Raw genomic sequence first — 52,991 nt, forward strand, 5'->3', positions numbered from 1 at the left:
CAACTTACCGTCAAAACCTACACAACTCATTGTTTATCAAGGAGTTTTCCGTTTCGACTGCGCCGGAAGTGGGGCGAATTATAGACTTCTGAAATCGCCCGTCAACCCTTAATTCAACTTTTCTATCAACCCACACCAAATGTCCGAAAAGCGCCTATATAAAGAGGACACTCAGTATTGCTGAGCAATATATTGCTCAACGCCAAGCAGTTAAGCATCATAGCGGCTTCTGCTCCTCTACCAAGACTTCGGACGAACATCCCCAATGACCACCTCCCCCCGCAGCCTGGCTTCTGCGCTGTTTCCAGTCGGCCTGCTCCTGATCGCCATGGCTTCCATCCAGTCAGGCGCCTCGCTGGCCAAGAGCATGTTCCCTATCGTCGGCGCACAAGGCACCACCACCCTGCGCCTGATATTCGCCAGCGTAATCATGCTGCTTCTATTACGCCCATGGCGCGCCAAGCTGACGGCCAAGTCCCTGCGCACCGTCATCGTCTATGGGATGGCGCTCGGCGGAATGAACTTCCTCTTCTATATGTCCTTGCGCACGGTCCCGCTGGGCATCGCCGTAGCCCTGGAGTTCACCGGCCCGCTCGCAGTGGCCATCTATGCTTCCCGCCGAGCAGTCGACTTCCTGTGGATTGCCCTCGCAGTCGCAGGCTTGCTTCTATTGATCCCCACAGGCGAAGCCAGCAGCGGTATCGACCTGACAGGTGCTGCCTACGCCCTCGGCGCCGGTGTCTGCTGGGCGCTCTACATCCTGTTTGGCCAAAAGGCTGGCAATGATAATGGCGTCCAGACAGCCGCCCTCGGCGTCATGATCGCCGCACTGTTTGTCGCGCCGATTGGGATCGTGCACGCAGGCACGGCGCTGCTGACACCCGCCTTGATCCCCATCGCCATCGGCGTGGCCATTCTGTCCACCGCCCTCCCCTACACATTGGAAATGGTTGCCCTCACCCGTCTTCCCGCCCGTACCTTCGGCACCCTGATGAGCATCGAACCCGCATTCGGAGCGCTCTCTGGTCTGTTTTTCCTGCAAGAGCACCTGTCTTTCGCACAATGGATGGCCATCACCTGCATCATTCTGGCGTCCGTAGGTGCCACCCTGACCATGCGCAACGAATCCAAACCACTGGTGCCAGCAGATTAATCATCTTTAAAAGTAGCTCTAGTATTTGCCGTTCATTTAGGCCATGTTTATGTCGTAAACGAATGTCATTCATGGAGAATTTCGACAAGGACTGCACGAACGCTACACTCGAGAGCGAGTAGAGCCTGCTTCGAGCCTTTTTGGCGAAGCGGCTATTAAGGATAGGAATGAAGCGAATTTTGATACTGTTAATGGTCGTGGCCATGGCTGGCTGTGCCGCGACCACCAAGACAGAAGTGAAACGGGGCAAAAAAGGGCTGCATATCAACTGTTCCGGCCTGTCCTCATCCTGGGATCAGTGCTACACCAGTGCAACCAATTCATGCGGCGCCAAGGGTTATCGTGTTATCGCTAAGTCCGGTGACAACTCGGAAGAGCCAGGGGACTACCCTTTCGGCCTCAACCCGGCCGGCTACACAAGCCGCAGCATGATCGTCATCTGCAAATAACCGCCTGAGCAGTCCTCTTCTGACTGCTCACATTAATTTCTTCAGACACCCCCGGCATTCGCAACGCTACGTCTAGACTCCTGCTCGATAATCGAGCCTATGGAGTCCCCATGACACACAACAAGAAAATCGTATTGGTAGTGGGTGCCGGTGACGCCACCGGCGGCGCCATTGCCAAACGCTTCGCGCGCGAAGGTTATGTGGCCTGCGTCACCCGTCGCAGCGCTGACAAATTGCAGCCTCTGGTCGACAGCATCCAGTCAGCGGGTGGCGAAGCCCACGGCTTTGCCTGTGATGCGCGCAAGGAAGACGATGTCATCGCGCTCATCGAACAGATCGAGACTCAGCTGGGCCCCATCGAAGCCTTCGTCTTCAACATCGGCGCCAACGTACCGTGCAGCATCCTCGAAGAAACCGCCCGCAAGTATTTCAAGATTTGGGAAATGGCCTGCTTCTCAGGCTTCCTGAATGCGCGGGAAGTGGCCAAGCGCATGGTCACCCGTAACCGCGGCACCATCCTGTTCACCGGCGCCACCGCAGGTTTGCGTGGCGGCGCGGGCTTTGCCGCGTTTGCCGGCGCCAAACATGGTATCCGCGCCTTGGCGCAAAGCATGGCGCGGGAGCTTGGGCCCATGAACATCCACGTGGCCCACGTGGTGGTCGACGGCGCCATAGACACCGACTTCATTCGCGACAATTTCCCGCAGAAATACGCCCTTAAAGATCAGGACGGCATCCTCAACCCCGACCACATCGCCGACAACTATTGGTACCTGCACAGTCAGCCACGCGACGCCTGGACCTTTGAATTGGACCTGCGCCCCTGGAACGAGCCCTGGTAAACACCCCATAACAATAAGCAGCGAGCACCGACCATGAGTAAAACCCTGGAATTCTTCTTCGACCTCGGCAGCCCCGCCACCTACCTGGCCTACACCCAATTGCCTGCGCTGTGTGCTGAAACCGGCGCGCAACTGGTCTACCAACCCATGTTATTGGGCGGCGTGTTCAAAGCCACCGGCAATGCCTCCCCCATCACCGTTCCCGCCAAGGGCCGCTACATGTTCGATGACCTGGCGCGCTACGCCCAACGCTACAACGTGCCTCTCAAGTTCAACCCGCACTTCCCCATCAACACCTTGGGGCTGATGCGGGCCGTCACCGGCATTCAGATGCACCAACCACAACGCTTCCTCAGTTTTATTGATTGCCTGTTTAAAGCCCTGTGGGTAGAAGGCCGCCATTTAGGCGACCCCGCTGTGGTAGCGCAGGTCCTGACCGAACACGGCTTTGACCCGGAGGAAGTCCTGGCCCTGGCCAACGATGACGCCGTAAAGACCGCACTCAAGGACAAGACCGAACAGGCGGTGCAGCGCGGCGTGTTCGGCGCACCCAGCCTGTTTGTAGGCAACCGGCTGTTCTTCGGTCAGGACCGTCTGGATTTTGTGCGCGAAGCCCTGCGCTAGATCTCGATCGCCAAGCGTCCTTGAGCACCGCTTGCGAGCAAATCGTAAGCGGCATTGGCAGTCAGCAGATCGAAATGATGAGAATCCATGATCGGCTTCAGCTTGCCGGCGTCGATCAAGCGGGCCGCCTCGGCGAGTATCTGCCCATGGTGCTCGCGGCCCTTGCCCGTCAACAACGGCAACAACGTAAAGACGCCCGAATAGGTCGCCCCACGGAACGACAACGGTGCCAGGCTGTGCTGCCCCCAACCAAGGCAGCTCACCACATGGCCGTGATAGGTCTTGGCCGCTCGAAACGAGGCATCCAGCGTCACGCCCCCAACGGTGTCATACACAATGTCGAACCCCTCACCCTCAGTGTGCATCGCCACATACGCCTCGACCGTGTGTTGCTGATAGTCGATAAAGGTGGCGCCCAGGCCTTCAATGGTTGCTCGGTGTTTCGCAGACCCCGTCGCATAAACGTCTGCGCCATAAGCCAGGGCCAATTGCACCGCGATATGCCCCACACCCCCAGCGCCACCTTGAATCAAGACTTTGTGCCCCGGGCCTACATGAGCACGGTCAACCAAGCCTTCCCAGGCCGTGATCAGCACCAGCGGCAATACGGCGGTTTCACGCATGCTCAAGGACGCCGGTTTTCGCGCCAACAAACGCGCATCGACCACCGCATATTCAGCCAACGCGCCTTGCGCACCGCCAATCCCTGCCCCTAACGCGTAAACCTCATCGCCCACCTGCCATTCACCTGCCAACACACCCACCGCTTCGACAGTCCCCGCCAGGTCCATGCCGAGGATCGCAGGCAACGGTTGTTGAGCATGTGCCGCCTGGCCTGCGCGAACTTTCGCATCCAAAGGGTTGAGGCCGACGGCGTGTATACGCACCAGCACCTGCCCAGCGCCCGCCACCGGCTTGGCGATGGCCATCAGGCGAAAAGGTGCGTCGACGGAATCCACCACCAGCGCCTGCATTTCAGTCGTATCGGTCATTTCGGTAATCTCGGTTCATTGAAAGTGAGGCCAATGATCCACCTGCAGACTCATGCCGATAAGACGCCAAAACGCTATAGTGCCCATGCGTATAGGGCATGAATGAGGCACTTCCATGGACAAGCTCCACGCAATGGCGATTTTTGTGCGAGTGATCGAGCGGGGCAGCTTTTCCGCCGTCGCCCGGGAACTGCAGACCACCCAGCCCACCATCAGCAAAGTGTTGCGCGCCCTGGAACAAGAACTGGGCGGCAAACTGATCTCCCGCAGCACGCGCCACCTGTCCCTGACCGACGAAGGTCAGCGGTACTACACCCATTGTCGAGAAATCCTCGCCGCCGTGGATGCTGCGGAACACAGCTTCCAGACCGGCAAGGAAAGCATCGCCGGCCCCCTGCGCATCGGCTCATCAGTAAGTTTTGGCCACCTGCATATCGCCTCACGGCTGAGTGGATTCCTGCAGCAATACCCCGACGTGCAGGTGGACCTGCAACTCAGCGATCAACTGCAAGACCTGGTCAGCGAAGGCCTGGACGTCACCTTGCGCATTGGCGAGTTGCGCGACAGCGGCCTGATCGCCCGGCAAATCGGCACCACCCATCGCGTCACCCTGGCCAGCCCGGCCTACCTGGCCCGACACCCCGCCCCGCAAACTCCAAAGGACCTCGCCCAGCACAACTGCCTGCTCTTCAACCTGCTGAGCAGCCAGAACCAGTGGACCTACGAAAAAGACGGTACGCGACACTCTGTGCGCATCACCGGCAACGCCCAGAGCAACAACTCTGAAGCGGTGCGGGAAATGGTGTTGACGGGGCTCGGCATTGCGCTGTCGCCCCTGTGGCTGTTCTACGACGACTTGATAGCCGGCCGCGTGGTGGCACTGTTGCAGGATTACACCCCGCAGTCACTGCCGATCCATGCGGTGTCGGCACCCAATCGCCGCCAGTCGGCCCGGGTCAAGGCGTTCGTCGATTACCTCGCCGACGCCCTGGCCCAGGCCGCCGAGCTGCAACCGATCAGATAGCCGCCGTACGCAACTGCAACCACTCAAGCCCCGCGCCACTGAGCAATGGGCTCAGGCGCTCACGCACCTCTGCGTGATAGGCGTTGAACCACTCACGCTCCTCTGCCGTCAGCAACGAAGGCTCCAGGCAACGGGTATCAATCGGGCACAAGGTCAGAGTTTCAAACTTGAGGAACTCGCCAAACTCAGTCTTGCCCGCTTCACGGTTCAGCACCAGGTTTTCGATTCGCACCCCCCAACGACCCGGGCGATAAGTCCCCGGCTCAATCGAAGTGATCATCCCCGCTTGCATCGCGGTTTGTGGCGCGGTCGCCGCCTGATAGGCAATCACTTGCGGGCCTTCATGCACATTGAGGAAATAACCTACCCCGTGCCCGGTGCCGTGGCCGTAGTCCACGCCTTCGGCCCAGATCGGCGCGCGCGCAATCGAATCGAGCAAAGGCGACAGAATGCCTTTGGGGAAATGCGCACGGGACAAGGCAATCACACCTTTCAGCACGCGTGTGCAGTCACGCTTCTGCTCCTCACTCGGCGTACCGATAGGCACCATCCGCGTGATGTCAGTGGTACCCCCCAAGTACTGGCCACCCGAATCGATCAGCAACAAGCCGTCACCTTCGATCACCGCGTGCTCTTCTTCGGTCGCGTGGTAGTGCGGCATCGCGCCATTGGCGTTATACGCCGCGATAGTGTTGAAACTCAGCGACACGTAACCCGGGCGACGGGTACGTGCGGCGGTCAGGTGCTCATCAATGGTCAGTTCAGTGATGCGTCCACGGCCCAGCGCGCCGTCCAGCCAGGCGAAGAACTCGCACAGGGCTGCGCCGTCTTGCTCCATGGCCTGGCGAATGTGTTCCGCGTCCGCCAGGCTCTTGCGGGATTTAGCCAATGTAGTCGGGTTCAACCCTTCGATCAGCTTGACGCCGGTGTCGAGATTCTCCAGCAAGCCCGCAGTGACGCGAGCCGGGTCAACTTGCAGGCTTACACCCGACGGCACAGCGCGCAACGCTTCAGCCACTTCGCTGTAATCGCGCAGGGTGACGCCATCTTGCTCCAGCACGGCGCGCAACTCGGCATCGACCTTGCTCAGCGCCACAAACAAAGTGGCCTGCTGTTGGTTGATCAACGCAAAGGACACGAACACCGGATTGAACGACACATCACCGCCGCGCAGGTTGAACAGCCAGGCGATGTCATCCAGGGTGGCGATGAGGTGCCAATCGGCACCCTTTTCTTTCAGACTCGCCCGCAAGGCAGCGAGTTTTTCTCCGCGGCTGACGGTGGCCTGCGGCGGCAAGTGCTGATAGATCGGTTGGTTCGGCAACGCCGGGCGGTCCTTCCACACCTCATCGAGCAGGTCGATATCGGTACGCAAGCGTGCGCCACGCTCCGCCAGCTTTGTGCCCAAGGTGCGCGCCGACGCCACCGCCATCACCGCGCCATCCACTGCCACTACACCGCCTTCCGGGGTCTGCTCGGCCAGCCATTCCAGCGGGCCGGGTTGGCCCGGCTGCAACTTCACCAGCTCGATGCCACTGCCCTTGAGTTCCTTGGTCGCCTGCTCCCAATACCGGCTATCGGCCCAGACACCGGCGAAATCGGCGGTGACAATCAATGTCCCCACCGACCCGTGGAACCCCGACAACCATTGGCGCCCCTGCCAGTAACCCGGCAAGTATTCCGACAAGTGCGGGTCCGCCGACGGCACCAGGAGGGCGTGGACGCCCTCGCGGCTCATCAGTTCGCGGGTATGCGCCAGGCGCTGGGGAACCGTTCCATGGGTCAAAGGCTGCGTGCTCATTCTGTCTCCTGCTAACCACGAATAATTGTTATGTGTTGCGATTGAAAACTCAGACCGCCCAGAACGCCGGTGCACTGGCGAGGGCCACCTTGATCAGTTGTACCGCCTGGTCGATGTCCTGCTCGGTGGTAAACCGGCCCAGGCTTAGGCGAATGGTGCGCCCGGCGCTGCGGGCATCATGGCCCAGGGCCAGAAGCACGTGGGACGGGGCGTTGCTCGCCGAGTTGCAGGCCGACGTGGCCGAAAAGGCAATCCCTGCGCTCAACGCAGCGGAGTTGAACTCACCCTCGTCGAACGTAAGGCTCAGGGTGTGGGGAATGCGTTGGGTGGGGCTGCCATTCAGGCGCACACCGGCGACAGACGCCAACTGATCCAGCAAACGCTGACGCAGAGCGACAATTGCCGCCTTCTCTTCAACGAACGACTGCGCCGCCAAGGCAAACGCGGTGCCCATGCCGGCAATCTGATGAGTCGCCAGAGTGCCGGAGCGCAAGCCACCCTCGTGGCCACCGCCGTGAATCTGCGCCAGCACCTTCTGCTGCGCCCGTGGCCCGACGTACAGCGCGCCAATACCCTTGGGGCCGTACACCTTGTGTGCAGAAAACGACATCAGGTCCACGGGCCACTGGGCCAGGTCGATCGCCACCTTGCCCGCCCCTTGCGCCGCGTCCACATGCAACAGCGCGCCATGGTCACGCACGCGCGCGCCAATCGCAGGGATATCGTTCAGGGTGCCCAGCTCGTTGTTGACCAGCATCAGCGACACCAGGAAGGTGTCTTCACGCAGCGCTTCGCTCACGGCGTCGGCACTGATCAGGCCCTGGGTATCCGGCACCAGGTAGGTCACGGCCACGCCGGCCTCCTGCAATTGCCGCGCAGTGTCCAGGGTTGCCTTGTGCTCGATCTGGCTGGTGATGATATGCCCACCCGCTATACCGCGCGCCTGGGCGACGCCCTTGATGGCAAGGTTATTCGATTCGGTGGCACCGGAGGTCCAGACGATCTGCTCAGCCTGGGCCCCCACCAACTCGGCCACCTGGCGACGCGCCTGCTCGACCGTTTGCCGGGCCGCCTGGCCAAACGCATGGGAGCTGGACGCCGGGTTGCCGAAATTGGCATTGAAACCCAGGCACTCGACCATCACCTGGATGACCCGCTCATCCACCGGGGTGGTGGCGGCGTAGTCGAAATACAACGGACGTTTATTCATAACCTAAAGACTCGCAGAGCGTGTTCCCGAGAACAGCGTCCCAGGGGCATCGACCAAGACAGGGGCCATCAGGTTTACCTGACCGAATACCATTAAAGAAAGACCACTTTATTGCAAATGTGCGTAGGAACGCTCCTGAAATTCAGCTTAACAGCCTGAACGGCGGGGCCGTTAGAACGATTGGGCCTAAATAAAAAAACCGAAAAGTCGCTCCCACGAACTTTTCGGTTTCTCGTCGCGTTCCCTTGGCTTAAACGTTCGTAAAAATCCCCGTCACCGGATCCACATTCCCTCCGTACGGCACGGTCGTCCCAGCAGCCCTGGCGATAGTGGCCCAAATGCGCTGCATATCGACCATGGTATTGCCGATCACCGGGTTGCCTTCCTGATGCCGATCACCCTGTGCCGTAATATTGAAATAACGCCCTGCGCCGTCCCCACTCTTGAGCAAACCACTGGCGCCGCCCATCAAGACCAGCGGCATGTCCTTGGTATGTTCAGGCGCACCATCAGCCATCTCACTGGTGAACACCACCAGCGTGTGCTTGAGCAAACTGTCACCGGGTACATCGGGGTCCGCATGACGCGCCAACTCATCCATAAACAGCTTGGCCCGCTGGGTGTACCACTGCCGGGATTTTTTCCATACCTCCAGCCCTGCATAACGGTGCGCGCAATCATGGGGGTTGGTCACGTCGCTGACGTCCAGGATATTGAGCGACTCCGCCGAGCGCCCCACTTGAATCGTGGCCACACGGGTGATGCCACACGCCAATGCAGTCGCAACCACTTGATGATGACTGCTTTGTACCTGGTTACGAAACTGCGCAGACTTGAAAGGCACCTCATCCAACGCCAGCGGTGAACACTCACCAATCGGCGGCAGCGTTTCCTCCATGTCTTTCATGGTTTGCTCCACAGAATCAAGCTGCGTGTCGAGCTTCTGTTTCTGCGCACCGGCGAGTTTGCTTCGAAGCTCGTTGATGTCAGCCAGCACCGGGTCGAACACATGCTTGTTGCGCGTCAGTTGCTCGCGCAGGTCACGACTGACGGAGCCAAAGATCTTTTCGTACATCAATACCGGATCCTGCTCAGGCCTGCGCATCGCGCCACCACTTTCCGGCCCTTCCCACGAGACCTGCCAGGCGGTGCCATCAATCCCCGAGTGCGGCCCGGAAAAAAGACTGCGCTGGGACGGGTCCGTACCCGGCATGTGCCGTCCCAGCAACACATCAATGGAGGCCATTTTCTTCTCACGGTCGCGCAAGGCCCACGTCCAGCCGTTGTGGCCTTCATTGCCCGGCCCCAGAATTGTGCCACGCAGATAAAGGGACTGGTTTTTATAAGCCGCCAGTTCCTGGCTGACTTCATTGAGCTGGAAGTCAGAAGTATCCAAGGCACTGGCGCTGGGATGCCAGAGGCCCCGCCCATCACTGGAGTAAGCAGAGCCGGAGTCCACTGCCAGCCCATCCGGCACCACAAAAAACACGACCTTAAGTTTGGCTTGCTGGGTTTGCCCCGCCAAGACCATGCGTGCCAAGCCACACTGCGTGAGCGGTGCAAACACGCCCATGGCGGCCAGCCCGGCCAGGAAACGACGACGGCTCTTCAAGATATCCATGATCAATCCCTCTGCGTCTTGAATTGGAACGCGTTGGAAGTGCCCAGCGTTCGCAGCATCGCGGGCAACGAGCCGGTGCCCTTCAACCCGTCGGTAATCGCCTTGACCGTTGCGGACGTGGACTCGTCGGATTTGTTACCCGAGGCAAAACGGAAGTAGCTGTCTGCCATGCAAAACATCGATGCCGAGTTGTGTGCGATCAACTTGGAGATGTCCCGCACATCCTCGATAGGCACCGTCCCGTCGACGCCAATGAACGGGCCAGACGACTTGATCGGCAACTGCACAGGAAACTGCGCGTAGTTGTAGGCTTGCTCCTGCAGGCGATAGCGCCCAGTGGCGTCGTAATGCTCCATCGACGAACCGGTGTCGTTCATATACTGATGGCACTGCCAGCAACGCCCCCCCGAAGCCTGCTCACCGTTCACCAAATCCCAGCGCTCACGGGTCGTGATGGCGCGCGGCGGATAAGTGGGTTCCGTCGGCTCGGCTTCGACGGGCGCCCCAAACTCTCGGCAGAACAGGTTTTCGCGAATCGCAATGCCACGTTTGACCAGCGAGGTGACCTTGTAGTCGGAAGTCGCCGCCTGGAACAGTCCCAAGTGCAGCAAGCCACCGCGCTTCTCATCCACGGCCACCTTCTGCATCGCATCGCCCGTGACCCCACTGATACCGTAGTGCTCGGCCAGCGCCCGGTTAAGGAAAGTCACACCAGGGTTGAACAACTCATCCAGCGTGCCCCTGCCGTCAAGCATGACATGGCGGGTCAACAATGCTTGCTCCTGAGTCATCAGTTGGATCATCGGCGCATCCAACCCCGGTTTTTCCTGCACACCGCGCTGCGTCTTGATGTAGTAACTGATGAACCGATTGAAATGTTCCAGGCCACGTTCGGTGTGCATCATCCGGTCGATCTCGGCCGCTATTTGCTCCTGGGTCTGCAATTCATTGCGCTCAGCCTTGGCCAACAGTTGCGCATCCGGAGTAGTGCCCTGGTAGGTGTAGGACAACGCCGTCGCCACCTCGTAAGGGGTCAGTTTGTAGACGCCGCCTTGCCCTGCCACTGCCTGCCCCAGCTCAGAGCGGTACAGAAAGTGGGGGGACAGCAACAATGCCGTGACCAGCGCCGGCTCCCCGTGCTCATCGAGTACAGCCTGATAACGCGCCAGCTCTGCCTCGGTCAGATGGCGACGAAACAGCCTGTAGCCCAGCGCCCCCACCGACTGGCTATTGGTGGCGGATTCAAGCCGTTTGACCTGCTCGGGCGACACCCGCTCGGCGATGGAGACGGCCATGTCATACAGTTGCCTGATGTCTTCAGCCTGCAGGAATCCCATGCTGGCTTCACCCGGGTACTTGAAGTCTTTTTCAGATTTATCTGCAGGCAACTTTTCGGTGTTAACCGCCACCGCCAAAACATCCCACACGCTGTTGGCGTATTCATCACGGGTCAACAGCCGCACCTGCCGCAAGCCATACGCATCGTTCGGGCTCAGGTAGGGCGCCCACACCACGTCAAACAAGTGCTTGCTGATCTCGGTGGCACAGGTGGTATCACAATGCCCGGCGACCGGCATGCTCTGAATCTGCCTTACCAGCGCATCCTGGCCCGCAGCGCTCCACGCAACGGCCATGCGCAGGTTCTTGAAGAACTCCACCGCATGGCATTTGGTGCATGCCTCGGCCAGCACTGTTTCGCCCAGCTTCGGCTCGTGGCGATAGGCAATCGGCGTCAGTTGTTCGTCCTGGCTTTCTTCGTTGATACGCAGGGGCACGCGCTCAGGCTGTGGCTTCTCTTGCGGATAATAGGGATAGAGGATGTCGTACTCCCCATAGTCGAAAAGCCGGGTGACGCTCTCCCCCCAAGGCACCTCCACCACCTCCGGTGCTGCACCTGCGGGGTCTTTTTTCTGTACGGTGAAGTGCCACTTGGCAGCCGTCACCGAGACCGGCTTGGGAGGTGCCAACAGCGTAATCTTGATGTCCAGCTTGATCGGCCGTTCAAGGTATTGCAGGTTCACCGTCGGCGTGCTGTTCTCGGCTGACAAGATGACCTGCGTGGTGCGCACTTGGGGAATCCAGTTTTTCACATCGTTGAGTCGCACCTGATAGGTGCCGTAGGGCAAGCCTTTTAGAATCAAGGCAGCCTCGCTGTCCGCAGGATTGAACGATGCATGGAACTGCCGGGTATTGCCGCCCGGCGAGACCAGCGTGCCACTGAGCATTTCATCTTCCAGTTCAGCCGCAGGCGCCAGCATCGGACGCAAGGTCAGCTGCGTGTCCGGCAGGCCCGCAGGGTCGTAGCTGACGCGGTAGATCACCCCGGCGACATCGTCAGACACCAGCAGGCTTTTGTCCGCCAACTCGAGGAAATCCGCCGGCCGGCCGACGCAGGAATCGTCCAGGCAATACACATCAAAACGTTGAGGGTCCTGAATAAACCCGTTGATCAGCGGGATCTGATTGACCACCCGCGTGCCGTTCTGGATCGACACAACCCGCACGTCCATGCCCGGCCGCTCTGCCGTACCCGCACCGTGCACCGCCACCAGCATATTCTGGGTGCCCGCGCGCGCCGGGAAGCCATCCCAGAACTTAAGCCCCAGGGGCGCCGTGTTGGTGCCCAGCTCAAAGGCGGCTGGCACATAGTCTTTCGGGTCGATCTGCTGCAAGGATTTGTCGGAAACAATCGCACCCTGCACCAGGGGCGGCTGAATGACGCCCGGGTTGCGAAACTCTTCCTCGGTAAACCCCTGCGTCCCTTTGCCAAACAGATAAGGCACGCCAAAGTGCTGGTTGGCGCCGCTGATGCGATTGAGCTCATCGGGGTTGGGGTACCCCTGGCGATTGTTATCGGTAAACCAGATCTCACCGGTCTTGGGGTTCCAGTCAAACCCCACGGAATTGCGCACGCCCTTAGCCAGTATCTCGGCCTTGCCGGTCACCGTGTCATACCGCAACAAGGTGCCATAGCGCGGGTCGGCGGGAATCATGCACAGGTTGCAGGGTATGCCGACCGCGGTGTACAGGCCTTTGTCGGTAGGGTCCAGCGGATTGAAATGCAGAGGGTGCTTCATATGCCAGAAGCGTGTGCTCGAACCCGAACTGACAGGAGGCAACGGGAACACCGAGTCATCGGCTGGGAACTTGAACACCAACTCGGGTGAAGGGTCCTTGTAGTGCGCATCGGCGTCGCGTAAGCGATAAAGGCCGCCGGTAGTCGAGTAGTACAAGTCTGCGTCGCGATACACCACGCCATGGGGCTCTTCCAGGCCACTGGCAACCACATGGATACCCGTCGGTTTGCCCGCGCTGTCGAGCGGCAAGGCGTAGATCATATCGGCGATTTTTCCGTCATAGACGTAAGAAGGAATCGCACTGGAGCCGACGTACAGCACGTTCTTGCCCATCGCCATTTGCCGCGGCTGAATCAGGCCCTGGGCAAACAATTCGATTTTGATACCTGGCAGACCACTGAGTTTGTCCGCGCGTACCGGTGGTCGATACTTGAGGGTGACGGCTTGTTCCTCGCCCTCTTCGCGCAGAAACGAAACAATGCGTGGCGTGTTCAACGGCACGAACCCATCCGCCACGTTCATCACCAATTGGTAATCGCAGGCCTTCAAGTTGTCGAGATGGATCGTCTCGCCGGATTTGGCGCTGATGGGGATCTCTTCGGCCTTGCAGCGCAAGACGCCGGTGACGATTTGATCAGCACGCGCCACGCCAGGTACAGGGTTGCCGATCGGCCCACGGCCGCTCAATGTGGCGAAACTCAAGGTGAGCCGGTTGCCCTGGAAACCTCCGCATTCGCCCAGGTCTTTCCAGGCGTCCGGCCAGATGACCGCCCCATTGCCAGCGGGCAGGCCCGGGTTGTAGCCAGGTTGCTTGCACCATTGCCAACTGCCGACACCAAGCGGTGCCTCCTCATCCTTCCAGCACTCGAACTGCCGGCCGACATTCTGCACCTGGTCACCCTGCGCATAAGCCTTGCCCGCCTCATAAGGCGGCGCCGTACACGCCTGAGAAGGCAAGTCAGGCGATGGCGTCCGAGTGGGCGTGTAAAAGAAATAAAGCAGAATGGCCAATACCGCAAAGCCGATGAGCCCGATCGACAAGACGCGGGGAAAACGCGGAAATAGCTTCATGACTTGCGATCCATTGGCAAGCCAAGTGGTTCTTCCATCCAGGAAGGACTACACATTCACCGTCCTGCTGCGAAACACCCGGCAGGAACCCCATCCAAAACTCACGGGCTCCAGAGTTCCAATTCTGAATGTCTTGCAAGGCTATTCCATTGCGTGACCACGACATGGCGTAAAGCCATAGAGACAGGAACCAACAGACACTCAACCCAATCATCCACCCAACCGTTCAGGTGCGATGACTTGCTACAGCTAAGTTCTAGTTGGGGGGCAACTCGCCGTCAAACCCTGGCCGTTACCTGCCGTCGGATAGGCATCAGCTCGCACGACCGCCGTGGTGAGCCGATTGCTGTGCATTCATCTCGGCCTGCTGATCAAAACCAAACGCTTTCTGCGGCTGGCCGGTCAGCGCAGCGCGCTGCTGTTGGTACTCATCAAACGACAGGCCGCGCCGGCTCAACGCTTCCAACGCCAATTGCTTGCTTTCTTCGGCGGTGTAGGGGCGCAACTCAGGGGAAGGATGAGTCGCACACCCGGCGAGGACAGCGCTGACAACTAACAAGCAAATGGCGAGAAAACGGTTCATGGCGAAGGCCCTGCGAAAGAGGTTTTAAGTCAATGAACACAGGCTACTCCCGGCCCTTGGCAACGAAAAATCAACCGACGTGATAGTCGCTATCAACCGTTCAGGCACCTTCGATAGCGCGCTCTTTATATTTCTTTACGATCTATAAATATGGAAATACGTTCATTTACGGCATAACCGTAACCCTCTATAACTGCCTCACACCCGATCAACACTGTTCGCCACGCAACTGTTGCCCTGGCAACAGTCATTCAACAAAACACCAGGCAGACAACAGCTTCATTTCTCAGCAGTGAGCCTGCAGCCCACGCCAATCAAGGCTTTGCACCTTTGGTACAGCTCTTGCTCAACACGTTTGACCTCACCTGCTATGAACCACTGTTGAAAAAGGAACTGTTCATGACCCGTCCCCTGAATGTCGTTGCCCTCTCCGGCGGAACCTGGCGTCCGTCCCGTACCCTCGTCCTGACCCACGCCGTGCTGGCTGAACTGGCCACCCTGCTGCCGATCCAGGCCACCGTGATCGAACTGGGCGATATCGCCCGGCCGCTGGGCGGCGCGTTGTCACGCGATGAACTGCCCGCCGAAGTCGAAGCGCAACTGTTGGCCATCGAACAGGCCGACTTGTTGATCGTTGCCGCACCGGTCTATCGCGGCTCCTACCCGGGCCTGCTCAAGCACTTGTTCGACCTGATTGGCCTGAACGCGCTGATCAACACCCCCGTGCTGCTCGCCGCCACCGGTGGCAGCGAGCGTCACGCGCTGGTGCTCGATCACCAGTTGCGCCCGCTGTTCAGCTTCTTCCAGGCCTTGACCTTGCCGATTGGCGTGTACGCCACCGAGGCCGACTTCACCGACTACCAAATCACCAGCGAGTTGTTAAAGGCCCGTATCCAACTGGCGGCCGAACGCGCGGCGCCGTTGTTTGCAGCGCACGCCCCTTCTTTGCTGAAAATCGCCTAAGGATTTGTCATGGATGTTTTCTGGTTTCTGCCGACTCACGGCGACGGGCATTACCTGGGCACCACCCAAGGCGCACGGCCGGTCACCCTCAATTACCTCAAGCAAGTCGCCCAGGCGGCTGACAGCCTGGGTTACCACGGCGTGTTGATTCCTACCGGGCGCTCGTGCGAAGACTCCTGGGTCATCGCCTCGGCGCTGGTGCCGCTGACCGAACGCCTGCGTTACCTGGTGGCGATCCGCCCGGGCATCATCTCGCCCACGGTGTCCGCACGCATGGCAGCCACCCTGGACCGTCTGTCCAATGGCCGCCTGCTGATTAACGTGGTGACCGGTGGCGACCCTGACGAAAATCGCGGTGACGGCAGCTTCCTCGACCACAGCGAACGCTATGAGGTCACCGACGAATTCCTGCGCATCTGGCGCCGCGTATTGCAGGGTGAATCAGTCGATTTCGAAGGCAAACACCTGCGCGTACAGAATGCCAAGGCGCTTTACCCTCCGGTGCAGAAGCCGTATCCGCCGCTGTACTTCGGCGGTTCTTCCGACGCCGCCCACGACCTCGCCGCCGAGCAGGTGGACGTGTACCTCACCTGGGGCGAGCCGCCTGCTGCCGTCGCACAAAAACTCGCGGATGTGCGTGAGCGCGCCGCACGCCACGGGCGCACCGTGAAGTTCGGCATTCGCCTGCACGTGATCGTGCGCGAGACCGAAGAAGAGGCGTGGAAAGCCGCCGACAAACTGATCGAACACATCAGCGACGACACCATCGCCGCCGCGCAAAAATCGTTCTCGCGCTTTGACTCCGAAGGCCAGCGCCGCATGGCCGCGCTGCACGACGGGCGCCGCGACAACCTGCAAATCGCGCCCAACCTGTGGGCCGGCGTCGGCCTGGTGCGTGGCGGTGCCGGCACGGCGCTGGTGGGCAACCCGCAGCAAGTGGCCGAGCGCATCAAGGAATACGCGGACCTGGGGATCGAGAGCTTTATTTTCTCCGGCTACCCGCACCTGGAAGAAGCCTATCGCTTTGCCGAACTGGTGTTCCCATTGCTGCCCGAGCCGTACGCCAGCCTGGCCGGGCGCGGCGTGACAAACCTAACGGGCCCGTTTGGCGAAATGATTGCCAACGATGTGCTGCCCACAAAAGACAAGGCCTGAGAGCGCTGAGATCTGCTTGATGGGGACACTGCTTTTCTGTGGGAGCCGGGCTTGCCCGCGATGCAGGCGACTCGGTGTTTCAGTGATACCGAGGTGATGCCATCGCAGGCAAGCCAGCTCCCACATTAATCGTCATCACCCATCAGATAGTGCCCGAATTTCGATCGTCTTATTGAGGAACACCGCGTGACAGCCAAACCCCACAGCGTCCTGCCATCGCCTGCGCAGACCGCCAAATTGCTCGCCGCCGAATTCGCCCTCACCGCCGTCGAGCGCGATGAGCGCGGCGGCACGCCCAAAGCCGAGCGCGATGCCCTGCGTCAAAGCGGTCTGCTGGCCCTGAGCATCCCCACCCAATACGGCGGCCTCGGCGCGCGCTGGAGTGAAACCCTGGGCATCGTGCGTGAGTTCGCCAAGGTCGACAGTTCCATCGCCCATGTCTTCGGTTTTCATCACTTGATGCTCGCCACCGTGCGCCTGTTTGCACGCCCGGACCAATGGCAACCCTGGTTCGAACAGACCGCTCGCAAGAACTGGTTCTGGGGCAACGCTCTCAACCCGCTGGACACGCGCACGGTGGTCAAGGACTTCGGCGGCTGGCGCGAGTTTTCCGGCAAGAAGAGCTTCTGCTCCGGCGCCAGCGACTCGGAAATGCTGATCGCCTCCGCCGTCGATGAAAGTGCCGGCGGCAAACTGTTGATCGCCGCCATCCCCAGCGGGCGCAGCGGCATCACCTTGCATAATGACTGGAACAACATCGGCCAGCGCCAGACCGACAGCGGCAGCGCCAGCTTCGAGCGGGTGCGTGTCGAAGAGTCGGAACTGCTGCTCGATCCGGGCCCGCTGAGCACGCCCTTTGCCTGCCTGCGCCCGTTGATTGCACAGCTGACGTTCACCCATATGTTCCTCGGCATTGCCGAAGGCGCCTTTGAGGAAGCACGGAACTACACCCTCACCGAAACCCGCTCGTGGCACAAATCCTCGGCCGATGACGTGCGCCACGACCCCTATGTGTTGCATCACTACGGTGAGTTCTGGGTCGCCCTCGAAGGGATACGCCTGCTGGTCGAACGCGCCGCCGAGTTGCTCGATCAAGCCTGGGCCAAAGGCCCGAACCTCAGCGAAACCGAGCGCGGTCAACTGGCCATCGCCATCGCCACCGCCAAGGTCGCCGCCACTCGCCAGGGCCTGGACCTGTGCAGCCGGCTGTTTGAAGTCACCGGCGCACGCTCCACCCACGCCTCACTGCGCCTGGACCGCCACTGGCGCAACCTGCGCACCCAGACCTTGCACGACCCGGTGGACTACAAACTCCACGAGCTGGGGGACTGGGCCTTGAACCAATCCCTGCCAATTCCCACGTTCTACTCCTGAGAGAGGTGCCCATGCAGCTTCTGACCCTACCGCCCTCGCCCGCCCTCGCGACCTCGATCCGCGCCACGGCCCAGGTCTTCGAAGACCCCAAATCCCAGGCGCTGCTCGACCATATCCAGCAGGTGGCGCCCAGCGAAGCCAGCGTGCTGATCATCGGCGAAACCGGCACCGGTAAAGAGCTGGTGGCGCGGCATATCCACAACCTCAGCGCACGCCGTAACCGGCCGTTCGTGGCGGTGAACTGCGGCGCGTTCTCCGAATCCCTGGTGGAAGCCGAACTGTTCGGCCACGAAAAAGGTGCCTTTACCGGCGCCCTCAGCGCCAAGGCCGGCTGGTTCGAAGAGGCTGACGGCGGCACCTTGTTCCTCGATGAGATCGGCGACTTGCCCATGGCGATCCAGGTCAAGTTGCTGCGTGTCCTACAGGAACGTGAAGTCGTACGCCTGGGATCACGCAAGAGCATTCCCATTGATGTGCGCGTATTGGCCGCGACCAACGTGCAACTGGAAAAGGCCATCAACGCCGGGCACTTTCGCGAAGACCTCTACTACCGCCTCGATGTGGTCAGCCTGGAACTCAGCCCGCTGCGCGAGCGCCCCGGCGATATCCTGCCGCTGACCCGGCATTTCATCGAGGCCTACAGCCAGCGCCTGGGTTACGGCCCGATCACCATCAGCCGCGAGGCCGAGCACAAGCTCAAGAGCTACAGCTGGCCGGGCAACATCCGCGAGCTGGAAAACGTGATTCACCACACCCTGTTGATCTGCCGTAACGGCGTGATCGAACGGGATGACCTGCGCCTGTCGAACATGCGCATCGAGCGTCAGGACGACAGCCAGCACAGCGCCGACAACAGCGCCGAAGCCCTGCTGGAGCGCGCCTTTCAAAAACTCTTCGAGGAACAGGCCGGCGCCCTGCACGAAAAAGTCGAGGACGCGCTGCTACGGGCGGCCTACCGCTTCAGCCATTACAACCAGGTGCACACCGCCAACTTGCTGGGCCTGAGCCGTAACGTGACGCGCACCCGCCTGATCAAGATCGGCGAGCTGGCGGTGAACAAACGTCGCCCCGGCGAAAACGTGCAAGGCGAGCGCATGTTGCACTTATCCATTTAGGCGGCAGTGCAACGCGTTGTCATGGCTGCGCTCAAAACTGCGCAGCACCTGAAACGAACCGAAGGTCACGGCCGTGGCCTGGTGGGCGCGGATCAGGGTCCAGAAATCTTCCTCGCCCTGTTCAAAGCGCTGGAATGCCGCTTCGCCGTCCTCGCGGGACTGCCACTGCAGGTAATTGAGCACCCGCCGTCCGTCATCACTGACCTGCACGCTCGCACTCAAAAAACCGCCATGGCCCTCTGCCAGGCGCTCGCTCTGGATGGACAGGGCCGCCACCAGGGCGCCTTGTTGCTGAGGCTCGATCTGGAACTCGATCAGTTGAGTGAAACTGCGATTCTTCTCTGATACCTGCATGAACACTCCCCTCTCTCTGTAGGCAGAATCTTGCGATTCGATGCAGCGCAGGGTAAAACCTCTAGTTAAGTCAAGGTCAAGCGCTGTTTCGGAGATTGTCATGCTGAACAAAGAACTCACCGTCGGCCAGCTGGCCGCCCGCAGTGGCGTGGCGGTGACGGCGCTGCACTTCTACGAAACCAAGGGGTTGATCAAGAGCAACCGCAATGCGGGCAACCAGCGGCGTTATCCACGGGACGTGTTGCGACGGGTGGTGGTGATCAAGATCGCCCAGCGCCTGGGGATTCCGTTGGCGACGATTGGCGAGGCGTTGCAGACGCTGCCGGATGGCCGCACGCCCACCGCCCAGGATTGGGAACGGTTGTCGGCGCAGTGGCGGGAAGACCTGGATGAGCGCATCAACAAGCTGATGTTGCTACGGGACAAGCTCAATGGCTGTATTGGTTGCGGGTGCTTGTCGATGGAGGCGTGCCCGTTGCGTAACCAGGATGACCAGTTGGGTGAGCGTGGCCCGGGTGCTCAGCTATTGGAACCCACACCCGAAATCTGACCTGAAAACCCAATCCCTGTAGGAGCCCGGCTTGCCGGCGATGGCGATTTTGCGGACGCCATCGCAGGCAAGCCAGCTCCCACATTTGATCTGCGCTCGGGTCAGAAACCCGGCGCAATCTGGCCCTTGTAGCGGGTCAGGATGAACTGGCGCACTTCGTCGGAGTTCAAGGCTTTGGCCAATTTTTGGATGCGCGGGTCGTTGATGTTATCCGGCCGTGCCACCAGGTACTCCACGTACAACGACTTGCCCTTCTCCACGATCAACGCGCTGTTGGTGTCGATCCCCGCTTCCAGCGCGTAATTGGCAAACACAAACGCCAGGTCCACCTGGCTCACCGAACGGGCCAGCAAGGCGCCTTCCAGTTCACGGATCTTCAGATGTTTGGGGTTCTCTGCGATATCGCGCTGCGTGCTCAGGGTATTGCTCGGGTCCTTGAGCTTGATCAGGCCGGCTTCATCCAGCAGCACCAAGGCACGGCCGGTGTTGACCGGGTCGTTGGGGATCGACACGGTGGCGCCGTCCTTGAGCTCAGAGATGTTTTTGATGCGCGTCGAATACGCGCCAAAGGGCTCGATGTGCACGCCCACCACCGGCACCAGGTCGGTGTGGCGGGTCTTGTTGTAGTCATCGAGGAACGGGCGGTACTGGTAGTAGTTGGCATCGAGGTTCTTCAGGGCCAACTGCTGGTTGGGCTGGATGAAGTCAGTGAAGACCTTGATCTGCAGGTCCACACCTTCCTTGGCCAGCACCGGCTTCACAAACTCGAGGATTTCCGCATGGGGCACCGGGGTGGCGCCCACCACCAGTTTCTCGTTGGCAAACGCATTGAACGACAGGACAGCGGCCAAAATGGCCAGGGACTTTTTCATGAAGGCTCCGAAGGCAGTAGTTTTATAAGTTTCAACGGCGGCTGTAACGCGCCACCAAGCGATCACCGGTCATCTGCAGGGCCTGCACCAGCACCAGCAAAAGCACCACGGTGACCACCATCACGTCGGTCTGGAACCGTTGGTAGCCGTAGCGAATCGCCAGGTCACCCAGGCCTCCGCCGCCGATCACCCCGGCCATGGCGGTGTAGTCCACCAGCACAATCGAAGTCACGGTCACCGCCGCCAGCAGCCCGCCCCGGGCCTCCGGCAGCAGCGTGTGGCGGATCACCTGCCACGTACTGGCGCCCATGGACTGGGTAGCCTCCACCACACCGCGATCGACCTCACGCAGCGCGGTTTCCACCAACCGTGCAAAGAACGGTGTGCACCCCACCACCAGCGGCGGGATGGTGCCCGGCACGCCCAGGGAAGTGCCCACCAGCAAGGTGGTGAGCGGGATCAACACAATCAGCAAGATAATGAACGGCAGCGAACGCAACACGTTGACCACCACCGACAGCACGCGGTACACCCCCAGCGCTTCATGCAACTGGCGTTTACCGGTGAGGAACAACACCACGCCCAACGGCAGCCCCAGCAGCACGGTAAAACCCAGGGCGGCAGCGAGCATGCTCAGGGTTTCCAGGCACGCCTGGCCGATGTCGGCCCAGTAGATGTGTTTAAACAATTCGGCCATGGCTTATGACCAATCGTGACGCGGCGGCTTGGCGCCGTTGAGCAGCCAGTTGCCCACCACGTGGTACTTCCAGCGCACCGGGTCATGCAGGGTGTGCACCCGGGCATTGCGCCAATGGCGATCGAAGTTGTGCTTCTTCAAGGTCGAGCGAGTGCCGCCGAGTTCGAACAGCTTGTTGCTGGCCTCGATGGCGATTTCGGTGGTGAGCACCTTGGCCCGGGCCACCGCCAGGGAGGCATGGGCGACGTTGTCTTCGTCCGGTGCGGGGCGTGCCGCATCCAACGCGTAACCCGCGCGTTCCAGCAAGGCTTCAGCGGCTTCCAGGCGAATGTCGAGGGCGCCGACCTGGATGATGGTCAACGGGTCTTCGCTGGCTTTTTCCACACCGGCATCGATCCACGGTCGGGCGAACCGCTGCACGAACTGCACCGTGTCACGCAGCGCGGCGCGGGCAATACCGGCATCGATGGCGGCGGTGGTCAGCTGGGCGAAAGGGCCGGCCAATGTCGGCGAATCGTAGGATTTGTGCGTCGGGAACAGGTTGAACGCCGGCACCCGCAACTGCTCGGCCAGCACCGTGCCGCTGGAGGTGGTGCGCTGGCCCATGCTGTCCCAGTCATCCACCACCACCAGGCCCTCGGTGCCGCGCTTTACAAAGGCCAGTTGCGCGTTTTGCTGTTCATCCAGCGCCAGCACCGCCAGCCAATGGGCGTACAAAGAGCCGGTGCAATAGCCCTTGCGCCCGTTGATCACGTAGCCATCGCCTTCGCGGCGAATCGTCGCCTGGATGTCCTGCACATGTTTGCCACCGGTTTCCGACAGCGCATTGGCAAACCGATGGCCTTGCAGCGCCAGACCGAAGAAATGCGCCTGCTGTTCAGGCGTGCCTTGCAGGCGGATGTCTTCCAGCAGGCAGTAATGGTTCTGCGGGATCTGCCCCAGCGAGGGGTCAGCCGCCGAGATAATCGCAATCACCTGGGCCAGTACTGCGTAAGACACCTGCGCCCCACCAAAATCACGCGGCACACTGATGCCCCACAGGCCGCTGTTGGAATACAGGTCGACCACTTCGGCGGGCACGTGGCGCGTGCGGTCGCGCTCGGCGTCCTGCTCCAGCAATACCGCGGCAACGCGGTGGGCAACGGCAAGGGCGTGGGCTTCGTCGCGAATGATTTCGGCATCGGGGGTGTGGATCGGGTAATCGGCAGATACAGGCAGTACAGGCATACAACGCTCTCGGGCGAATGGTTTGCCTGAGCTATTGCAGCTTCTGTGCCGAGCCCGGAAACAGGCACTTTGGCCCTGAAAACGCGGGCAACACCCGCTGATGGCGCAGCAATCTGCCCGTTCGCTGTTGCCTGGCGAACACCTCGTCGGCTGGCCGCAGCCCGCGCGACACGTGGCCTATAGTTAAACGGCCGTGACTCCCCCACCTCAAACAAGGAGAACGCCATGAGCGTCAAACCCATCCCCGAAGGTTTTCACAGCCTCACGCCTTACCTGGGCGTCGACAAGGCTGCCGAAGCCATAGAGTTCTACAAGAAAGCCTTCAATGCCACCCAAGTCATGCGCCTGGACATGCCCGACGGCAAGGTCGGCCACGCTGAACTGCGTATTGGCGACTCGCCGATCATGCTCGGCTCGCCCTGCGACGAAAGCCCCTTCGGCAGCCCGCGGGACGGCCATACCAGTGTGGGCCTGCATTTGTATGTGGCGGATGTCGACGCCCAGTACAGACAAGCCATCGCCGCCGGTGGCACGCCGATCTCCGAGCCCAAGGACCAGTTCTACGGCGACCGCTCCGGCACGCTGAAGGATCCCTTCGGCCACGTGTGGTTCCTGGCCACCCACAAGGAGGACCTGACCGAAGCGCAGATCCGCCAGCGAGCCATGGAGATGTTCCAGCAAAGCTGACAAGCCATACCCCCTGTAGGAGCTGGCTTGCCAGCGATGCAGTCAACTCGGTGCATCAGACACACCCCGCTGATGCCATCGCAGGCAAGCCAGCTCCCACAGGGGTGGGTGTTTGTCAGATGGATTACCGCAGCTACACACTTCATGAACAACCCCTCCACGCTTTCCCCCTTGCCCCAAAGGCTGCGTGATTTCAGGATGCAGGCAATCATCACAAGGAGTCATTCCATGTTTGCCGGATTCCAAAAAGACAGCTGCCACGTCAACGGCGTGGACATCAGCTACCGCAAAGGCGGTACAGGTCCCGGTCTGCTCCTGCTGCACGGGCACCCGCAAACCCACGTCATCTGGCACAAAGTCGCCGAACAACTGGCCGAGCACTTCACCGTGGTGGCCGCCGACCTGCGCGGGTACGGCGACAGCAGCAAGCCGCCGGCCAACGAGCGTCACACTAACTATTCAAAACGCGAAATGGCCCGCGACGGTGTCGAGCTGATGAGCGCCCTGGGGTTTGACACGTTCTCGGTGCTGGCCCATGACCGCGGCGCCCGCGTCGCCCATCGCCTGGCCCTGGACCATCCGGCCAGCGTGCAACGCATGGTGTTGCTGGACATCGCCCCCACCCTGTCGATGTACGCCCAGACCGACGAAGCCTTCGCCCGCGCCTACTGGCACTGGTTCTTCCTGATCCGCCCGGCGCCGTTGCCGGAAGCCTTGATCGAGAGCAACCCCGAGCTGTACCTGCGCAGCGTGATGGGCAGCCGCAGCGCCGGGCTCAAGCCGTTCACCGACGAAGCCTTCGCCGAATACCTGCGCTGCCTGAAACTGCCGGGCAGCGCCACCGGCATCTGCGAGGACTACCGGGCTGCCGCCGGTATTGACCTTGAACACGACCAGGCGGACATCGACGCCGGCCATCACCTGAACCTGCCCGTGCTGGTGATGTGGGGCGCCGAGGGCACGGTCGGGCGCTGTTTCGAGCCACTCAAGGAGTGGCAGAAAGTCGCCACCGACGTGCGTGGCAAGGCCTTGCCGGCCGGCCACTACATTGCCGAAGAAGCCCCCGAGCTGTTGCTGGGCGAAGTCCTGGCCTTCCTCCGATGATGCTGTAACCCCGTGACCTGATGAACCCGCCTCGCAGGCTGCTGTTGGCCTGCGACGGGTTCGCTTTGCCCAAAAAACGATTGAGATAATAACAATGACACTCAAAAAACTGCTGGGAACCCTGTACGTGCAGGTGCTCATCGCTATCGCGCTGGGTGTGTTGATCGGCCATGTGTGGCCGCAAATCGGCGTCGACCTCAAACCCTTGGGCGACGGTTTCATCAAGCTGATCAAGATGATCATCGGCCCGATCATCTTCTGCACGGTGGTGTCCGGCATCACCAGCATGCATGACGTGAAGCAGGTGGGCCGGGTCGGCGGCAAGGCGCTGCTGTACTTCGAGGTGGTGTCGACCATCGCCCTGTTGATCGGCATCCTCGCCGCGCACCTGCTGCACCCGGGCGTGGGCTTCAATATCGATGTGAAGACCCTCGACAGCTCGGCCATCGCCGGCTTTGTCGGCCAGGCCGAACACGGCGAAGGCGTCACCGGGTTCCTGCTGCATGTGATCCCCACGACGTTTTTCGATGCATTCTCCAAGGGTGAAATCCTGCCGGTGCTGTTCGTCTCCGTGCTGTTTGGCGTGGGCCTGGTGATGGTCGGCGAAAAGGGCCGGCCGCTGGTGGGTGTGATCAATCAGGCCAGCGAGGTGTTCTTCCGCATCGTCGGCATCATCAGCCGCGTTGCGCCCATCGGTGCCTTTGGCGCGATTGCCTTCACCATCGGCAAGTACGGCGTGGGTTCGTTGCTGCCGCTGTTGAAGCTGGTGGGCACGTTCTACATCACAGCGTTCTTTTTTATTGCGGTGGTGCTGGGCAGCATCGCCCGCTACGCCGGCTTCAGCATTTTCAAGTTGATGGGCTATATAAAGTCGGAGCTGTTGATCGTATTGGGCACCAGTTCTTCCGAATCGGCGTTGCCGCAGCTGATCCAGAAACTCGAAAGCCTGGGCGCGTCCAAGGGCGTGGTGGGTATCGTGGTGCCGACCGGTTATACCTTTAACCTGGACGGCACCAACATCTATATGACCCTGGCGGTGCTGTTCCTGGCCCAGGCGACCAATATCCACTTGCCGCTTGAGCAGCAATTGACCCTGCTGGCGGTGGCCATGTTGACGTCCAAGGGCGCCGGGGCGGTGGTCGGTGCAGGGTTTGTGGCCTTGGCAGCAAGCCTAGCCGTGGTGCCGACGGTGCCGGTGGCGGCGATGGTGCTGATCCTCGGTGTGGACCGCTTCATGGCCGAATGCCGCTCGCTGACCAACATCATCGGCAATGCCGTGGCCGCGCTGGTGGTCGCCGCGTGGGAAGGTGAACTGGACCGCGAGAAAATGGCACCGATCGCCCTCAAGCGCGGCCGCCATGCCCGGGCGGCTGCCCAGGCCAAAATCGCGGCCGAATAACCGAAGACCGCCCGGTGTGCCGGAAGGCACACCGATCCGGTGCTATTCTGGCGGCTCATGCCGCCAGCCTCGTTTCTGATGACTCATAAGAAAGATACCGTGCCCCTACCCGAAGACCTGCGGGTGTTCCTGACCGTGATCCGCAAGGCCGGCTTCGCTGCCGCCGCCGATGAGCTGGGGCTGTCGCCGGCGTATGTCAGCAAGCGCATCCAGATCCTCGAAACCACCCTGGCCACCCGCCTGCTGCACCGTACCAGCCGACGCATAGCCCTGACCGAAGACGGCGAACGGGTGCAGCGCTGGGCGGTGCGTATCCTGGAAGACTTCCAGCAACTGTCCGATGAACTCTCCGACGCCCATGACAGCCCGCGTGGGCACTTGCACCTGTGCAGCAGCTTCGGCTTTGGCCGCAACCACGTGGCCCCGGCCCTGTCATTGCTGGCCGAGCAGTACCCGGACCTGGAAATTCGCCTGGACCTGTTCGACCGCGTGGTGGACATCGTCAGCGAAGGGTTCGACCTGGAGATCCGCGTGGGCGACGACATCCCCGGGCAACACATCGGCCGGCGCCTGGTGAGCAACCGCCGCGTGCTGTGCGCCGCGCCGGCCTATCTGCAGCGCAAGGGCACGCCGCAACAATTGAGCGACCTGGAGCAGCACGACTGCCTGGTGCTCAAGGAGCGCGATAACGCGTTTGGCATCTGGAACCTTGAGAACAACGGCACGCCTGAAAGTGTGCGCGTGCGCGGGCCGCTGTCATCGAACAATGGCGAGATCGTGTTGCAGTGGGCATTGGACGGGCGCGGTGTATTGCTGCGCTCGATGTGGGATGTGAAGCCGCTGTTGGAGCAAGGCAAGCTGGTGCAGGTGCTGCACGACTACACCCAAAGTGCCAACGTGTGGGCGGTGTACCCGACACGGTTGGCGTATTCAGGGAAGCTGCGGGCGTGTGTGGAGTTTTTGCAGGAGCACTTCAAGGGTCTATCAATATAGAGATTTAAACCCGATCAACTGTGGGAGCTGGCTTGCCTGCGATGGCGGTGTATCAGTGAAAGATGAGTAAGCTGACCCGCCGTTTTCGCAGGCAAGCCAGCTCCCACATTTGGACCGAGGTGTGTCAGTTGAGCCAGGGGTTGGCTTGCAGGTGTTGGCGTTCAAAAGCTTTGATCTGCTCGCTGCGCTGCAAGGTACTACCGATAGCGTCCAGGCCAAGCAACAGCGCCGTCTTGCGCAAGGTGTCGATCTGGAACGGAATCACCTGGCCGTCAGCCAAATGAATGGCCTGGGCCTCCAGGTCCACGCTGATCTGCGCCTGCTCGGGTTGGCTCACGACCTGCCCCAGCTTCTGCAACACCGCCTCCTCCAGCGTGATCAACAACACCCCATTACGCTGGCAGTTGTCATAGAAAATCCCGGCAAAACTGCTGCCGATCAGCGCGCGAATCCCGGTCTGCTTCAACCCCCACACTGCGTGTTCACGGCTGGAGCCGCAGCCAAAATTCGGCCCCACCACCATGAAGCTCGCGCCTTGCCAGGCCGGTTGGTTCAGCACGAATGCGGGGTTGGGCTCGCCGGAAGGCAAGAAGCGCAGGTCAAAAAACAAACCACGATCCAGCCCACTGCGGTCGATGCCCTTGAGAAACTGCTTGGGCATGATCACGTCGGTGTCGATATTCGCCGCCAGCATCGGCGCGGCTTTGCCGGTGATTCGGGTAAACGGTTGCAGGCTCATGCGCGGTCTCCAAAGTGGCGAATATCGGTGAGGCGGCCGGTGATCGCTGCGGCAGCGACCATCGCCGGGCTCATCAGGTGGGTACGCGCCCCCGCGCCCTGGCGGCCTTCGAAATTGCGGTTGGTGCTGGAGGCGCAGCGGTCGCCTGGGGCCAATACATCGTCGTTCATCGCCAGGCACATCGAGCAGCCAGATTGGCGCCATTCGAAACCGGCGTCGATAAAGATCGCTGCCAAGCCTTCGGCCTCGGCCTGGTCGCGCACTTCGGTGGAGCCCGGCACGATCATCGCCCGCACATGGTCGGCCACGTGCTTGCCGCGCACCACGCTCGCAGCGTCGCGCAGGTCTTCGATACGGGCGTTGGTGCACGAGCCGATAAACGCATGGCTGATGACGATGTCGCTCAGCGGCATGCCGGCTTCCAGGCCCATATAGTTGAGGGCGCGGCGCATGTCCTGGCGCAGGATCAGGTCGCTGACGTCCTGCGGGTCCGGGACGCGGGCGCCAATCGGCGCAGCCTGGTCGGGGCTGGTGCCCCAGGTGACCATGGGTTCCAAAGTGCCGGCGTCCAGATGGACTTCCTGGTCGAACACCGCGTCGGCGTCCGAATGCAGTTGGCGCCAGCCCACCAGCGCCTGTTCCCACAGCTCGCCCTTTGGCGCGCGCGGCTTGCCCTTGAGGTAGGCGAAGACTTTTTCGTCCGGCGCCATGAACGCACCGCGCGCCCCGGCTTCCACCGCCATGTTACAGATGGTCATGCGCGCCTCGACGCTCAACGCGTCGATGGTGGCGCCGCGAAACTCGATGGCATAGCCCGTGGCACCGGAGGCACCGATCTTGCCGATCAGCGCCATGATCACGTCCTTGGAGGTCAAGCCCTTGGCCAACGCCCCATCGACCGTCACGCGCATGGTTTTAAGGCGCTTGTAGACCAGCGTCTGCGAGGCCAGCAGGTGCTCGATTTCCGAGGTGCCGATGCCGAAGCCAAAAGCACCCAGGGCGCCGTAGGTGGTGGTGTGGCTGTCACCGGCGGCAATCACCATGCCCGGCAGGATAAAACCCTGTTCCGGGGCAATCACGTGCTCGATGCCTTGGCGCTTGTCGAGGATGTCCAGCAGTTCGATGCCGAAATCCCGGCAGTTCTCCGCCAGATACGACACCTGCCGCGCGCCGCCCGCGTCTGGCATAGCCGCAATGCGCTGGGGTGTGGTGGGATTCACATGGTCAACCACCGCCAGCGCCGTGCCGGGGCGCCATACGTCACGGCCAGCCTCGCGCAGGCCGCTGAACGCCTGGGGGCTGGTGTATTCGTTGATCACCTGGCGATCGATGTACAGCAGGACATGGCCCTGATCATCCAGGGGGCACACCGTGTGGGAATCGATGTGTTTGTCGTAGAGGGTTCTGGCAGGCATTTTTTCTAGGCTCATTTTTGTAGGCGCTCACACAACGGTATGCGCCCATCCTACCCAGCCGCCCCGCCCCATCAATGGCGCCTGGGTGATGGCTTGGAACATGTTTCGTGTTCGATCCCGGCGGCAAACCACGCTGAATGTGAGCCTGAAACAATTTCTTTCATATCCGGCTTAGGGATTTGCCCTTCTCATCCGTCTTAACTTAGATACAGCCCGTCGCGTCAGCAAAAGCTACGACCGGCCTTTTCCGGGCCTTCTTTGCCCCCCTCCGATCAAGACCCTCATTCACATGTCGAAGAAGTCACGCTCAAAACTCTGGTTTCTCGTACACAGTTGGCTGGCATTGCCCATCTGGTTCTTTGTACTGATCGTCTGCATCACCGGCACCCTGGCCGTGGTCAGCCAGGAGATTGTCTGGCTGGCCAACCCGGACATCCGCGCCAGCAAGCCGTCGGATGACGCCGAGCCGCTGAGTTACGACCAGGTGATCAGCGCGATCAAGCGCGCCGAACCGCAGGTGATCGTGCAGTCGATCATTCGCCCGGATGAAACCCATTTCGCCCTCAGCGTCGACCTCAGCTACCCCGACGGGCGCTCCGTGGAGGTCTACGTCAACCCGTACACCGGCGCAATCCAGGGCGTGAGCCCGTCATTCAACTTCAAGCAATTCACCCGCGCCCTGCACGGTTGGTGGCTGGTGCCGTTCACCAATGGCTACAGCTGGGGCTGGTATTTGGTGTCGTTCCTTGGCCTGCCGTTGCTGGCGTCGCTGGTCACCGGGCTGGTGGTGTACAAGCGCTTCTGGAAAGGCTTCCTGCGCCCTACCCTGCGCATCCGCCATGGCGCGCGGATCTTCTGGGGTGACTTCCACCGCTTGAGCGGGATCTGGTCGATCTGGTTTATCGCAGTCATTTCCATCACCGGCACCTGGTTCCTGATCCAGGCAATCCTGGGCGACAACCAGATCTCCATCTCCAGCGAGCCCATCGTGCCAGTGATCGCCCGGGAGAAAGTACCGATGTCCGCCCCCGGCGTGCCTTCACCGATGATTCCCCTGGACGAAGCCATCGAAATTGCCAGCCAGCGTATTCCGGGGCTGGAAACCAGCTTTGTGGTCTTGCCACTCAATGCCTACAGCCATCTGCAGATCGGCGGCCGGGGCTGGTACCCGTTGATGTACCAGACCGCACAGATAAACCCCTATAACGGCGAAGTGGCGGTGTCGCACCTGCTGTCCAACCGCTCGACGCTGGAATTTGTCACCGAGTCCATGCGCCCGCTGCACACCGGCGACTTCGGCGGTTTGTGGGTCAAGCTGATCTGGGCTTTCTTCGGCCTGCTGTTAAGCATGATGGTACTGAGCGGCTTGCTGATCTGGACCAAGCGCACGGCCCTGGCCACCCTCAACGCGCTCAAGCGCAGTGCCAAAGCCCCGCGCCAGGCAGCTCCTATACCGGCCATGAGCATTGAAACCACGGAGGGCAACCGATGAGCAAGGTCGCCGCTGCTGTACCCCCTTCGCCACTGCGGGCCTTTTGGCTGAAATGGCGCTTCCATATCAATGTGCTGCTGTTGTTGGTACCGCTGGGCTTCATGCCCAAATACTTTGCCGACGCTGCGTTGTTCCGAGGCGACACCGGCATCGGCGAACGGGTGGCCGGTGAAGTGCAGGTCGGGCCCTGGAGCCTGACCCTCGCCGAATTTCGCAATGAAGGCCCGCGCCCCGACCCGGCCGGCCCGATGAAGTTTTTCAACGCCGCCCTGTGCGCCTCCTGCGCCGAACAGGTCAAGGCCACTTACCTGCGCATCGGCAAGCCGCGCAGCCTGCGGGCAGCCGGGGTGATCTTCTTTGGCACGCCGTACCGCATGGGCGCGATGTTGCCAGTGCCGGAGCGCACCCCGGCCGACGCCGAACTGTGGGTCACCATGGAAGGCTGGGACGGCACGATGCACCAGGGTTCCATCCCGCTGAGCCAGGCCTCGCCTGCCACTGTTGCCTGGCTGAACAAGCAAGGAGTCAAACCATGACGTTGAAGCGCCTATCCCGTGTATTGCTAATGCTGTGCGCCGGGTTCAGTACCGTGGCCCTGGCCCACAACCCGATGTGCGAGTGCAAGGAAATTGCCGGTGAGCAGATCCAGTGCACCGGCGGCTTCTCCGACGGCAGCGGCGCGCCCGGCGTGACCCTGGACGTGATCGGCTACGACGAAACCGTCCTGTTGCCGGGCAAGCTCGGCCAGGACTCGACCCTGACCTTCAAGAAGCCCTCGGCCGAGTTCTACGTGCTGTTCGACGCCGGCCCCGGCCACGTCGTTGAGATCGACCAAGCGGATATCCAGCCGCAATGAGTACCACACAGGTTGTACGCCCCGCCGGGGCCGGCCACGAAACCCTCTATGTGCTGCTGTTGTGCCTGATCATCCTCGCCGTGGCCGGTTCGGTGATTGCCCTGCATGGCGAAAGCCAGGAAGTCGCCGCCGTGCCCAGCCACCAGTTGGACGCGCGCCGCGACCTGAGCGCAGCCGAACAAGGGATCTACGCCGACCTGCGGGTGACCCTGGACGAGATTCAACTGCTGCAACAGGAGCAAAGCGCCCTGCCGACGCCGCAGCAATTGGCCGAAGAAGGGTTTGCGCCCTTTGCACAGGACGCCAGTTCGGTCAGCCGTGGCGATCATCGCTGGCAACTGCTTGCGCCGTCGGCTTACCTGGGCTTGAGCCAGGCGCCCGCCACCAGCGGCTCGCTACTGATGCGCGTGCACGATGGCGAGCCGGATGTGTGGCTCAACCGCCAGGCCAACCTCGCGCCCCCTTCCGACCTGACCGACCCGGCGCTGATCGCGGCCGGCTGGAAGCAGGTGGTCACGCAATTCGATGCCGGCGTGACCCGCCAGCACCGTCACTGAACGAGAAGACCGAGTGCCCATGTCCATTTCATCCCCGTTGTTGCGTCTGTTGCTGGTCGGCCTTATCAGCCTGATGCTCACCCCCCTGGCGAACGCCGAGGCGGCCAAGCGCCTGCGAATCGGCATCACCCTGCACCCTTATTACAGCTACGTGGCCAATATCGTCGGCGACAAGGCCGACGTGGTGCCGTTGATCCCGGCCGGCTTCAACCCCCATGCCTACGAACCGCGCGCCGAAGACATCAAGCGCATCGGCACCCTGGACGTGATCGTGCTAAACGGCGTCGGCCATGACGACTTCGCCGACCGCATGATCGCCACCAGCGAGCGTCCGGACATCCCGGTGATCGAAGCCAACGCCAACGTGCCGTTGCTGGCGGCCACCGGTAACGCGGCGCGTGGCGCAGGCAAGGTGGTCAACCCGCACACCTTTTTGTCGATCAGTGCCTCGATTGCCCAGGTGAACAACATCGCCCGCGAACTGGGCAAGCTCGACCCGGACAACGCCAAGACCTACACCCAGAACGCCCGCGCCTACGGCAAACGCCTGCGCCAGATGCGCGCCGATGCACTGGCCAAGTTGACCAGCGCGCCGAACCCGGACCTGCGTGTGGCCACCGTGCACGCGGCCTACGATTACCTGCTGCGCGAGTTTGGCCTGGAAGTGACGGCCGTGGTCGAACCGGCCCACGGCATCGAGCCCAGCCCCAGCCAGCTGAAAAAGACCATCGACGAACTGCGCGCCCTGGATGTGAAGGTGATCTTCTCGGAGATGGATTTCCCGTCCACCTATGTCGACACCATCCAGCGTGAGTCGGGGGTCAAGCTGTACCCGCTTTCGCATATCTCCTACGGCGAATACACCCCTGAAAAGTACGAAGTGGAGATGACCGGCAACCTCAACACGGTGGTGCGGGCCATCCAGGAGTCAGGCTCATGACCGCGGCCGAACACCTGAGCGTGGCCAGCGTTGGCCCGACCCTCGACTTCGACGCGGTGTCGCTGACCCTGGGCCGCACCACCATCCTGGACGGCGTGAAATTCCAGGTACAGCCCGGCAGCATCCATGCGTTGGTGGGCCCGAACGGCGGCGGCAAAAGCTCGCTGATCAAGACCCTGCTGGGGCAGACGCCGCATCAGGGCCAACTGCGCCTGCACTGGCCGACTACGCCCGGCACCATCGGCTACGTGCCCCAGGCGCTGGAGTTTGACCGGGGCCTACCCATGACCGTCGACGACTTCATGGCCGCCATGTGCCAGCGCCGCCCGGCATTTCTCGGGCTATCGCGGCACTACGCCGGGGCGATTGGCGATGCGCTGGAGCGTGTCGGCATGCAGGACAAGCGCAAACGCCGCATGGGCGCGCTGTCTGGCGGTGAACGCCAGCGCGTGCTGCTGGCCCAGGGCTTGATCCCGGCGCCGCAACTGCTGGTACTGGATGAGCCGATGTCGGCACTCGACGAGGCAGGGATCCAGGTGTTCGAACGCCTGCTCAATGACTGGCGCCTGGCCGGCATCACCGTGTTGTGGATCGAGCATGACCTGGAAGCCGTGGGCCGCCTGGCCGATCGCGTCACCGGCCTGAACCGTCGCGTGCTGTTCGACGCTACGCCGAAGGAAGCGTTGACCCCGGACCGCCTGCTGACCCTGTTCTCCACCCACCCTCGGAGCCCGGTGCAATGAGTTATGAAGCGTTTCGCCTGATGGTCCAGGGCTGGGCTTCTTCCGGATACCTGCCGGAAGCGCTGGCCTATGGTTTTGTGGTCAACGCCCTGCTCGCCGGCCTGCTGATCGGCCCGGTACTGGGCGGCCTGGGTACGTTGGTGGTGGTCAAGCGCTTTGCGTTTTTCTCCGAAGCGGTCGGCCACGCGGCACTCACCGGCGTGGCCGTCGGCATCCTGCTGGGTGAACCCTACACCGGGCCCTATGGCGCCCTGTTCGGGTACTGCCTGCTGTTCGGCATCCTGCTCAACTACCTGCGCAACCGCACCGGGTTGGCGCCCGACACCTTGATCGGCGTGTTCCTCTCGGTGTCCCTGGCCCTGGGCGCCAGCCTGCTGCTGATCCTGGCGGGCAAGATCAACGTGCATATTCTGGAGAACGTACTGTTCGGTTCGGTGTTGACGGTGAATGGCAACGATCTGCTGGTGCTGGCGGTTGTTGGCTCGCTGGTCATGGCGTTGGCGTTGCCGCTGTACAACCGCATCATGCTTGCCAGCTTCAATCCGCAACTGGCGGCGGTGCGCGGGGTGGCAGTGAAAACCCTGGATTATCTGTTTGTGATCCTGGTGACGTTGATCACCGTGGCGGCGGTCAAGGTCATCGGCGCGATCCTGGTGGGCGCCCTGCTGGTCATCCCCGCCGCCGCCGCGCGCCTGCTGAGCCAGTCGCTCAAGGGTTTCTTCTGGATCTCGGTGATCATTGCCACGGTCAGCACGCTGTGCGGGATCCTGCTGCCGATCATCTTCGACCTGCCCATCCCGTCCGGTGCCGCGATCATCCTCGTGGCCGGTATCGCCTTCGCCTTTGCCGCCATTGCGCGCGGCACCGTGCCCAGCCTCAAAGGGAATCTTGGATAATGCGCTCCATTCTTCATCCTATGGCCCTGGCCATCGCTTGTTTGTTCACCACGCCACTGATGGCGGCTGAGGCGGCCAAACCGGTTGCCCAAGCGGCAAAACCCGTCAAGGTACTGGCCTCGTTGCCTATCACCTATGGCCTGGCTGAAGTGCTGCTCAAAGGCACCGCCGTACAGCTCGAACGCGCCGCCCCGGCCAACCTGCCCGGTTCGCGGCAAGTGTCCTATTTCACCGGCCGTGGCGCACCGGCGCTGAGCAAGCTGGCGCAGGACGCCGACGCCGCCATTGGCTTGCGTTCGCTGTGGGCGGATGACCCGCTGTACCCGGTGGCGCGGCGCAGCAATATCCGCATCGTCGAAGTGGATGCCGCACGCCCGGTGGACGGCGGTTTGCCGGGCATTGCCGTGCAACCCGGCAGCACCGATGGCCTGAACAGCCAGCCGTGGCAATCGAGCAACAACCTGGGGCGTATGGCCGACGTGCTCGCCGCCGACCTCAGCCGCCTGGCGCCCGACGCCAAGCCCACGATCGACGCCAACCTCGCCGCCCTCAAGCAACGCCTGCTCAAGCTCACCGCAGACAGCGAAGCGCGGCTGGCCAAGGCGGACAACCTCACGGTGGTCAGTTTGAGCGATCATTTCGCCTACCTGGTCAGCAGCCTGAACCTGGAATTAGTGAGCACAGATGCACGGCCGGACGCCGACTGGACGCCCGAGGCCTTGCAAAAGCTCAGTGCCGAATTGAAGGAGAACGACGTGGCGGTGGTGTTGCACCATCGACAGCCGAGTGAGGCGGTGAAGGCGGCCATCGAGGCAGGCGGCTCGCAATTACTGGTCTTGAACGTAGACGGCGCAGACCCGGTGGAGGAACTCACCACCAACACCGACTCACTGATCAAAGCCCTGACACCTTAACCTTGTAGGAGCCGGCTTGCCGGCGATGGCGTCCCTAACATCGCCGCCAAATCTGAAGGCCTCATCGCCGGCAAGCCGGCTCCTACAGGGAATGTGGCGTGATTAAGCGACGTCGACACCGACGTGGATGGCGTCATGCCGCCAGAACTCCAGATCGCAGTCGATCAAGCGCTGATGCTGATCGTAATTGACCCGGGCAATGCGCAAGCCCGGGCTGCCCACCGACACGCGCAACGCGGCGGCGGCTTCCACGGGCAGAGACGTCGGCACAATTTCAAAACGCACCCGCCCGTAGTGCAAGTCATATTGACGGGCATAGAGTTCGGTCATCGACTGATTCAGGTCGCACTCCAGAATCCCCGGAAAATACTGCGGGTTGAGGTAGTGCTCCACATACAGCACTAAACGCCCATCAATGCGCCGGCCCCGGCACACCTGGATCACGCTGGACAATGCCGGCAACTGCAACCACGCACACACCGCTGCCGACGCCGGCTGCAGCCGCGCGGAAATCACCTCGGTGGACGGCACCCGCCCCTGGTCGCTGACCATCGCGTGAAAGTGGCTGCGCTGCATCAGGTTATAGGCCAGCCGGGGTGGCGAGACAAACCAGCCGCGGCGCTCCTCGCGATAGATCTGCCCCTGGGCCTCCAGCTGTAACAAGGCTTCCCGCACCGTAATGCGAGTGGTACCAAACAACTCGCTGAGCTTTCGCTCGGCGGGCAATTTACTCGCAGGCGGCAACAGGCCATGGTCGATCTGCTCTTGCAGCGCCAGGCCGATGGATGTCACCGCCTTGATTGCCTCATCACGCATCAATGTTACCTATCTGGACTAGACCAGCACCGCTTCGGTGCACAAACCGCGCTCTATCAGGGCTTGAGCTGTTGCCTGCCAGCCTAGGCATTACAGATGACCGACAGATGACAGCCCCTCTCACGCCCCTGCCCCACACTCTGCAATACATCGGCCAAGTCGAGTGCCTGCGGGCATTTGGGCATGGTCTACGCTAACTCTGCGACGAGCGACATCCGCGATTTAAAAACGACATCGACATGAAACTGTCATCAGGCACGCCTAGATTGGCTCAGGTATTGCTGACCTAGACCAACACCACCGCAAACGTCGACAAAAACGCAGCGTTGAAAACGCCCAAAGGAGCTTCGGATGAAACAGCTTTTCCTGGCATCACTGTTAGGCTCGACCATTGCCATGTGCACCGCCGCCATGGCTGCTGATACCGATTTGAAAACCCTGGAAGCTGCCGCGAAAGCGGAAGGCGCCGTCAACAGCGTCGGCATGCCCGATGACTGGGCCAACTGGAAAGGCACCTGGGAAGACCTGGCCAAGACCTACGGCCTCAAGCACATCGACACCGACATGAGTTCGGCCCAGGAAATCGCCAAGTTCAAGGCTGAAAAAGACAACGCCAGCGCCGACATCGGCGACGTGGGCGCAGCGTTCGGTCCGATTGCGGTGAAGCAAGATGTGACCCAGCCGTACAAACCGTCCACCTGGGCCCAGGTGCCGGATTGGGCAAAAGACAAGGACGGTCACTGGGCGCTGGCCTACACCGGCACCATCGCCTTTATCGTCAACAAGAAGCTGCTGCACGGTTCGGAAGTGCCCACCAGCTGGGCTGACCTGCAAAAAGGCAAATACAAGGTCTCAATCGGTGACGTGAGCACCGCGGCCCAGGCGGCCAACGGCGTACTGGCCGCCGCCATCGCCAATAAAGGCGACGAAAAGAACATCGCCCCAGGCCTGCAGTTCTTCACCAAGATCGCCCAGCAAGGCCGTCTCTCGCTGTCCAACCCGACCATCGCCACCATGGAAAAAGGCGAAGTCGAAGTGGGCGTGGTCTGGGACTTCAACGGCCTGAGCTACAAGGCCAAGATGGCCAACCCGGATGACTACGTGGTGCTGATCCCATCGGACGGTTCGGTGAAGTCCGGCTACACCACCATCATCAACAAATACGCCAAGCACCCGAACGCCGCCAAGCTGACCCGCGAATACATCTTCAGTGATGCCGGCCAACTCAACCTGGCCAAGGGCAATGCGCGTCCTATCCGTGCTGAAACCGACCTGAAACTGCCGGCCGATATCGCCAAGAACCTGATCCCGGGCGAGCAGTACACCAAGGCCAATCCGCAGCCGATCAAGGATGCCGATGCCTGGGAAGCGACTTCCAAGAAGCTGCCTCAGCTGTGGAACGAGCAAGTCATCGTAGAAATGAAGTAATCAGGCTCACTGCCTGAAATGCGGCCGGTGTGGGAGCTGGCTTGCCTGCGATAGCGGTCTGACATTCAGCCTCTATGTCGACTGATACGCCGCTATCGCAGGCAAGCCAGCTCCCACATTTTGACCCGGTTACGCCAGAGAATTTGAGTCAAACCACCTGTTGCGGAGCTCCAGCCCCCATGAAGCACAATGTCATCCTTGTCGTGCTCGACGGCCTGAACTTCGAGGTTGCGCGGCACGCCATGGGGCACTTGCAGGCCTATGTCGGCGCAGGACGCGCAGCGCTCTACAAGCTGGAATGTGAACTGCCCGCCCTGTCCCGCCCGTTGTATGAATGCATCCTGACCGGCGTGCCACCGATCCAGAGCGGTATCGTGCACAACCATGTTTCGCGCCTGTCCAACCAACGCAGCATTTTCCATTACGCCACCGACGCCGGCCTCACCACAGCGGCGGCGGCCTACCACTGGGTCAGCGAGTTGTATAACCGCACGCCCTTTATCGCCGCCCGTGATCGTCATACCGACGACAAGGCGCTGGCGATCCAGCACGGGCATTTCTACTGGAATGACCACTACCCCGATTCCCACCTGTTCGCCGATGCCGAAAGCCTGCGCCGCAAACACGCGCCGAACTTCCTGGTGGTGCACCCGATGAACATCGACGACGCCGGGCACAAGCACGGCCTCGACACGCCGCAGTACCGCAACAGCGCACGCTCGGCCGACATCATCCTCGCCGACTACCTGCAAGGCTGGCTCGACGCCGGCTACCAGGTGCTGGTGACGGCCGACCATGGCATGAACAGCGACCGCTCCCACAACGGCCTGCTGCCGGAAGAGCGCGAAGTGCCGTTGTTCGTCCTTGGCGATGCCTTCAGCCTGGAGGCCAATGCCGCGCCCCGGCAGACCGAACTGTGCGGCACCGTCTGCGAATTGCTGGGCGTGCCCCACGACAAACCTGTATGCCGGGAGCTGTTGAAATGACCCGTGGTAAATGGCTGGCGCTGCTGTGCCTGGTGCCGTTCGCGCTGTTCTTTATCGTGTTCGAAATTGCCCCGCTGGTGTGGGTGCTGATCAACAGCCTGCAAACCGAGGAAGCCGGTTGGGGCCTGGAAAACTTCACGCGCATCTTCAGCTCGAAGTTCTACCTGCAAGCCATCCAGTTCAGCCTGGAGATCAGCTTCTATTCCAGTGTCTTCGGCATCATCATCGCCACGCTGGGCAGCTACTCCCTGCGCCGGGTGGATTCGCCGCTGCGCAATTTCGTCACCGCCTTCGCCAACATGACCAGCAACTTTGCCGGCGTGCCCCTGGCGTTCGCGTTCATCATCCTGCTGGGGTTCAACGGCAGCATCACCCTGATGCTCAAGCAGGCCGGGATCATCCAGGACTTCAACCTGTATTCCAAAACCGGCTTGATCATCCTGTACACCTACTTCCAGATTCCCCTCGGTGTGTTGCTGCTGTACCCGGCCTTCGATGCACTGCGTGAAGACTGGCGCGAGTCGGCTGCCCTGCTGGGCGCCAATGGCTGGCAGTTCTGGCGGCATATCGGCTTGCCGGTGCTCACGCCTGCGCTGCTGGGCACCTTCGTGATCCTGCTGGCGAACGCGCTGGGCGCCTACGCCACGGTGTATGCACTGACCACCGGCAATTTCAACGTACTGCCGATCCGCATCGCGGGCCTGGTCTCCGGCGACGTGTCACTGGACCCGAACATGGCCAGCGCCCTGGCCGTGGTGCTGGTGGCGCTGATGACCGTGGTCACCGTGGTCCATCAACTGCTGCTCAAGAGGAGCTACCATGTCTCGCGCTGAAGCCGGCCCGGCCACCCTCTACCATCGGGTAGTGGTGTACCTGTTGTTCCTGATCCTGGTATTGCCGCTGGTGGGCACCTTTGTCTACTCCATTGCGAGCAGTTGGTCGGCCACCGTGCTGCCGGCCGGCTTTACCGTGAAATGGTATGTGCAACTGTGGAGCGACCCGCGCTTCCTGGCCGCCTTCGGCCAGTCGCTGCTGGTGTGCGTGGGTGCGCTGATTCTGTCAGTGGTGTTGATTTTGCCGCTGCTGTTCGTAGTGCATTACCACTTCCCCAGGCTCGACGCCTTGATGAACATCCTGATCCTGCTGCCCTTCGCGGTGCCGCCGGTAGTGTCGTCGGTAGGCCTGCTGCAACTGTACGGCTCCGGGCCGTTAGCGATGGTGGGCACGCCGTGGATATTGATCGGTTGCTACTTCACCGTGGCGCTGCCGTTCATGTACCGCGCGATCACCAACAACCTGCAAGCCATCAACCTGCGTGACCTGATGGACGCCTCCCAACTGCTCGGCGCCAGCACCTGGCAGGCCGCGATCCTGGTGGTGCTGCCCAACCTGCGCAAAGGCCTGATGGTTGCCCTGCTGCTGTCGTTCTCGTTCCTGTTCGGCGAGTTCGTGTTCGCCAACATCCTGGTAGGCACCCGCTACGAGACCCTGCAGGTGTACCTCAACAATATGCGCAACAGCAGCGGCCACTTCACCAGTGCCGTCGTCATTTCCTATTTCTTCTTTGTGCTGGTGCTGACCTGGGCCGCCAATATCTTGAACAAGGACAAAAGCCAATGAGCTTCGTCAGCGTCCAACATTTGCAAAAAGGCTACGCCGGCACCCCGGTGTTCAGCGACATCAACTGCGAAATCGCCAAGGGCGAATTCGTCACCCTGCTCGGCCCGTCCGGTTGCGGCAAGTCCACCCTGCTGCGTTGCATCGCCGGCCTCACGCCGGTGGACAGCGGAAAAATCCTGCTGGATGGCCAAGACATTGTTCCGCTCAGCCCGCAGAAACGACACATCGGCATGGTGTTCCAGAGCTACGCGCTGTTCCCCAACATGACCGTGGAACAGAACGTCGCCTTTGGCCTGCGCATGCAAAAGGTCAACGCCGACGACAGCCACAAGCGCGTGCAGGAAGTGCTGCAACTGGTCGAACTCAAGGACCTGGCCGGCCGCTACCCGCACCAGATGTCCGGTGGCCAATGCCAACGCGTGGCCCTCGCCCGCTCGCTGGTCACCCGCCCACGCCTGCTGCTGCTCGATGAACCGCTGTCGGCGCTGGATGCAAGGATTCGCAAGCACCTGCGCGAACAGATCCGCCACATCCAGCGTGAACTGGGGCTGACCACCATCTTCGTGACCCACGACCAGGAAGAAGCCCTGACCATGTCTGACCGGATCTTTCTGATGAACCAGGGCAAGATCGTGCAGAGCGGCGACGCCGAAACCCTCTACACCGCCCCGGTGGATGTGTTCGCGGCGGGCTTTATCGGCAACTACAACCTGCTGGACGCCGACAAGGCCACTCAACTGCTGCAACGCCCGATCAACAGCCGCATCGCCATTCGCCCGGAAGCCATCGAGCTGAGCCGCAGCGGCGAACTCGACGCGCTGGTGCGCAGCCATAGCCTGCTGGGCAACGTAATCCGCTATCGCATCGAGGCGCGCGGCGTGGAGTTGGTGGTGGACGTGCTCAACCGTTCGGCCGACGACCTGCACCCGGACGGGCAACGCCTGGCACTGTCCATCGACCCAAGTGCCTTGTGTGAAGTAGCCTGATGCAACGATTGATTGAGAGAGCGTGACCGATGGCATTGGTAATTTTTGATCTGGACGACACCCTCATCCACGGTGACTGCGCCACCCTGTGGAGCGAGCAGATGGGCCGCCTGGGCTGGGTCGACCCCGAGTCGTTCATGCGCAAGAACAACGAACTGATGGACGCCTACAGCCAGGGCAAGCTGCTGATGGAAGACTTCATGACCTTCAGCCTGGAGCCGATGATTGGCCGCACACCGGAAGAAATCGAACACCTGGTGGAGCCGTGGGTCGAGGACGTGATCGAGCCGCTGATCTACAGCGATGCCACCAAGACCATCGCGCGCCACCGGGCCAATGGCGACCGGATCCTGGTGATTTCGGCGTCGGGCACGCATTTGGTCAAGCCGATTGCCGCGCGCATCGGCATCGACGAAGTGCTGGGGATCGATCTGGACGTCAGCCATGGCGTGTACAGCGGCCAGACCGTGGGCGTACTGACTTACCGCGAAGGCAAGATCACCCGCTTGCTGGAATGGCTGGAACAGGAAGGCGAGACGTTGGACGGCGCGTATTTCTATTCGGATTCGCGCAATGACTTACCATTGCTGAGCAAGGTGGAGTACCCGCAGGTGGTGAACCCGGATCCGGTACTGCGCGAGCACGCGGAAAAGGCCGGCTGGCCGATCCACCACTGGGTCTGAATTTAAACCCTAACCCTGTAGGAGCCGGCTTGCCGGCGATAGCAGTGTGTCAGATGAAACATTCTTCATTGATACACCGCAATCGCCGGCAAGCCGGCTCCTACAGGGGTGTGTTTCAGGTCAGGCTTTCGTCGATGACCAACACCAGCTTCCCGGAAATCTGGTTGGTCGCCAGCTCCGCAAACGCCGCCTCGGCGTCCTTGATCGGGAAGGTCTTGGCCAATTGCGGGCGCAAACGCCCTTCGACAAACAGCGGCCACACGTGCTGGCTGAGGTCACTGAACAGGTCTGCCTTGAACTGATCGCTGCGACTGCGCAGGGTCGAGCCCAGCAGTTGCACGCGCTTGCCCAGCACCTGGGCCAGGTCCAGCTTGGCCTCGCGGCCGCCCATCAGGCCGATCAACACCCAGCGACCGTCCAGGGCCAGCAGCTTGAGGTCCAGCGCCGCATAGTCACCGCCGACGGGGTCGAGGATCACGTCGAACGGCCCGAAATCCCGCAAACCTTCGATGCCATCGGTACGCACCACACCGCCCTGGGCGCCCAGCGCTTCGCAATAGGCCAGGCGCTCTGCCGAGCCGACACTGACCCAGCACGGGCTGCCAAACGCCTTGCACAGCTGGATCGCCGCAGAGCCCACGCCGCTGGCGCCGGCATGCAACAACACCTTCTCACCGGGCTTGAGCCCCGCCAGCTGGAACAGGTTGAGCCACGCGGTGCTGTACACCTCAGGCAGGGCCGCCGCTTCGAGCAGCGACAAGCCCTCTGGCACCGGCAGTACGTGGCGTGCGTCCACCACCACCTCCTCGGCCATGCCGCCACCGGCCAGCAGCGCACACACGCGGTCGCCGACCTGCCAGGATGAACCCGGGCCGACTTCGCTGATCACCCCGGAACACTCCAGGCCCAGCACGTGACTGGCGCCCGGGGGCGGAGGATAGAGCCCCGCACGCTGTAATAAATCGGCGCGATTGAGGCCCGCAGCCGCCACACGAATGCGAACTTGGCCTACATCGCAGGTAGGACGGGGTTCATCCAACCACTCCACGTGACCGTCAACGCCTTGCAATGCTTTCACAGTGCCTCCATAGTGAGTCTGGACTGAGCCCGTAGCTGTAGCGCCGGGCTTTTTGCATTATGCGACCGGACCATATGGAACCGGCTCCCTCAAAGACGGCCTAATATGCGTTATCAATTGCCCCCGCGTCGAATCAGCATGAAGCATTTGTTCCCAAGCACCGCCCTCGCTCTTTTCATTGGTCTCGGCTTTGCGTCGATGTCGACCAATACGTTCGCAGCCAACAGCTGGGACAACCTTCAGCCGGATCGCGATGAGGTGATTGCCAGCCTTAACGTCGTCGAGTTGCTCAAGCGCCATCACTACAGCAAGCCGCCTTTGGACGACGCTCGCTCGGTGATCATCTACGACAGCTACCTCAAGCTGCTGGACCCGTCGCGCAGCTACTTCCTGGCCAGCGATATCGCTGAGTTCGACAAGTGGAAGACGCAGTTCGACGACTTCCTCAAGAGCGGCGACCTGCAGCCCGGTTTCACCATCTACAAGCGTTACCTGGACCGCGTAAAAGCGCGTCTGGACTTCGCGCTGGCCGAATTGGACAAAGGCGTCGACAAGCTCGACTTCACCCAGAAGGAAACCCTTCTGGTGGACCGCAAGGACGCCCCTTGGCTGACCAGCACCGCCGCCCTAGACGACCTGTGGCGCAAACGCGTCAAGGACGAAGTGCTGCGCCTGAAGATCGCCGGCAAAGAGCCAAAGGCCATCCAGGAACTGCTGACCAAGCGCTACAAGAACCAACTGGCGCGCCTGGACCAGACCCGAGCCGAAGACATCTTCCAGGCCTACATCAACACCTTCGCGATGTCCTACGACCCGCACACCAATTATCTGTCGCCAGATAACGCGGAAAATTTCGATATCAATATGAGTCTGTCGCTGGAAGGCATCGGTGCCGTACTGCAAAGCGACAACGACCAGGTGAAGATTGTGCGCCTGGTGCCGGCAGGTCCGGCAGACAAGACCAAGCAAGTCGCGCCGGCTGACAAGATCATCGGCGTGGCCCAGGCCGACAAAGAGATGGTCGACGTGGTCGGCTGGCGCCTGGACGAAGTGGTCAAGCTGATCCGTGGGCCGAAAGGCAGCGTGGTGCGCCTGGAAGTGATTCCGCACACCAATGCGCCGAACGACCAGACCAGCAAGATCGTGTCCATCACCCGTGAAGCGGTGAAGCTCGAAGACCAGGCCGTGCAGAAGAAAGTCCTCAACCTCAAGCAGGATGGCAAGGACTACAAGCTGGGCGTGATTGAAATCCCGGCCTTCTACCTGGACTTCAAGGCCTTCCGCGCTGGCGACCCGGACTACAAGTCCACCACCCGCGACGTGAAAAAAATCCTGACTGAGCTGCAGAAGGAAAAAGTCGACGGCGTGGTCATCGACCTGCGCAACAACGGCGGCGGTTCCCTGCAGGAAGCCACCGAGCTGACCAGCCTGTTTATCGACAAGGGCCCGACCGTGTTGGTACGCAACGCTGACGGCCGTGTCGACGTGCTCGAAGACGAAAACCCGGGCGCCTTCTACAAAGGGCCGATGGCGTTGCTGGTCAACCGCCTCTCGGCATCGGCTTCGGAGATTTTCGCCGGCGCCATGCAGGACTATCACCGTGCGCTGATCATCGGTGGCCAGACCTTCGGCAAAGGCACCGTGCAGACCATCCAGCCGCTGAACCATGGCGAGCTTAAGTTGACGTTGGCCAAGTTCTATCGGGTTTCCGGGCAGAGCACCCAGCATCAGGGCGTACTGCCGGATATCGACTTCCCGTCGATCATCGACACCAAGGAAATCGGCGAGAGCGCCCTGCCCGAAGCCATGCCGTGGGACACTATCCGTCCTGCGATCAAGCCGGCGTCGGACCCGTTCAAACCGTTCCTGACGCAGTTGAAGGCTGACCACGATGCGCGTTCCGCCAAGGATGCCGAGTTCGTGTTTATCCGCGACAAACTGGCCCTGGCCAAGAAGCTGATGGAAGAAAAAACCGTCAGCCTCAACGAAGCGGACCGTCGTGCGCAGCACACCTCCATCGAGAATCAGCAGCTTGTGCTGGAAAACACCCGCCGCAAGGCCAAGGGTGAAGACCCGCTCAAAGAGCTGAAGAAAGAAGATGAAGATGCACTGCCGGCCGAGCCGGAAAAAACCAAGCCGGAAGATGACGCCTACCTGGCGGAAACCGGTCGCATCCTGCTGGACTACCTCAAGATCTCCAAGCAGGTTGCCAAGCAGTAAATGATGGCAATTTAATGTGAACACTCCCCGGAGTGTCATCATATAGACATCATTCTGTCGTGAAATGAAGGACCGCAGGCGTTAAGCCTGCGGTCCTTTTTTTTCGATCGAGATCGCCATGACCATGACCGAACAGCTGAATGCCCTGAGCTCAATCCTGGCTCAAGGCAGTTTGCACAGCCTGTTCCAACCGATCATCTGCCTGTCCGAGAGGCGCATCCTCGGCTACGAGGCCTTGAGCCGTGGCCCGTCCAACAGCCCGCTGCACTCCCCCGTCGCGCTGTTCTCGGTGGCCAGCCACGCCGGGCGCCTCAGTGAGCTGGAGATCGCCTGCCGCGAGAGTGCCTGCCGACGCTTCAGCGAGCAGAAATTGCCGGGCAAGCTGTTCCTGAACATCTCGCCGGAATCCCTGATGGAAACGGCCCATCAACCGGGCCGCACATTGCAATTGCTGCGTGACTTCGGCATTCCACCCAGCCAAGTCGTGATTGAGCTTACCGAGCAGACGCCGACCGACGATTTCGACCTGCTGCAGACCGCCTTGCACCACTACCGTGACATGGGCTTTGCGATTGCTCTGGATGACTTGGGCGCCGGCTATTCCAGCTTGCGGTTATGGTCGGAGCTGCGCCCGGATTATGTGAAGATCGACCGGCACTTTATCGACGGCATCCATCAGGATGCGCTCAAGCGTGAGTTTGTCGGTTCTATCCTGCAGATCGCCAAGGCGTCTCGCGCCCAGGTGATTGCCGAGGGCATCGAGCTACCGGAAGAGTTGGCGGTGCTCACGGAGATGGGCGTCGACCTCGTTCAAGGCTACTTGCTTTGCCGCCCCCAGGAGCACCCGCCGCAGGAGGTGCGGACCATGCTGCCCAAACAGGATAACGCCAACATCGCCCTCAACGAAGAAGGCAGCGACCTCAGCGCCCTGCTCAACGAGCAACCTGCGGTCGACCAGGACACTGCCACCGCGCAGGTGCTGGAATCGTTCCGCCGCCAGGCCAACCTCAACTCGCTGGCGGTGCTGGACGGGCGCGGCCACCCGGTGGGTATCGTGCACCGGCATTCGTTGTCTGACGCCCTGCTCAAGCCCTTTGCCACCGACCTGTTCGCACGCAAGCCGATCAGCCGTCTGATGAGCAATGACTTTCTTGCCGTGGAGCTGAGCCAGTCGCTGCAGCAAGTCAGTCGCCTGCTCACCAGCCGTGCGCGACAGCGCATCGAAGAAGATTTCATCATCACCTTGAACGGGGATTATCTGGGCCTGGGCCGGGTGATTGACGTGCTCAAGCTGATCACCGAACTGAAGATCCAGCAAGCGCGCTACGCCAACCCGCTGACCTTGTTGCCCGGCAACGTGCCGATCCAGCAATGCCTCACACGCTTGCTGCAGCAACAGCGCGAGTCGGTGATCTGCTACGTGGATATAGACAGCTTCAAGCCGTTCAACGACATCTACGGTTATGGGCGTGGGGATGAAGTGTTGTTGTGCCTGGCGCAATGCCTGAATGATCGGGTAGACCCCAGCCGCGACTTTGTCGGGCATATCGGCGGCGATGATTTTCTGCTGGTGCTGGGTCCGCAGGACTGGCGCAAGCGGCTCAACCAGCTGCTGGATGATTTCCACACCCAGTGTCGGCGGTTCTACCGTGCCGAACACCTGGATGCCGGTTGCTTCGTGGCATTGAACCGCCAGGGCGTGCGGCAGGAGTTTGCCCTGTTGTCGCTATCGATTGGCGTGGTGCATCTCTATCCACAGGCCTGTGGACAACTCGATGCCAGCCAACTGGCAGAATTGGCCTCCCAGGCCAAGCACCATGCCAAGGACGTGGCCGGCTACAGCATCCATGTGATCGACAGCATGGACATGCTGCCCCAACCGCTTTAGGCCTCGGCCGATTCCGGATACTCGTACTCGAACACCCGCACCACCTCCGAGGCGTGCCAGGACGCAGCGGCCACGCCATCGGATGGCCCGCTGAAGCGCCCCAGGCGCTCCACACACTCAAAGAAGCCGGTACGCGGCAGGCGGCTAGCGCCCTGGCTGATCACCAGCGAGCTGCGCAGCGGCTGCTCGGCCTTGGCATCCAGCGCCGCCAGATGTTCCAGGGCCGCCGCCAGGGTTTGCATGGCCGGCGTGGGAAATTGCAGGCGCTCCAGCAGCGCGCGGTAGGTCAGCAGATGGCGCTGGCGGCGCGCCTGGTCCAGTTCGTTGAGTAACCCATCCCAGTGTTGACGGCTGATACGTAGGCTCAAGATTCATCCCTCCAACCTGCAACGCCCAATTCCCAGGCCAGGCTGCGGCGAATAGCGGCATCCGGCTGGCGCTCACCACTTTCAATCAATCCTAGATAAGAGGGGCTGATGCCCACGGTACGGGCCAAGGCCTCGATGGCCAGCCCTTTGGCTTCACGCAGGCCGCGCAGGTCTGCGAGCGGGCGCAGGTCCCTGTCGGGAGCGGGGGTGACAGCAGGGGAAGAAGCCTGGGTGGGTGTCGGTTGACCGGCGGCTTTTAGTAGCGCCTGGTACTGATCCCATGGCAACACCGCGTATTCGGGTTCGCCATTGCGTGAAATTATCTGAATATCCATGACTGCCCCGTAGGATAACAACACTTACTAAGTAAGTTCTTTCCTTAGAAGTGTAATCCTAACAGCCACAAAGGTCGCAGGGGGATAGCCGCGTTGTCAGTTTTTTTGCGGTTTTTCCTTTGCCAGCAGTGCCGGCGTCGCGGGTAAGCGCTCAACCACCGCCAGTTTTTCCGGGCGCTGGGCATCGCGCCAGGCGCGAAAGGCGCTCAGCTCGCCGTCCAGGGTCTTCATGACCCAGGCCAGCACCGCGATGTCGTCGAGCATGCCGAACACCGGGATGAAGTCAGGGATCGCATCAATCGGGCTCAAGAAGTACATCAGCCCGGCCACCACCGAGATCAGCGCCTTGGGACTGATCGCCCGGTACTCGCCGCGCCAGTAGGCCAGGCACAGGGCCTGGAGCAGCTTGAGATCGTCCTTGAGCTTGCCCAGCCGGTTGCCCTGGCTCGAACCTTTGGCGGCGACCGCAAACAGCAGGGTTGGCAGACGCCCCCGCCCCAGCAGGCGCGCGGCCATGGGCAGGAAGCGGGTGAAATTGAAGGGTGCTTTCATCGTCACTCCCGTTCCAGGCGACATAAAATGTTATCCACACAAATTGTGGATAACCTTGTGAACAGAGCCGGTTTTTTCGGCTGAAAGCCACGACCTGCAAGGCTTGCAGTCAGATCGGGCATTTTTTGCGCACATAAAAAAACCCAAGATTTCATTGACTTGGCGCTGATCTGCGACTACCCGTGCTCGAGTCTTATATCAGACTCCCACCGGCCCCGGACGTTCGTTTGGATCTGTAGTGAGCGGGCTTGCCCCGCGCTGGGGGGCGACACCGATCCAAATCCAGGCTCCTGAGTCTTTCTGAAATACCGCAGCGCCCGGATTGGGGCGGCTTCGCCCCCCAGCGCGGGGCAAGCCCGCTCACTACACCGCAGAAACAACAACGCCCCGTCGAAACGGGGCGTTGTGTGTGCTCAGGCGCTGGTTACTTCTTGGCAGCCGGGGCAGCAGGGGCTTCAGGAGCGTCAGCCTTGGCTGGGTCCTTGATGGCCAACAGCTTCAGGTTGAACACCAGTACCGAGTTGGCAGGGATCGCCGGGCTCGGGCTCTGGGCACCGTAGGCCAGGTCAGACGGGATGTACAGTTCGGCTTCTTCACCGACGTGCATCAGTTGCAGGCCTTCGACCCAACCCGGGATCACACCGCTGACCGGCAGGTCAATCGGGCTGCCACGGTCTTCGGAGCTGTCAAAGGTGGTGCCGTTGGTAAGCTTGCCGGTGTAGTGAACAGTCACGACGTCGGTTGGCTTAGGCTGGGCGCCATCGGATTTCTTCACGATCTTGTACTGCAGACCGGAAGCGGTGGTGACGACGCCGTCTTTCTTGGCGTTGTCTTCGAGGAATTTCTTGCCGGCGGCTGCCGACTCTTCACTCATCTTGGTCATGCGTTCTTCAGCACGCTTTTGCAGTGCGGCAAACGCTTCAACCAGTTCTTCGTCTTTCAGCTTCTGTTCTTTCTTGCCAACGGCATCTTCGATGCCTTGGGCTACCGCTTTGGAGTCCAGGTCATCCATGCCTTCTTGAGCAAGGCTTTTGCCCATGTTCAGGCCGATGCCGTAGGAAGCTTTCTGCGCCGGGGTTTTCAGCTCTACGCTGGTCTGCGAATCACAACCCGCAAGTACCAGGCTAACCAGGGCCACCGCCGCCGCCAACCGATGCTGTTTCATGCTATTTCCTTGTTCATGCGCCAATAGGGCATTCGAATAAAGTCGCGAGCTTATCAGGCGGCCACGACCAATGGCTACCGGCATGTGAGCGGGAAACTTCTGATAAGTTCACGTGTTTAAAAGCATTTTCATTCATTATGGAGGCCCGCGACGGATCGCGGGACCACACGCCACCAGGCTCATGGCCACTTGCCGCACCTGTGACGTGATGGCATAACAACGCTACAACTCGACAAGGATAGTTATCTTGCGCATTTTTTCCCGTGTTTTACTCCTGATATTTGCCCTGCTCGGCATCGCCCTGGCCGTGGTGCTCTATTACACCGTGAACCCCAAACTCCCGGATTACACACCCGTGGAGCAGGTGCACTACCAGGATCAATGGAGTGCCGCCGACCGTCAGACCTACTACTTCACGCCCCAGGGCACCCAGGTAAAAGGCCTGCATTACGATTGGTTCACGGCCCTCGAACTGCCATTTTCGGACGCGCGTTTTGCCACGCCGGAGTACCTTGCACGCTTCGGTTTCCTGGTGGACCCCAAACAGGTTCCCACCACGCAAAACCCCGGCAACCTGCCCGTCGGGTTCGCCCGTCATCAGAATGCCGGCAGCAACGTCGAGTACCTGGACATCACCTGCGCCGCCTGCCATACCGGTGAATTGCATTTCAAAGGCCAGGCCCTGCGCATCGACGGCGGCTCGGCCCAGCACGTGCTGCCCTCCAGCGTACCGACCCTGCGCGGCGGCAGCTTCGGCCAGGCCCTTGTCGCCAGCCTCGCTGCCACCTACTACAACCCGTGGAAGTTCGAGCGTTTTGCGCGCACCGTGCTCGGCACACATTACGACGATGACAGCAAAAAACAGCTGCGCCAGGACTTCAAGCAGTCGCTGAACCAGTTCCTCAAGGTCGCCTGGAACGACACCCATCGCGGCCTCTACCCCACCGAAGAAGGCCCGGGCCGTACCGACGCGTTTGGCCGCATCGCCAACGCCAGCTTCGGCGACGCCATTTCCCCGGACAACTACCGTGTCGCCAACGCGCCAGTGGACTACCCGCATTTGTGGGACATCTGGACCTTCGACTGGGTGCAATGGAACGGCTCGGCCCAGCAGCCCATGGCGCGCAATATCGGCGAAGCCCTTGGCGTGGGGGCCACGCTGCAGTTCTTCGACGGCGCCGGTCAACCGCTGCAAGGCGATGCGCGTTACCCCTCCAGCGTTAGGGTACGTGACCTCAACCTGATCGAAGAAACCCTGCAACGCCTCAAGCCACCGACCTGGCCCGAAGACTTGTTCGGTGCCATCGACAAGCCGCTGGCCGCCCAGGGCCGCGCCCTGTTCGCCGAGAACTGCGCCGGCTGCCACGTGCCCAGCGTCACCCAGGAAAATGGCCGTCCGGTGCAGCAACTGAAAATGCTGCCCGTGGACTACATCGGCACCGACCCCGGCACTGCCAGCAACATCGCCGACCAACGCTATGACCTCAGTGCGTTGCAGTGGGACCCGGCCGAATTGGCCAAGCTGAATGTCGAGCTGCACCCCACCCCGACCGAGCCGCTGGACCTGAAAAAAATGTCGGTGGCCAAGGGCCTGGCCTACGTCACCGCCTTCGTCGAAGACCACGCCTACCGCGCCGCCGGCGTAACGCCAGCCGAACGCCCACGCCTGGACGGCTACGGCCTGCCCATCGGCGTGCGTGAACTGCGCGCCTATAAGGCTCGCCCGCTGGCCGGTGTCTGGGCGACCCCGCCGTTCCTGCATAACGGCTCGGTGCCGACGATCTACCAATTGCTCTCGCCCCAGGACGAGCGCAGCACCACCTTCTATAAAGGCACCTTCGACTACGACCCTCGCCACCTGGGCTTCCAGACCGACGCGTTCAAGAACGCCTTCCTGTTCGACACCAAAATCACCGGCAACCACAACAGCGGCCATGAATTCCGCGCCGGCCAACGGGGCAACGGCGTCATCGGCCGTGGCCTGCAACCGCAGGAGCGCTGGGCGCTGCTGGAATACCTCAAAGTGCTGGGCGGCCCGCTGGAGCAACAACTGCCATGATTATCCGATCGCAATACAACGAACGCTCCCTGCTCGCCCGCCTCTGGCTGCGCCTGGGCCGGTTTCTCGGCAAGACCATTCTGTGGCTGGTCGGCCTCGGGCTGCTCGGCTGGCTGGCTGCCACGACCTGGTTTGCCTGGCAACACAGCGGCCCGGTGTCGCCCAACGAGCAGATCCCGGCGGGTGAAGCGGCGATGACCCAGGGCATCATCCAGACCGCCGTACGCATCGTCGACCAGCACCGCGAAGGCACGCGCTACCTGCGCGACGCCCACGCCAAGGCCCACGGTTGCGTGAAGGCTGAAGTCAGCGTACTGGCAAACCTCGACCCCGCATTGCGCCAGGGTGTGTTCGCCGAGCCCGGCAAGACCTGGCAAGCGATGATGCGGCTGTCCAACGGCAACGCCTACCCGCAGTTCGACAGCATCCGCGATGCGCGGGGCATGGCGATCAAGCTGCTCGATGTACCGGGCAAACAGCTGATGGCCGACCAGCAAGCGCGCACGGAGCAGGACTTCGTGATGTTCAGCCACCCGAACTTCTTTGTCAGTGACGTGGCGGAGTACGCGCAAAACATCGGCGCCCAGGCCAACGGCAAGAAGGTCCTGGCGTTCTTCCCCAAACTTGATCCACGCAGCTGGCAGGTGCGGCACCTGTTCATCGCCCTGGCCACACTGGCACCCGCGCCGGCCAGCCCGACGCAGACCACGTACTTTTCGGTTTCGCCCTACAAGTTCGGCACGGCCAATGCCAAGTTCCGTGTCGCACCCGACCCGCAAAGCTGCCCGGAATACGTGCTGCCCAAACAGAACCAGGACCTGCCGAACTTCCTGCGTAGCGCCTTGAATCAACAGCTCTCCACCGACCGCGTGCCGGCCTGTTTCGTGTTGCAGATCCAGCGCCAGAACCCGCAGAAATTCATGCCGATCGAAGACACCAGCATCGAGTGGAAGGAAAGCGACGCGGCGTATGAAACCGTGGCCAAGGTGAAAATCCCGCCGCAGGATTTTGATACGCCAGCACTGAACCTCGCGTGCGACAACCAGTCGTTCAACCCCTGGTTCGGGGTGCAAGCCCATCGCCCTATCGGCGGGATCAACCGCTTGCGCAAAGCGGTCTACGAAGCGATCAGCGACTACCGCCACAGCCGCAACCTGTAGGAGCCGGCTTGCCGGCGATGACGGTATAACGGGCGACATGGATCAAGTGCATATCCGTTATTTAGGTAACGGCGACTTAGGGTTCCGCCCTTACGGCGGGTCACTTTTGGAAAAGAGCCCCAAAAGTAACCAAAAGGGCTCTTGCCCCACCACTCGGC

General features: G+C 61.3%; 50 protein-coding genes. 32 read left to right on the forward strand and 18 right to left on the reverse strand.

Annotated elements, in window-relative coordinates; translation table 11 throughout:
* Positions 1 to 265: 265 nt before the first annotated feature.
* The 4 genes from rhtA to HX792_RS12410 all read left to right on the forward strand — a co-directional run bounded on the left by rhtA (position 266) and on the right by HX792_RS12410 (position 3,068).
* Positions 266 to 1,153 carry a threonine/homoserine exporter RhtA gene (rhtA, locus tag HX792_RS12395; RefSeq protein WP_176996384.1) on the forward strand — a complete coding sequence of 296 codons (888 nt, stop codon included), beginning with the start codon at positions 266 to 268 and terminating at the stop codon, positions 1,151 to 1,153.
* 167 nt (positions 1,154 to 1,320) lie between these two features.
* Positions 1,321 to 1,602: a hypothetical protein gene (locus HX792_RS12400; protein WP_176996385.1), complete on the forward strand. Its 282-nt coding sequence runs from the start codon at positions 1,321 to 1,323 to the stop codon at positions 1,600 to 1,602.
* 110 nt (positions 1,603 to 1,712) lie between these two features.
* The gene (locus tag HX792_RS12405; protein ID WP_176996386.1) at positions 1,713 to 2,444 is read left to right on the forward strand and encodes an SDR family oxidoreductase; all 732 of its coding nucleotides are present in this window, start codon (positions 1,713 to 1,715) and stop codon (positions 2,442 to 2,444) included.
* 33 nt (positions 2,445 to 2,477) lie between these two features.
* A complete protein-coding gene (locus HX792_RS12410; protein ID WP_176996387.1) occupies positions 2,478 to 3,068 on the forward strand; it encodes a 2-hydroxychromene-2-carboxylate isomerase in 591 nt (196 codons plus the stop codon).
* Here the strand turns inward: HX792_RS12410 and HX792_RS12415 are convergent.
* A complete protein-coding gene (locus tag HX792_RS12415; RefSeq protein ID WP_176996388.1) occupies positions 3,065 to 4,060 on the reverse strand; it encodes a zinc-dependent alcohol dehydrogenase family protein in 996 nt (331 codons plus the stop codon). The two genes, HX792_RS12410 and HX792_RS12415, sit on opposite strands and share 4 nt — an antisense overlap.
* A gap of 115 nt (positions 4,061 to 4,175) precedes the next feature.
* Between HX792_RS12415 and HX792_RS12420 the strand changes: the two genes are divergently transcribed.
* Positions 4,176 to 5,084 carry a LysR family transcriptional regulator gene (locus HX792_RS12420; protein ID WP_176996389.1) on the forward strand — a complete coding sequence of 303 codons (909 nt, stop codon included), beginning with the start codon at positions 4,176 to 4,178 and terminating at the stop codon, positions 5,082 to 5,084.
* Here HX792_RS12420 and HX792_RS12425 read toward each other — a convergent pair.
* From HX792_RS12425 to HX792_RS12445, 5 genes are all read right to left on the reverse strand, one after another.
* Positions 5,077 to 6,885, reverse strand: a complete 1,809-nt coding sequence (locus tag HX792_RS12425; RefSeq protein ID WP_176996390.1) for an aminopeptidase P family protein — start codon at positions 6,883 to 6,885, stop codon at positions 5,077 to 5,079. The two genes, HX792_RS12420 and HX792_RS12425, sit on opposite strands and share 8 nt — an antisense overlap.
* 49 nt (positions 6,886 to 6,934) lie before the next feature.
* Positions 6,935 to 8,095: a cysteine desulfurase family protein gene (locus tag HX792_RS12430; RefSeq protein ID WP_176996391.1), complete on the reverse strand. Its 1,161-nt coding sequence runs from the start codon at positions 8,093 to 8,095 to the stop codon at positions 6,935 to 6,937.
* Positions 8,096 to 8,345: 250 nt separating this feature from the next.
* Positions 8,346 to 9,668 (reverse strand): DUF1552 domain-containing protein, encoded by a 1,323-nt coding sequence (locus tag HX792_RS12435; protein WP_256349843.1) that lies wholly within the window; start codon positions 9,666 to 9,668, stop codon positions 8,346 to 8,348.
* A gap of 50 nt (positions 9,669 to 9,718) precedes the next feature.
* Positions 9,719 to 13,864 (reverse strand): DUF1592 domain-containing protein, encoded by a 4,146-nt coding sequence (locus HX792_RS12440; RefSeq protein ID WP_176996393.1) that lies wholly within the window; start codon positions 13,862 to 13,864, stop codon positions 9,719 to 9,721.
* Between the two features lie 313 nt (positions 13,865 to 14,177).
* Positions 14,178 to 14,447: a hypothetical protein gene (locus HX792_RS12445; protein ID WP_176996394.1), complete on the reverse strand. Its 270-nt coding sequence runs from the start codon at positions 14,445 to 14,447 to the stop codon at positions 14,178 to 14,180.
* 399 nt (positions 14,448 to 14,846) lie between these two features.
* Here HX792_RS12445 and msuE point away from each other — a divergent pair, with 399 nt between their 5' ends.
* The 4 genes from msuE to HX792_RS12465 all read left to right on the forward strand — a co-directional run bounded on the left by msuE (position 14,847) and on the right by HX792_RS12465 (position 19,054).
* On the forward strand, positions 14,847 to 15,410 hold the full coding sequence (gene msuE, locus HX792_RS12450) for an FMN reductase (protein WP_176996395.1): 564 nt from the start codon (positions 14,847 to 14,849) through the stop codon (positions 15,408 to 15,410).
* A gap of 9 nt (positions 15,411 to 15,419) precedes the next feature.
* Entirely contained in the window at positions 15,420 to 16,565 is a 1,146-nt protein-coding gene (ssuD, locus tag HX792_RS12455) for an FMNH2-dependent alkanesulfonate monooxygenase (protein ID WP_176996396.1), read from the forward strand.
* Positions 16,566 to 16,751: 186 nt separating this feature from the next.
* Positions 16,752 to 17,939, forward strand: coding sequence for an acyl-CoA dehydrogenase family protein (locus HX792_RS12460; RefSeq protein ID WP_176996397.1), 1,188 nt, complete (start codon positions 16,752 to 16,754; stop codon positions 17,937 to 17,939).
* Positions 17,940 to 17,950: 11 nt separating this feature from the next.
* Positions 17,951 to 19,054, forward strand: a complete 1,104-nt coding sequence (locus HX792_RS12465) for a sigma-54-dependent Fis family transcriptional regulator (RefSeq protein WP_176996398.1) — start codon at positions 17,951 to 17,953, stop codon at positions 19,052 to 19,054.
* Here the strand turns inward: HX792_RS12465 and HX792_RS12470 are convergent.
* Positions 19,043 to 19,408 (reverse strand): antibiotic biosynthesis monooxygenase, encoded by a 366-nt coding sequence (locus tag HX792_RS12470; protein ID WP_176996399.1) that lies wholly within the window; start codon positions 19,406 to 19,408, stop codon positions 19,043 to 19,045. The two genes, HX792_RS12465 and HX792_RS12470, sit on opposite strands and share 12 nt — an antisense overlap.
* A gap of 100 nt (positions 19,409 to 19,508) precedes the next feature.
* On the opposite strand from HX792_RS12470, the gene soxR reads away from it, so the two are divergent.
* Positions 19,509 to 19,958 carry a redox-sensitive transcriptional activator SoxR gene (soxR, locus tag HX792_RS12475; RefSeq protein WP_176996400.1) on the forward strand — a complete coding sequence of 150 codons (450 nt, stop codon included), beginning with the start codon at positions 19,509 to 19,511 and terminating at the stop codon, positions 19,956 to 19,958.
* 101 nt (positions 19,959 to 20,059) lie between these two features.
* On the opposite strand, the gene HX792_RS12480 is transcribed toward soxR, so the two are convergent.
* The 3 genes from HX792_RS12480 to HX792_RS12490 are packed head-to-tail and all read right to left on the reverse strand — an operon-like array spanning position 20,060 to position 22,754.
* On the reverse strand, positions 20,060 to 20,830 hold the full coding sequence (locus tag HX792_RS12480; protein ID WP_176996401.1) for a MetQ/NlpA family ABC transporter substrate-binding protein: 771 nt from the start codon (positions 20,828 to 20,830) through the stop codon (positions 20,060 to 20,062).
* Between the two features lie 31 nt (positions 20,831 to 20,861).
* Positions 20,862 to 21,527: a methionine ABC transporter permease gene (locus tag HX792_RS12485; protein WP_176996402.1), complete on the reverse strand. Its 666-nt coding sequence runs from the start codon at positions 21,525 to 21,527 to the stop codon at positions 20,862 to 20,864.
* Positions 21,528 to 21,530: 3 nt separating this feature from the next.
* The gene (locus HX792_RS12490; protein WP_176996403.1) at positions 21,531 to 22,754 is read right to left on the reverse strand and encodes an SfnB family sulfur acquisition oxidoreductase; all 1,224 of its coding nucleotides are present in this window, start codon (positions 22,752 to 22,754) and stop codon (positions 21,531 to 21,533) included.
* Positions 22,755 to 22,979: 225 nt separating this feature from the next.
* Between HX792_RS12490 and HX792_RS12495 the strand changes: the two genes are divergently transcribed.
* The 4 genes from HX792_RS12495 (at position 22,980) to HX792_RS12510 (ending at position 26,937) form a co-directional block, all read left to right on the forward strand.
* Positions 22,980 to 23,441 (forward strand): VOC family protein, encoded by a 462-nt coding sequence (locus tag HX792_RS12495; protein ID WP_176996404.1) that lies wholly within the window; start codon positions 22,980 to 22,982, stop codon positions 23,439 to 23,441.
* Positions 23,442 to 23,669: 228 nt separating this feature from the next.
* Complete coding sequence (locus tag HX792_RS12500) at positions 23,670 to 24,545, forward strand: alpha/beta fold hydrolase (RefSeq protein WP_176996405.1); 876 nt, start codon at positions 23,670 to 23,672, stop codon at positions 24,543 to 24,545.
* Positions 24,546 to 24,639: 94 nt separating this feature from the next.
* On the forward strand, positions 24,640 to 25,944 hold the full coding sequence (locus tag HX792_RS12505) for a dicarboxylate/amino acid:cation symporter (protein WP_176996406.1): 1,305 nt from the start codon (positions 24,640 to 24,642) through the stop codon (positions 25,942 to 25,944).
* Positions 25,945 to 26,022: 78 nt separating this feature from the next.
* Positions 26,023 to 26,937, forward strand: a complete 915-nt coding sequence (locus HX792_RS12510) for a LysR substrate-binding domain-containing protein (protein ID WP_218172654.1) — start codon at positions 26,023 to 26,025, stop codon at positions 26,935 to 26,937.
* A gap of 124 nt (positions 26,938 to 27,061) precedes the next feature.
* Here the strand turns inward: HX792_RS12510 and leuD are convergent, their stop codons facing one another.
* Together leuD and leuC are read right to left on the reverse strand one after the other, a co-directional pair.
* A complete protein-coding gene (gene leuD, locus HX792_RS12515; RefSeq protein ID WP_176996408.1) occupies positions 27,062 to 27,676 on the reverse strand; it encodes a 3-isopropylmalate dehydratase small subunit in 615 nt (204 codons plus the stop codon).
* The gene (gene leuC, locus HX792_RS12520) at positions 27,673 to 29,091 is read right to left on the reverse strand and encodes a 3-isopropylmalate dehydratase large subunit (protein ID WP_176996409.1); all 1,419 of its coding nucleotides are present in this window, start codon (positions 29,089 to 29,091) and stop codon (positions 27,673 to 27,675) included. The genes leuD and leuC overlap by 4 nt, the downstream gene beginning before the upstream one ends.
* Positions 29,092 to 29,380: 289 nt before the next feature.
* On the opposite strand from leuC, the gene HX792_RS12525 reads away from it, so the two are divergent.
* The 8 genes from HX792_RS12525 to HX792_RS12560 are packed head-to-tail and all read left to right on the forward strand — an operon-like array spanning position 29,381 to position 35,489.
* Positions 29,381 to 30,583, forward strand: a complete 1,203-nt coding sequence (locus HX792_RS12525) for a PepSY domain-containing protein (RefSeq protein ID WP_176996410.1) — start codon at positions 29,381 to 29,383, stop codon at positions 30,581 to 30,583.
* Positions 30,580 to 31,119 carry a thiamine pyrophosphate-binding protein gene (locus HX792_RS12530; protein WP_176996411.1) on the forward strand — a complete coding sequence of 180 codons (540 nt, stop codon included), beginning with the start codon at positions 30,580 to 30,582 and terminating at the stop codon, positions 31,117 to 31,119. The genes HX792_RS12525 and HX792_RS12530 overlap by 4 nt, the downstream gene beginning before the upstream one ends.
* Positions 31,116 to 31,439, forward strand: a complete 324-nt coding sequence (locus tag HX792_RS12535) for a hypothetical protein (protein WP_176996412.1) — start codon at positions 31,116 to 31,118, stop codon at positions 31,437 to 31,439. Before HX792_RS12530 ends, HX792_RS12535 begins: the two co-directional genes overlap by 4 nt.
* Positions 31,436 to 31,996, forward strand: a complete 561-nt coding sequence (locus HX792_RS12540; RefSeq protein WP_176996413.1) for a DUF6162 family protein — start codon at positions 31,436 to 31,438, stop codon at positions 31,994 to 31,996. Before HX792_RS12535 ends, HX792_RS12540 begins: the two co-directional genes overlap by 4 nt.
* Before the next feature lie 19 nt (positions 31,997 to 32,015).
* Positions 32,016 to 32,936 carry a metal ABC transporter substrate-binding protein gene (locus HX792_RS12545; RefSeq protein WP_176996414.1) on the forward strand — a complete coding sequence of 307 codons (921 nt, stop codon included), beginning with the start codon at positions 32,016 to 32,018 and terminating at the stop codon, positions 32,934 to 32,936.
* Complete coding sequence (locus HX792_RS12550; RefSeq protein ID WP_176996415.1) at positions 32,933 to 33,679, forward strand: metal ABC transporter ATP-binding protein; 747 nt, start codon at positions 32,933 to 32,935, stop codon at positions 33,677 to 33,679. The genes HX792_RS12545 and HX792_RS12550 overlap by 4 nt, the downstream gene beginning before the upstream one ends.
* Entirely contained in the window at positions 33,676 to 34,575 is a 900-nt protein-coding gene (locus tag HX792_RS12555) for a metal ABC transporter permease (protein ID WP_176996416.1), read from the forward strand. Before HX792_RS12550 ends, HX792_RS12555 begins: the two co-directional genes overlap by 4 nt.
* Positions 34,575 to 35,489 (forward strand): metal ABC transporter solute-binding protein, Zn/Mn family, encoded by a 915-nt coding sequence (locus tag HX792_RS12560; protein ID WP_176996417.1) that lies wholly within the window; start codon positions 34,575 to 34,577, stop codon positions 35,487 to 35,489. The genes HX792_RS12555 and HX792_RS12560 overlap by 1 nt, the downstream gene beginning before the upstream one ends.
* Before the next feature lie 102 nt (positions 35,490 to 35,591).
* Here the strand turns inward: HX792_RS12560 and HX792_RS12565 are convergent, their stop codons facing one another.
* The gene (locus HX792_RS12565; protein WP_176996418.1) at positions 35,592 to 36,305 is read right to left on the reverse strand and encodes a UTRA domain-containing protein; all 714 of its coding nucleotides are present in this window, start codon (positions 36,303 to 36,305) and stop codon (positions 35,592 to 35,594) included.
* Positions 36,306 to 36,656: 351 nt separating this feature from the next.
* On the opposite strand from HX792_RS12565, the gene HX792_RS12570 reads away from it, so the two are divergent.
* The 6 genes from HX792_RS12570 (at position 36,657) to HX792_RS12595 (ending at position 42,008) form a co-directional block, all read left to right on the forward strand.
* Positions 36,657 to 37,733 carry an ABC transporter substrate-binding protein gene (locus tag HX792_RS12570; RefSeq protein ID WP_071496158.1) on the forward strand — a complete coding sequence of 359 codons (1,077 nt, stop codon included), beginning with the start codon at positions 36,657 to 36,659 and terminating at the stop codon, positions 37,731 to 37,733.
* A 179-nt stretch (positions 37,734 to 37,912) separates the two neighbouring features.
* Positions 37,913 to 38,719, forward strand: a complete 807-nt coding sequence (locus tag HX792_RS12575; RefSeq protein ID WP_176996419.1) for an alkaline phosphatase family protein — start codon at positions 37,913 to 37,915, stop codon at positions 38,717 to 38,719.
* Positions 38,716 to 39,552, forward strand: coding sequence for an ABC transporter permease (locus tag HX792_RS12580; RefSeq protein WP_371319350.1), 837 nt, complete (start codon positions 38,716 to 38,718; stop codon positions 39,550 to 39,552). Before HX792_RS12575 ends, HX792_RS12580 begins: the two co-directional genes overlap by 4 nt.
* Complete coding sequence (locus HX792_RS12585; protein WP_176996421.1) at positions 39,539 to 40,339, forward strand: ABC transporter permease; 801 nt, start codon at positions 39,539 to 39,541, stop codon at positions 40,337 to 40,339. The genes HX792_RS12580 and HX792_RS12585 overlap by 14 nt, the downstream gene beginning before the upstream one ends.
* Positions 40,336 to 41,325 (forward strand): ABC transporter ATP-binding protein, encoded by a 990-nt coding sequence (locus HX792_RS12590; protein WP_176996422.1) that lies wholly within the window; start codon positions 40,336 to 40,338, stop codon positions 41,323 to 41,325. Before HX792_RS12585 ends, HX792_RS12590 begins: the two co-directional genes overlap by 4 nt.
* 29 nt (positions 41,326 to 41,354) lie before the next feature.
* Entirely contained in the window at positions 41,355 to 42,008 is a 654-nt protein-coding gene (locus tag HX792_RS12595; protein ID WP_176996423.1) for an HAD family phosphatase, read from the forward strand.
* Between the two features lie 115 nt (positions 42,009 to 42,123).
* On the opposite strand, the gene HX792_RS12600 is transcribed toward HX792_RS12595, so the two are convergent.
* Complete coding sequence (locus HX792_RS12600) at positions 42,124 to 43,086, reverse strand: zinc-binding dehydrogenase (RefSeq protein ID WP_176996424.1); 963 nt, start codon at positions 43,084 to 43,086, stop codon at positions 42,124 to 42,126.
* A 138-nt stretch (positions 43,087 to 43,224) separates the two neighbouring features.
* Here HX792_RS12600 and HX792_RS12605 point away from each other — a divergent pair, with 138 nt between their 5' ends.
* Together HX792_RS12605 and HX792_RS12610 are read left to right on the forward strand one after the other, a co-directional pair.
* Positions 43,225 to 45,306, forward strand: a complete 2,082-nt coding sequence (locus HX792_RS12605) for a carboxy terminal-processing peptidase (protein WP_176996425.1) — start codon at positions 43,225 to 43,227, stop codon at positions 45,304 to 45,306.
* A gap of 118 nt (positions 45,307 to 45,424) precedes the next feature.
* Positions 45,425 to 47,194, forward strand: a complete 1,770-nt coding sequence (locus tag HX792_RS12610; RefSeq protein WP_176996426.1) for a bifunctional diguanylate cyclase/phosphodiesterase — start codon at positions 45,425 to 45,427, stop codon at positions 47,192 to 47,194.
* Here the strand turns inward: HX792_RS12610 and HX792_RS12615 are convergent.
* The 4 genes from HX792_RS12615 to HX792_RS12630 form a co-directional block, all read right to left on the reverse strand.
* Entirely contained in the window at positions 47,191 to 47,562 is a 372-nt protein-coding gene (locus HX792_RS12615; RefSeq protein WP_005786715.1) for a hypothetical protein, read from the reverse strand. The two genes, HX792_RS12610 and HX792_RS12615, sit on opposite strands and share 4 nt — an antisense overlap.
* Positions 47,559 to 47,897 carry a helix-turn-helix transcriptional regulator gene (locus tag HX792_RS12620; protein ID WP_176996427.1) on the reverse strand — a complete coding sequence of 113 codons (339 nt, stop codon included), beginning with the start codon at positions 47,895 to 47,897 and terminating at the stop codon, positions 47,559 to 47,561. The genes HX792_RS12615 and HX792_RS12620 overlap by 4 nt, the downstream gene beginning before the upstream one ends.
* 96 nt (positions 47,898 to 47,993) lie before the next feature.
* Entirely contained in the window at positions 47,994 to 48,449 is a 456-nt protein-coding gene (locus HX792_RS12625) for a YkvA family protein (RefSeq protein WP_176996428.1), read from the reverse strand.
* 424 nt (positions 48,450 to 48,873) lie between these two features.
* Positions 48,874 to 49,614, reverse strand: coding sequence for an FKBP-type peptidyl-prolyl cis-trans isomerase (locus HX792_RS12630; protein ID WP_176996429.1), 741 nt, complete (start codon positions 49,612 to 49,614; stop codon positions 48,874 to 48,876).
* A gap of 247 nt (positions 49,615 to 49,861) precedes the next feature.
* Between HX792_RS12630 and HX792_RS12635 the strand changes: the two genes are divergently transcribed.
* On the forward strand, positions 49,862 to 51,673 hold the full coding sequence (locus tag HX792_RS12635; RefSeq protein ID WP_176996430.1) for a di-heme-cytochrome C peroxidase: 1,812 nt from the start codon (positions 49,862 to 49,864) through the stop codon (positions 51,671 to 51,673).
* A complete protein-coding gene (locus HX792_RS12640) occupies positions 51,670 to 52,833 on the forward strand; it encodes a catalase family protein (RefSeq protein ID WP_176996431.1) in 1,164 nt (387 codons plus the stop codon). Before HX792_RS12635 ends, HX792_RS12640 begins: the two co-directional genes overlap by 4 nt.
* Positions 52,834 to 52,991: the final 158 nt, after the last annotated feature.

It is taken from the genome of Pseudomonas sp. B6002 (assembly GCF_013385985.1).
In the GTDB taxonomy this organism is placed as follows: Bacteria; Pseudomonadota; Gammaproteobacteria; order Pseudomonadales; family Pseudomonadaceae; genus Aquipseudomonas.

Bases quoted from the DNA above. Each gene is read 5' to 3' on its own strand.
- HX792_RS12465 (WP_176996398.1), top strand. From the start codon at position 17,951: ATGCAGCTTCTGACCCTACCGCCCTCGCCCGCCCTCGCGACCTCGATC.
- leuD (WP_176996408.1), bottom strand. From the start codon at position 27,676: ATGAGCCTGCAACCGTTTACCCGAATCACCGGCAAAGCCGCGCCGATG.
- HX792_RS12540 (WP_176996413.1), top strand. From the start codon at position 31,436: ATGAGTACCACACAGGTTGTACGCCCCGCCGGGGCCGGCCACGAAACC.
- HX792_RS12625 (WP_176996428.1), bottom strand. From the start codon at position 48,449: ATGAAAGCACCCTTCAATTTCACCCGCTTCCTGCCCATGGCCGCGCGC.
- HX792_RS12565 (WP_176996418.1), bottom strand. From the start codon at position 36,305: ATGCGTGATGAGGCAATCAAGGCGGTGACATCCATCGGCCTGGCGCTG.
- HX792_RS12435 (WP_256349843.1), bottom strand. From the start codon at position 9,668: ATGGGCGTGTTTGCACCGCTCACGCAGTGTGGCTTGGCACGCATGGTC.
- HX792_RS12585 (WP_176996421.1), top strand. From the start codon at position 39,539: ATGTCTCGCGCTGAAGCCGGCCCGGCCACCCTCTACCATCGGGTAGTG.
- HX792_RS12595 (WP_176996423.1), top strand. From the start codon at position 41,355: ATGGCATTGGTAATTTTTGATCTGGACGACACCCTCATCCACGGTGAC.
- HX792_RS12400 (WP_176996385.1), top strand. From the start codon at position 1,321: ATGAAGCGAATTTTGATACTGTTAATGGTCGTGGCCATGGCTGGCTGT.
- HX792_RS12480 (WP_176996401.1), bottom strand. From the start codon at position 20,830: ATGAAAAAGTCCCTGGCCATTTTGGCCGCTGTCCTGTCGTTCAATGCG.
- HX792_RS12630 (WP_176996429.1), bottom strand. From the start codon at position 49,614: ATGAAACAGCATCGGTTGGCGGCGGCGGTGGCCCTGGTTAGCCTGGTA.
- HX792_RS12560 (WP_176996417.1), top strand. From the start codon at position 34,575: ATGCGCTCCATTCTTCATCCTATGGCCCTGGCCATCGCTTGTTTGTTC.
- HX792_RS12420 (WP_176996389.1), top strand. From the start codon at position 4,176: ATGGACAAGCTCCACGCAATGGCGATTTTTGTGCGAGTGATCGAGCGG.
- HX792_RS12550 (WP_176996415.1), top strand. From the start codon at position 32,933: ATGACCGCGGCCGAACACCTGAGCGTGGCCAGCGTTGGCCCGACCCTC.
- HX792_RS12605 (WP_176996425.1), top strand. From the start codon at position 43,225: ATGAAGCATTTGTTCCCAAGCACCGCCCTCGCTCTTTTCATTGGTCTC.
- HX792_RS12545 (WP_176996414.1), top strand. From the start codon at position 32,016: ATGTCCATTTCATCCCCGTTGTTGCGTCTGTTGCTGGTCGGCCTTATC.
- msuE (WP_176996395.1), top strand. From the start codon at position 14,847: ATGACCCGTCCCCTGAATGTCGTTGCCCTCTCCGGCGGAACCTGGCGT.
- HX792_RS12490 (WP_176996403.1), bottom strand. From the start codon at position 22,754: ATGCCTGTACTGCCTGTATCTGCCGATTACCCGATCCACACCCCCGAT.
- HX792_RS12640 (WP_176996431.1), top strand. From the start codon at position 51,670: ATGATTATCCGATCGCAATACAACGAACGCTCCCTGCTCGCCCGCCTC.
- HX792_RS12620 (WP_176996427.1), bottom strand. From the start codon at position 47,897: ATGGATATTCAGATAATTTCACGCAATGGCGAACCCGAATACGCGGTG.
- ssuD (WP_176996396.1), top strand. From the start codon at position 15,420: ATGGATGTTTTCTGGTTTCTGCCGACTCACGGCGACGGGCATTACCTG.
- rhtA (WP_176996384.1), top strand. From the start codon at position 266: ATGACCACCTCCCCCCGCAGCCTGGCTTCTGCGCTGTTTCCAGTCGGC.
- leuC (WP_176996409.1), bottom strand. From the start codon at position 29,091: ATGCCTGCCAGAACCCTCTACGACAAACACATCGATTCCCACACGGTG.
- HX792_RS12410 (WP_176996387.1), top strand. From the start codon at position 2,478: ATGAGTAAAACCCTGGAATTCTTCTTCGACCTCGGCAGCCCCGCCACC.
- HX792_RS12430 (WP_176996391.1), bottom strand. From the start codon at position 8,095: ATGAATAAACGTCCGTTGTATTTCGACTACGCCGCCACCACCCCGGTG.
- HX792_RS12570 (WP_071496158.1), top strand. From the start codon at position 36,657: ATGAAACAGCTTTTCCTGGCATCACTGTTAGGCTCGACCATTGCCATG.
- HX792_RS12525 (WP_176996410.1), top strand. From the start codon at position 29,381: ATGTCGAAGAAGTCACGCTCAAAACTCTGGTTTCTCGTACACAGTTGG.
- HX792_RS12555 (WP_176996416.1), top strand. From the start codon at position 33,676: ATGAGTTATGAAGCGTTTCGCCTGATGGTCCAGGGCTGGGCTTCTTCC.
- HX792_RS12495 (WP_176996404.1), top strand. From the start codon at position 22,980: ATGAGCGTCAAACCCATCCCCGAAGGTTTTCACAGCCTCACGCCTTAC.
- HX792_RS12425 (WP_176996390.1), bottom strand. From the start codon at position 6,885: ATGAGCACGCAGCCTTTGACCCATGGAACGGTTCCCCAGCGCCTGGCG.
- HX792_RS12485 (WP_176996402.1), bottom strand. From the start codon at position 21,527: ATGGCCGAATTGTTTAAACACATCTACTGGGCCGACATCGGCCAGGCG.
- HX792_RS12510 (WP_218172654.1), top strand. From the start codon at position 26,023: ATGACTCATAAGAAAGATACCGTGCCCCTACCCGAAGACCTGCGGGTG.
- HX792_RS12505 (WP_176996406.1), top strand. From the start codon at position 24,640: ATGACACTCAAAAAACTGCTGGGAACCCTGTACGTGCAGGTGCTCATC.
- HX792_RS12610 (WP_176996426.1), top strand. From the start codon at position 45,425: ATGACCATGACCGAACAGCTGAATGCCCTGAGCTCAATCCTGGCTCAA.
- HX792_RS12530 (WP_176996411.1), top strand. From the start codon at position 30,580: ATGAGCAAGGTCGCCGCTGCTGTACCCCCTTCGCCACTGCGGGCCTTT.
- HX792_RS12415 (WP_176996388.1), bottom strand. From the start codon at position 4,060: ATGACCGATACGACTGAAATGCAGGCGCTGGTGGTGGATTCCGTCGAC.
- HX792_RS12575 (WP_176996419.1), top strand. From the start codon at position 37,913: ATGAAGCACAATGTCATCCTTGTCGTGCTCGACGGCCTGAACTTCGAG.
- HX792_RS12470 (WP_176996399.1), bottom strand. From the start codon at position 19,408: ATGCAGGTATCAGAGAAGAATCGCAGTTTCACTCAACTGATCGAGTTC.
- HX792_RS12445 (WP_176996394.1), bottom strand. From the start codon at position 14,447: ATGAACCGTTTTCTCGCCATTTGCTTGTTAGTTGTCAGCGCTGTCCTC.
- HX792_RS12590 (WP_176996422.1), top strand. From the start codon at position 40,336: ATGAGCTTCGTCAGCGTCCAACATTTGCAAAAAGGCTACGCCGGCACC.
- HX792_RS12440 (WP_176996393.1), bottom strand. From the start codon at position 13,864: ATGAAGCTATTTCCGCGTTTTCCCCGCGTCTTGTCGATCGGGCTCATC.
- HX792_RS12405 (WP_176996386.1), top strand. From the start codon at position 1,713: ATGACACACAACAAGAAAATCGTATTGGTAGTGGGTGCCGGTGACGCC.
- HX792_RS12580 (WP_371319350.1), top strand. From the start codon at position 38,716: ATGACCCGTGGTAAATGGCTGGCGCTGCTGTGCCTGGTGCCGTTCGCG.
- soxR (WP_176996400.1), top strand. From the start codon at position 19,509: ATGCTGAACAAAGAACTCACCGTCGGCCAGCTGGCCGCCCGCAGTGGC.
- HX792_RS12500 (WP_176996405.1), top strand. From the start codon at position 23,670: ATGTTTGCCGGATTCCAAAAAGACAGCTGCCACGTCAACGGCGTGGAC.
- HX792_RS12535 (WP_176996412.1), top strand. From the start codon at position 31,116: ATGACGTTGAAGCGCCTATCCCGTGTATTGCTAATGCTGTGCGCCGGG.